This is a genomic window from Nocardia sp. NPDC051832 (genome assembly GCF_040681285.1).
Classification (GTDB): Bacteria; Actinomycetota; Actinomycetes; order Mycobacteriales; family Mycobacteriaceae; genus Nocardia.
This window is the reverse complement of sequence record NZ_JBFAYL010000001.1, coordinates 918582-976252: the sequence shown is the minus strand read 5'-3', so window position 1 is coordinate 976252 and position 57671 is coordinate 918582. Positions and strand designations below refer to the sequence as shown.

50 protein-coding genes, 1 tRNA gene and 1 riboswitch (1 of these 52 only partly in view) are annotated in these 57671 nt (G+C 68.6%); of the genes, 32 read left to right on the top strand and 19 right to left on the bottom strand.

Going from position 1 to position 57671, the window contains the following annotated elements; all coding sequences use genetic code 11:
* The 8 genes from ssd to AB0M14_RS04180 form a co-directional block, all read left to right on the top strand.
* A protein-coding gene (ssd, locus tag AB0M14_RS04215; RefSeq protein WP_364988601.1) for a septum site-determining protein Ssd crosses the window boundary here: on the top strand, positions 1 to 65 show its end. 1048 nt of this gene lie to the left of the window's left edge; the window shows 65 of its 1113 coding nt (coding positions 1049–1113); its start codon lies off the left edge, out of view; it ends in the stop codon at positions 63 to 65.
* A 331-nt stretch (positions 66 to 396) separates the two neighbouring features.
* Positions 397 to 1581 carry a TadA family conjugal transfer-associated ATPase gene (locus tag AB0M14_RS04210; RefSeq protein ID WP_364988598.1) on the top strand — a complete coding sequence of 395 codons (1185 nt, stop codon included), beginning with the start codon at positions 397 to 399 and terminating at the stop codon, positions 1579 to 1581.
* A gap of 829 nt (positions 1582 to 2410) precedes the next feature.
* Positions 2411 to 3202 carry a type II secretion system F family protein gene (locus tag AB0M14_RS04205; RefSeq protein WP_364988596.1) on the top strand — a complete coding sequence of 264 codons (792 nt, stop codon included), beginning with the start codon at positions 2411 to 2413 and terminating at the stop codon, positions 3200 to 3202.
* Positions 3203 to 3714: 512 nt separating this feature from the next.
* Entirely contained in the window at positions 3715 to 4332 is a 618-nt protein-coding gene (locus AB0M14_RS04200) for a type II secretion system F family protein (protein ID WP_364988594.1), read from the top strand.
* An 87-nt stretch (positions 4333 to 4419) separates the two neighbouring features.
* Positions 4420 to 4632 (top strand): DUF4244 domain-containing protein, encoded by a 213-nt coding sequence (locus tag AB0M14_RS04195; RefSeq protein WP_364991292.1) that lies wholly within the window; start codon positions 4420 to 4422, stop codon positions 4630 to 4632.
* A 59-nt stretch (positions 4633 to 4691) separates the two neighbouring features.
* Positions 4692 to 4985, top strand: coding sequence for a TadE family type IV pilus minor pilin (locus AB0M14_RS04190; RefSeq protein WP_364991290.1), 294 nt, complete (start codon positions 4692 to 4694; stop codon positions 4983 to 4985).
* The gene (locus AB0M14_RS04185; RefSeq protein ID WP_364988592.1) at positions 4982 to 5422 is read left to right on the top strand and encodes an Rv3654c family TadE-like protein; all 441 of its coding nucleotides are present in this window, start codon (positions 4982 to 4984) and stop codon (positions 5420 to 5422) included. The genes AB0M14_RS04190 and AB0M14_RS04185 overlap by 4 nt, the downstream gene beginning before the upstream one ends.
* On the top strand, positions 5419 to 5589 hold the full coding sequence (locus tag AB0M14_RS04180; RefSeq protein ID WP_364988590.1) for a hypothetical protein: 171 nt from the start codon (positions 5419 to 5421) through the stop codon (positions 5587 to 5589). The genes AB0M14_RS04185 and AB0M14_RS04180 overlap by 4 nt, the downstream gene beginning before the upstream one ends.
* A 151-nt stretch (positions 5590 to 5740) precedes the next feature.
* On the opposite strand, the gene AB0M14_RS04175 is transcribed toward AB0M14_RS04180, so the two are convergent.
* Positions 5741 to 8038 (bottom strand): DEAD/DEAH box helicase, encoded by a 2298-nt coding sequence (locus tag AB0M14_RS04175; protein WP_364988588.1) that lies wholly within the window; start codon positions 8036 to 8038, stop codon positions 5741 to 5743.
* 499 nt (positions 8039 to 8537) lie between these two features.
* On the opposite strand from AB0M14_RS04175, the gene AB0M14_RS04170 reads away from it, so the two are divergent.
* From AB0M14_RS04170 to AB0M14_RS04145, 6 genes are all read left to right on the top strand, one after another.
* Positions 8538 to 8744: a cold-shock protein gene (locus tag AB0M14_RS04170; protein ID WP_011206895.1), complete on the top strand. Its 207-nt coding sequence runs from the start codon at positions 8538 to 8540 to the stop codon at positions 8742 to 8744.
* A 384-nt stretch (positions 8745 to 9128) separates the two neighbouring features.
* Positions 9129 to 11963: a type I DNA topoisomerase gene (gene topA, locus AB0M14_RS04165; RefSeq protein WP_364991288.1), complete on the top strand. Its 2835-nt coding sequence runs from the start codon at positions 9129 to 9131 to the stop codon at positions 11961 to 11963.
* Between the two features lie 18 nt (positions 11964 to 11981).
* Positions 11982 to 12488, top strand: coding sequence for a DUF664 domain-containing protein (locus AB0M14_RS04160; RefSeq protein WP_364988586.1), 507 nt, complete (start codon positions 11982 to 11984; stop codon positions 12486 to 12488).
* Positions 12489 to 12519: 31 nt separating this feature from the next.
* Positions 12520 to 13725 carry a DNA polymerase III subunit delta' gene (locus tag AB0M14_RS04155; protein ID WP_364988584.1) on the top strand — a complete coding sequence of 402 codons (1206 nt, stop codon included), beginning with the start codon at positions 12520 to 12522 and terminating at the stop codon, positions 13723 to 13725.
* 299 nt (positions 13726 to 14024) lie between these two features.
* Positions 14025 to 14885 (top strand): hypothetical protein, encoded by an 861-nt coding sequence (locus tag AB0M14_RS04150; RefSeq protein WP_364988582.1) that lies wholly within the window; start codon positions 14025 to 14027, stop codon positions 14883 to 14885.
* Positions 14886 to 15383: 498 nt separating this feature from the next.
* Positions 15384 to 16049: a hypothetical protein gene (locus AB0M14_RS04145; protein WP_364988580.1), complete on the top strand. Its 666-nt coding sequence runs from the start codon at positions 15384 to 15386 to the stop codon at positions 16047 to 16049.
* Positions 16050 to 16106: 57 nt separating this feature from the next.
* Here AB0M14_RS04145 and AB0M14_RS04140 read toward each other — a convergent pair.
* From AB0M14_RS04140 to AB0M14_RS04130, 3 genes are all read right to left on the bottom strand, one after another.
* A tRNA-Thr gene (locus tag AB0M14_RS04140) sits at positions 16107 to 16182 on the bottom strand.
* An 84-nt stretch (positions 16183 to 16266) separates the two neighbouring features.
* Positions 16267 to 17661: a lipase family protein gene (locus AB0M14_RS04135; RefSeq protein WP_364991285.1), complete on the bottom strand. Its 1395-nt coding sequence runs from the start codon at positions 17659 to 17661 to the stop codon at positions 16267 to 16269.
* A 93-nt stretch (positions 17662 to 17754) separates the two neighbouring features.
* On the bottom strand, positions 17755 to 18396 hold the full coding sequence (locus AB0M14_RS04130) for a TetR/AcrR family transcriptional regulator (RefSeq protein ID WP_364988579.1): 642 nt from the start codon (positions 18394 to 18396) through the stop codon (positions 17755 to 17757).
* A gap of 187 nt (positions 18397 to 18583) precedes the next feature.
* On the opposite strand from AB0M14_RS04130, the gene AB0M14_RS04125 reads away from it, so the two are divergent.
* Positions 18584 to 18964, top strand: coding sequence for a hypothetical protein (locus AB0M14_RS04125; RefSeq protein WP_364988576.1), 381 nt, complete (start codon positions 18584 to 18586; stop codon positions 18962 to 18964).
* Between the two features lie 57 nt (positions 18965 to 19021).
* Here the strand turns inward: AB0M14_RS04125 and AB0M14_RS04120 are convergent, their stop codons facing one another.
* On the bottom strand, positions 19022 to 20332 hold the full coding sequence (locus tag AB0M14_RS04120; protein ID WP_364988574.1) for an aminotransferase class V-fold PLP-dependent enzyme: 1311 nt from the start codon (positions 20330 to 20332) through the stop codon (positions 19022 to 19024).
* A 47-nt stretch (positions 20333 to 20379) separates the two neighbouring features.
* Positions 20380 to 20494, bottom strand: a riboswitch (SAM riboswitch).
* A gap of 126 nt (positions 20495 to 20620) precedes the next feature.
* On the opposite strand from AB0M14_RS04120, the gene AB0M14_RS04115 reads away from it, so the two are divergent.
* The 3 genes from AB0M14_RS04115 (at position 20621) to AB0M14_RS04105 (ending at position 26654) form a co-directional block, all read left to right on the top strand.
* Positions 20621 to 21268, top strand: a complete 648-nt coding sequence (locus AB0M14_RS04115; protein WP_364988572.1) for a LysE family translocator — start codon at positions 20621 to 20623, stop codon at positions 21266 to 21268.
* A gap of 140 nt (positions 21269 to 21408) precedes the next feature.
* Complete coding sequence (locus tag AB0M14_RS04110; protein ID WP_364988569.1) at positions 21409 to 25320, top strand: Pls/PosA family non-ribosomal peptide synthetase; 3912 nt, start codon at positions 21409 to 21411, stop codon at positions 25318 to 25320.
* Positions 25320 to 26654, top strand: a complete 1335-nt coding sequence (locus AB0M14_RS04105) for a M1 family metallopeptidase (RefSeq protein ID WP_364988567.1) — start codon at positions 25320 to 25322, stop codon at positions 26652 to 26654. Before AB0M14_RS04110 ends, AB0M14_RS04105 begins: the two co-directional genes overlap by 1 nt.
* On the opposite strand, the gene AB0M14_RS04100 is transcribed toward AB0M14_RS04105, so the two are convergent.
* Genes AB0M14_RS04100 through AB0M14_RS04090 form a run of 3 tightly spaced genes read right to left on the bottom strand, consistent with a single transcriptional unit; the run spans position 26651 to position 27750 of the window.
* Positions 26651 to 26839 (bottom strand): hypothetical protein, encoded by a 189-nt coding sequence (locus AB0M14_RS04100; RefSeq protein WP_364988565.1) that lies wholly within the window; start codon positions 26837 to 26839, stop codon positions 26651 to 26653. The two genes, AB0M14_RS04105 and AB0M14_RS04100, sit on opposite strands and share 4 nt — an antisense overlap.
* A 32-nt stretch (positions 26840 to 26871) precedes the next feature.
* Positions 26872 to 27324: a DUF2752 domain-containing protein gene (locus AB0M14_RS04095; RefSeq protein ID WP_364988564.1), complete on the bottom strand. Its 453-nt coding sequence runs from the start codon at positions 27322 to 27324 to the stop codon at positions 26872 to 26874.
* A gap of 48 nt (positions 27325 to 27372) precedes the next feature.
* A complete protein-coding gene (locus AB0M14_RS04090) occupies positions 27373 to 27750 on the bottom strand; it encodes a glyoxalase superfamily protein (protein ID WP_364988562.1) in 378 nt (125 codons plus the stop codon).
* Between the two features lie 198 nt (positions 27751 to 27948).
* On the opposite strand from AB0M14_RS04090, the gene AB0M14_RS04085 reads away from it, so the two are divergent.
* Positions 27949 to 29004 (top strand): alpha/beta fold hydrolase, encoded by a 1056-nt coding sequence (locus tag AB0M14_RS04085; protein WP_364988558.1) that lies wholly within the window; start codon positions 27949 to 27951, stop codon positions 29002 to 29004.
* A 105-nt stretch (positions 29005 to 29109) separates the two neighbouring features.
* Here the strand turns inward: AB0M14_RS04085 and AB0M14_RS04080 are convergent, their stop codons facing one another.
* Both AB0M14_RS04080 and AB0M14_RS04075 read right to left on the bottom strand, forming a co-directional pair.
* Entirely contained in the window at positions 29110 to 29577 is a 468-nt protein-coding gene (locus AB0M14_RS04080) for a flavin reductase family protein (protein WP_364991282.1), read from the bottom strand.
* A gap of 204 nt (positions 29578 to 29781) precedes the next feature.
* Complete coding sequence (locus AB0M14_RS04075) at positions 29782 to 30108, bottom strand: 2-oxo-4-hydroxy-4-carboxy-5-ureidoimidazoline decarboxylase (protein WP_364988555.1); 327 nt, start codon at positions 30106 to 30108, stop codon at positions 29782 to 29784.
* 143 nt (positions 30109 to 30251) lie between these two features.
* Here AB0M14_RS04075 and AB0M14_RS04070 point away from each other — a divergent pair, with 143 nt between their 5' ends.
* From AB0M14_RS04070 to AB0M14_RS04050, 5 genes are all read left to right on the top strand, one after another.
* Positions 30252 to 31073, top strand: a complete 822-nt coding sequence (locus AB0M14_RS04070) for a crotonase/enoyl-CoA hydratase family protein (RefSeq protein WP_364988553.1) — start codon at positions 30252 to 30254, stop codon at positions 31071 to 31073.
* An 88-nt stretch (positions 31074 to 31161) separates the two neighbouring features.
* Positions 31162 to 31665, top strand: a complete 504-nt coding sequence (locus tag AB0M14_RS04065; protein WP_364988551.1) for a MarR family transcriptional regulator — start codon at positions 31162 to 31164, stop codon at positions 31663 to 31665.
* Positions 31662 to 33431: an MDR family MFS transporter gene (locus AB0M14_RS04060; RefSeq protein ID WP_364988548.1), complete on the top strand. Its 1770-nt coding sequence runs from the start codon at positions 31662 to 31664 to the stop codon at positions 33429 to 33431. Before AB0M14_RS04065 ends, AB0M14_RS04060 begins: the two co-directional genes overlap by 4 nt.
* A gap of 2 nt (positions 33432 to 33433) precedes the next feature.
* Positions 33434 to 34681 carry a sensor domain-containing protein gene (locus AB0M14_RS04055; RefSeq protein ID WP_364988546.1) on the top strand — a complete coding sequence of 416 codons (1248 nt, stop codon included), beginning with the start codon at positions 33434 to 33436 and terminating at the stop codon, positions 34679 to 34681.
* Entirely contained in the window at positions 34669 to 35313 is a 645-nt protein-coding gene (locus AB0M14_RS04050; protein ID WP_364988544.1) for a response regulator transcription factor, read from the top strand. The genes AB0M14_RS04055 and AB0M14_RS04050 overlap by 13 nt, the downstream gene beginning before the upstream one ends.
* Before the next feature lie 39 nt (positions 35314 to 35352).
* Here the strand turns inward: AB0M14_RS04050 and AB0M14_RS04045 are convergent, their stop codons facing one another.
* Entirely contained in the window at positions 35353 to 36864 is a 1512-nt protein-coding gene (locus AB0M14_RS04045; protein WP_364988542.1) for an alpha/beta fold hydrolase, read from the bottom strand.
* 235 nt (positions 36865 to 37099) lie between these two features.
* Here AB0M14_RS04045 and AB0M14_RS04040 point away from each other — a divergent pair, with 235 nt between their 5' ends.
* Positions 37100 to 39049, top strand: coding sequence for a CocE/NonD family hydrolase (locus AB0M14_RS04040; RefSeq protein ID WP_364988540.1), 1950 nt, complete (start codon positions 37100 to 37102; stop codon positions 39047 to 39049).
* A 168-nt stretch (positions 39050 to 39217) separates the two neighbouring features.
* Here AB0M14_RS04040 and AB0M14_RS04035 read toward each other — a convergent pair whose 3' ends face one another.
* Positions 39218 to 39709: an inorganic diphosphatase gene (locus tag AB0M14_RS04035; protein WP_364988538.1), complete on the bottom strand. Its 492-nt coding sequence runs from the start codon at positions 39707 to 39709 to the stop codon at positions 39218 to 39220.
* 279 nt (positions 39710 to 39988) lie between these two features.
* Between AB0M14_RS04035 and dacB the strand changes: the two genes are divergently transcribed.
* From dacB to AB0M14_RS04010, 5 genes are all read left to right on the top strand, one after another.
* The gene (gene dacB / locus AB0M14_RS04030; protein WP_364991280.1) at positions 39989 to 41332 is read left to right on the top strand and encodes a D-alanyl-D-alanine carboxypeptidase/D-alanyl-D-alanine-endopeptidase; all 1344 of its coding nucleotides are present in this window, start codon (positions 39989 to 39991) and stop codon (positions 41330 to 41332) included.
* A gap of 13 nt (positions 41333 to 41345) precedes the next feature.
* Positions 41346 to 42467 (top strand): zinc-dependent metalloprotease, encoded by a 1122-nt coding sequence (locus AB0M14_RS04025; protein ID WP_364988535.1) that lies wholly within the window; start codon positions 41346 to 41348, stop codon positions 42465 to 42467.
* The gene (gene tilS / locus AB0M14_RS04020; RefSeq protein WP_364988533.1) at positions 42443 to 43438 is read left to right on the top strand and encodes a tRNA lysidine(34) synthetase TilS; all 996 of its coding nucleotides are present in this window, start codon (positions 42443 to 42445) and stop codon (positions 43436 to 43438) included. Before AB0M14_RS04025 ends, tilS begins: the two co-directional genes overlap by 25 nt.
* A gap of 55 nt (positions 43439 to 43493) precedes the next feature.
* A complete protein-coding gene (gene hpt / locus AB0M14_RS04015; RefSeq protein WP_364988530.1) occupies positions 43494 to 44051 on the top strand; it encodes a hypoxanthine phosphoribosyltransferase in 558 nt (185 codons plus the stop codon).
* A gap of 66 nt (positions 44052 to 44117) precedes the next feature.
* Positions 44118 to 45029: an EamA family transporter gene (locus tag AB0M14_RS04010; RefSeq protein ID WP_364988528.1), complete on the top strand. Its 912-nt coding sequence runs from the start codon at positions 44118 to 44120 to the stop codon at positions 45027 to 45029.
* Positions 45030 to 45033: 4 nt separating this feature from the next.
* On the opposite strand, the gene AB0M14_RS04005 is transcribed toward AB0M14_RS04010, so the two are convergent.
* Genes AB0M14_RS04005 through AB0M14_RS03995 form a run of 3 tightly spaced genes read right to left on the bottom strand, consistent with a single transcriptional unit; the run spans position 45034 to position 50593 of the window.
* A complete protein-coding gene (locus AB0M14_RS04005; RefSeq protein WP_364988525.1) occupies positions 45034 to 45741 on the bottom strand; it encodes a cyclase family protein in 708 nt (235 codons plus the stop codon).
* Complete coding sequence (locus tag AB0M14_RS04000; protein ID WP_364988523.1) at positions 45738 to 47939, bottom strand: protein kinase; 2202 nt, start codon at positions 47937 to 47939, stop codon at positions 45738 to 45740. Before AB0M14_RS04000 ends, AB0M14_RS04005 begins: the two co-directional genes overlap by 4 nt.
* Entirely contained in the window at positions 47936 to 50593 is a 2658-nt protein-coding gene (locus tag AB0M14_RS03995) for a serine/threonine-protein kinase (RefSeq protein ID WP_364988521.1), read from the bottom strand. Before AB0M14_RS03995 ends, AB0M14_RS04000 begins: the two co-directional genes overlap by 4 nt.
* A gap of 184 nt (positions 50594 to 50777) precedes the next feature.
* Here AB0M14_RS03995 and AB0M14_RS03990 point away from each other — a divergent pair, with 184 nt between their 5' ends.
* Positions 50778 to 52193, top strand: coding sequence for an amidase family protein (locus tag AB0M14_RS03990; protein WP_364988518.1), 1416 nt, complete (start codon positions 50778 to 50780; stop codon positions 52191 to 52193).
* Between the two features lies 1 nt (position 52194).
* On the opposite strand, the gene AB0M14_RS03985 is transcribed toward AB0M14_RS03990, so the two are convergent.
* The 3 genes from AB0M14_RS03985 to AB0M14_RS03975 form a co-directional block, all read right to left on the bottom strand.
* Positions 52195 to 53073: a LysR substrate-binding domain-containing protein gene (locus AB0M14_RS03985; protein ID WP_364988516.1), complete on the bottom strand. Its 879-nt coding sequence runs from the start codon at positions 53071 to 53073 to the stop codon at positions 52195 to 52197.
* Between the two features lie 370 nt (positions 53074 to 53443).
* A complete protein-coding gene (locus AB0M14_RS03980; RefSeq protein WP_364988514.1) occupies positions 53444 to 54277 on the bottom strand; it encodes an SDR family oxidoreductase in 834 nt (277 codons plus the stop codon).
* Positions 54277 to 55881 carry an aldehyde dehydrogenase family protein gene (locus tag AB0M14_RS03975; RefSeq protein WP_364988512.1) on the bottom strand — a complete coding sequence of 535 codons (1605 nt, stop codon included), beginning with the start codon at positions 55879 to 55881 and terminating at the stop codon, positions 54277 to 54279. The genes AB0M14_RS03980 and AB0M14_RS03975 overlap by 1 nt, the downstream gene beginning before the upstream one ends.
* A 149-nt stretch (positions 55882 to 56030) precedes the next feature.
* Here AB0M14_RS03975 and AB0M14_RS03970 point away from each other — a divergent pair, with 149 nt between their 5' ends.
* Positions 56031 to 57329, top strand: coding sequence for a helix-turn-helix domain-containing protein (locus tag AB0M14_RS03970; protein ID WP_364988510.1), 1299 nt, complete (start codon positions 56031 to 56033; stop codon positions 57327 to 57329).
* Between the two features lie 2 nt (positions 57330 to 57331).
* On the opposite strand, the gene AB0M14_RS03965 is transcribed toward AB0M14_RS03970, so the two are convergent.
* A complete protein-coding gene (locus AB0M14_RS03965) occupies positions 57332 to 57589 on the bottom strand; it encodes a DUF2277 family protein (RefSeq protein ID WP_364988508.1) in 258 nt (85 codons plus the stop codon).
* Positions 57590 to 57671 lie beyond the last annotated feature (82 nt).

The following is a 57671-nucleotide window of genomic DNA, read 5'->3' as shown; positions in this document are numbered from 1 at the left end:
TCCTGACCGCCGCCGACGCGGTCTTGTCGGTCCTGAGTTCGCCTGTGACACAGGGTGTTCGGTGAACAATCTGACATCTGAGATATCTACGACGAACTTGTTCCAGCACGCGGACCGCGGGGCATGCAGCCGACGGATGCTGGACCGCGGGATTCGGATCCAGCGCACGCCCGATCGCCGAGTGCGTGGCGCTGGAAGGTTGTGTGGTCTGCGTGAGCCGGGTGTCCAGGTGTGCGGTGCCGGGAGGCGATGTGGTCTCCGTGGGCAGGGGCGTCGGGTGTGTGGTGACGGCTCGGTTTGTGCGGCCGCCGTCACCACTTTCTGTTCAGCACCTGGCTCGATGCCTGTGCGGCGGTCGGATGGGGCGGATCGATTGTGCGCACAGGCAGGTGCGCGATGAGCGCGTTGGTGACTGCGGAGCTGTTGGATCGCGTGCGGGAACGGCTGGCGGGGCACGGTGATCCGGAGCCGGCGCAGGTCGCGGCGGCAATCCGGGCCGAAGCCGGTGCGGTGCTGGGCGATACCGATCTGCTCAGGGCATTGCGGCTGTTGCAGACGGAATTGACGGGTGCCGGGGTGCTCGAACCGCTGCTGCATGACCCCCGGGTCGCCGATGTGCTGGTTACCGCACCGGATGCGGTGTGGGTGGATCGCGGTCGCGGGCTGGAACAGACCTCGATCACCTTTCCGGACGAAGCCGCCGTGCGCAGGCTCGCGCAGCGCCTGGCCTTGTCGGCGGGCCGCCGCCTCGACGACGCACAGCCGTGGGTCGATGGCAAACTGGCGGGAAGCGAAGCAGCACTGGGTGATTCATTCGGCGTCCGCCTGCACGCGGTCCTCGCTCCGATCGCCCACGGCGGCACCTGCCTGTCGCTGCGTATCCTCCGCCCGGCTACCCAGGGCCTGGATGCGCTCGCAGCCTCCGGAGCGGTACCTGCGGACGCGAAGATGCTGTTGGAGAGCATCATTCGCGCCCGCCTGGCCTTCCTGGTGGTAGGCGGTACAGGCGCAGGCAAAACAACACTGTTGTCCGGCTTGCTCGCCAAAGTCGACCCCCGCGAACGCATTATCTGCGTGGAAGACGCCGCCGAACTGGCTCCACCCCACCCGCACGTGGTCCGCCTGGTCGCCCGCACCGCCAACGTCGAAGGCGTCGGCGCGGTAACCGTCCGCGACCTCGTCCGCCAAGCACTCCGCATGCGCCCCGACCGAATCGTCGTAGGCGAAGTCCGCGGCGCCGAGGTAGTAGACCTCCTGACCGCCCTCAACACCGGCCACGACGGCGGTGCGGGCACCGTCCACGCCAATTCCCCTCGAGAAGTCCCCGCCCGCCTGGAAGCCCTCGCCGCCCTGGGCGGCATGGACCGCTCAGCCCTGCACAGCCAACTGGCCGCCGCAGTTCAGGTAATCCTCCACGTCCACCGCCGCTCCAACGGCACCCGAGGCCTACGCGAAATCGGCCTCGTCCAACGCACCCCCACCGGCCAAGTCCAAATAACCCCAGCCTGGACCCAATCCAACACCCCCACCCCAGCCGCCGAAGCCCTCTCCCACCTCCTCTCCGAACGGCTCGAACCATGACGCACCCACCACCCACGGCAACACCGGCTGGCTCGGCGGAGGTTCGCGACCTCGCCCAGGCGTGGCCGCCCACGTCCACTGCTACACCTGATGGCTCGGCCGGTGCCCGGGACATCGCCTACCTCGCCCTGGCGTGGGAGCCCGCGCCCACTGTTGTTCCTGATGGCTCGGCGGAGGTTCGCGAAATTGCCTACGTCGCCCTCGAGCCCACGCCCGCTGCTACACGTGATGGCTCGGCCGCCGCCCGGGACGTCACCTACCTCGCCCTTGCGGTTCGCGAAATTGCCTACGTCGCCCTCGAACCCACGCCCGCCGCTACACCTGATGGCTCGGCGGAGGTTCGCGACTTTTCCTACCTCGCCCTCAAGTGGTGTGCCACGCCCGCTGCTATTTCTGATGGTTTGGCCGAGGCCCAGGGTATTGCCTACCTCGTCTTGGCGTGGCCGCCCGGGCCCACTGCTGTACCTGATGGTTGGGCCGGGGCCCGGGGCATCGCTCATCTCGTCTTGGCGTGGCCGCCCGTGCCCACTGCTGTACCTGATGGTTTGGCCGAGGCCCGGGGTATTGCCTACCTCGCCCTGGCGTGGCCGCCGGCGCCCGCTCTCATTCCTGATGGCTCGGCGGAGGTTCGCAACTTTTCCTACCTCGCCCTCGCGCGGCTGGCCACGCCTGGTGTCCGCTCAGCGGACCAAACGGCCTCGCCTACGCGAAAGGCGCTGCGCCACAGAGCAGCTGGTCGGATTTCTGTTCGAGTGCCAGCGATGTTGAGTGGCCACGTGATGTCGGTGCTGCGCGATAGGGCTATGTCGCCGTGGGGAGGGGTGATCCGATGATCATCGCGTGCGTCTGCCTCGTAATGGCGTTGCTTGCGGTGCCGGTGCCGGCCGCGCGGCGCAGGTTCGGTGAGTTGTTCGGCACGTCCGAGGGGAAGCGAAAGGCCCTGCCGCGCATGCTATTTCTTGTGCCGGTCGGGGCGGGAATCGCGGCGGTTGTGATGGTGGGTGTCGGGCCGCTTGCCGCGGTGGTGCTTGTGGTTGGCACTGTGGTTGTTCGGGTGAGCCGGCTTCGCTGGGATCGGCAGCGTGCGGTGGAGAACGCGAACCTGCTGGATGCTCTCGAGGTTGTGATCGCCGAGTTGCGGGTCGGGGCGCACCCGAGTTCGGCCGCTGAGGTCGCCGCTCGCGAATCGCGTGGGCTGGCTGCTGACGCCTTCGCCATCAGTGCCGCACGTAGCCGGCTGGGCGGCTCCGGGGCCACCGCGCTGCAGCAGCCGACCACGGTCATTGCCGCTGAGCTGGGCCGTGTTGCCACAGCTTGGCAGGTGGCCGAACAACATGGGTTGGCCTTGGCCGAGCTTCTTTCCGCCGCTCGGACAGACCTTCTGGCCCGCACCCGCTTTCGCAGCCGGACCACCGCCGCGCTGGCCGGCGCTCGCGCCACAGCCACTGTCCTCGCTTACCTTCCGTTGCTCGGCATAGCGCTCGGCCAACTGATGGGCGCCGCCCCACTGACCACCCTCTTCGCCACCCCCGCCGGCACCCTGCTGCTCCCACTGGGTACCGGTCTGGCCTGCGCCGGTGTCCTGTGGACCGACGCCATCACCCGCAAGGTCCTGACATGACCAACCTGGGGATGCCTGTGCGCAATTCGGGTTCGCCGTCGCTGCGGAACCCCAGCTCGCCCGAGCGTTCCACCACGATAGTTCTTGGGGCGGTATCCCCAGCCATGGCGCGACAGCCGACATTCCGGCCCACCGGAACTGGAAGCCGCAGCGCGCCCCCACCGCGACGACCGCGGCAGGAGCGAACTCTTGGTGCGGACTTTGCCGGCGTCGGTTGGGGAGCGGTGTGCACCGGGCAGGTTGGGGATGGGTGTGCACAAGTTCCGCACCTCGGAATTCCGAGCCACAGGTCCGGTGGCGCTTGGATTCTGGGCCTGCCTTGCCCGGTCGCCGGCGTATGTGGTCTGGCGCGAGTGTCGTTCGCGAGGACATTGTGCGCCAGCGGGTTCGGATGCTGGATCGGCGGGCCGTTCACCCTGGCTGGCCGGTGGTCTGGGGTTGTGGATGATGCAGCCGGCCGGCAGGTCTGGAGGCACGTACTCGATGGACGGGAACAACGAAAGGAGTTGGGGATGGCCGGGGTTGGGGTGGCGTCGGTGTTGATGGTTGCCAGCGCGTTGGTGCTGTTGCCGGGGCGGGTCGCGGTGGCGCGGCGGCTGCGAGCGGTGTGGGGCGGCGCGGCTGAGCCGATGGCGGGCAAGGGGATTCGGGGGAGCGGGGTGGATCCGCTGGCGGTGGCTTCGGTGTTCGATCTGCTGGCGGCGTGCCTGCGGGCGGGACTGCCGATGGCGGGGGCGGCGCGGGCAGTGGCGGGGAGTGCGCCGGAGGTGCTGGGGGTGGCGTTGGGGCGTGCGGCGGATCTGCTGGTGCTGGGGGCGGATGCGGGGGTGGCCTGGGAGCGGGCGGTGCGGGAGGTGGCGGGGCGGGACGGCGCCGAGGAGGTGGAGGCGTTGGCGCGGATGGCACGGCGGTCGGCGCGGTCGGGGGCCTCGCTGGCGGTCGCGGTGGGGGAGTTGGCCGAGCAGCATCGGGGGGCGCTGGAGGACGCGGCGGCGGCCCGGGCGGAGCGGGCGGGGGTGTTGATCAGTGGTCCGCTCGGGTTGTGCTTCCTGCCCGCGTTTTTGTGCCTGGGCATCGTGCCGGTGGTGATCGGGCTGGCCGGGCGGGTCCTCGGGGACGGGCTGCTGTGACGGCGAAGACGTGTTCGCGCGGATCGGCCGCGCGGGCGGGAGAGAGAGGGGAATCCGATGCGAATCGAGAATCAGGCCGGAGTGCGGATGTGGGCGCTGGCGCGACAGGGGTACCTGGAGGTGCGGGCACGGCTGCTGCGGGCGGCAGTGGGCGACGAAGGCATGTCGACCGTCGAGTACGCGATCGGCACGATCGCCGCGGCGGCCTTCGGAGCCGTGCTCTACGGCGTGGTCACCGGGGATTCGATTGTGAACGCGCTGACGAAGATCATCGACAAGGCGTTGAACACCACCGTGTAAAACGCTGGGGAACAGCAGGTTTCGCGGGCGACCGGGGCGCGGTCACGGTCGAGGCGGCGATCGCGCTGACCGCGATCGTGGTCGTGGTGGTGCTGTGCTTCGGCGGCCTGCTGGCGGCGTCGACGCAGGTGCGTTGCGTGGACGCCGCACGCGAAGCGGCCCGGTTGGCCGCCCGCGGGGATGCGGAGAACGCGGTGACGGTAGCCCGGCGGGTAGCGCCGCCGGGCGCCGACATCGCGTTGCGCACCGAAGGCGATCGGGTGGTGGCGGTCGTTTCCGCTCGGTCCCCGTTGCTCCCACTGGTGTTGCGCGCGGATGCCGTTGCCGCACAAGAACCGGGAGCGTCTCGGTGAGAGCGGGCGACGAAACCGCCCGCAAACCAGCGATTCCCGGGAGGCTCCGGACGACCGGTCCGGCCGCGGGCCTTCGCCGCCTCACTACCGGTGACAGCGGCGGTGCGACCGTGCTGGCCTGCTTCGCCTTGGCCGGGCTGATCACGACAACCCTCCTGATCAGTCAGATCGGAGCGGGGGTCGTGGCGCGGCACCGCGTGCAGTCCGCGGCCGACCTGGCGGCCTTGGCGGGAGCCGGAGCCTTGGAGTCCGGCCCGGAAGCCGGATGCGCCGCCGCCGGAGAGATCGCACGGCATATGCGTGCTCGACTACGCACCTGTGCGGTGTCGCAATGGGATGTAACTGTGACGGCTGAACAAAATGTACCAATGGGTCTGTTTGGCGTTCGCACAGTTAGCGCAGTTGCTCGCGCCGGACCTGTCGAGGATGAACTATGACGGACGGTACGCACTTACCACTTGGCGGCCCGGGCGCGCGCAATTCCGGTAATTCCGATGACCAACAAATGCGACTTCAGTTCTATTTATCGATCGCCTCCCAGAACCATTCGAATAAAACCGCACGTCGCGCAGGAATGGATGCGGCAATAGCGCAGTTAACATGAATACGATCCTCTTTAATCCGACGGGAACCGACCGCGCCCTCGGCGTGTCGCGCGACCTGGGCGGACTCGGGCCGGCCTGGTGATCGGCCAGCGAGGTGGCGACCCGGTCACGCCCGGGCCGCGACCCCGTCACGAACCGGAATCCGCGCCTTCACCGGGGCGTCTTCTCCCGGTCCAGCTCGCCCAGAACGGCCCCGAGCAGCGATGCCGCAGCATCTTTGTGCAGCGGATGATTGCCGTTCCCGCACTTGGGTGACTGCACGCAGGATGGGCACCCGGCCGTGCACCCACAGGACCCGATCGCCGCCAGCGTGGCCCCCAGCCAGTGCCGCAATTGCGCGAACCCGCGCTCGGCGAAACCGGCACCGCCGGGCTGCCCGTCGTAGACGAAGATCGTCGGCAAGCCGGTGTCCGGGTGCTCGGCGATCGAGACCCCGCCGATGTCCCAGCGGTCGCAGGTCGCTACCAGCGGAAGTAGTCCGATCGCGGCATGCTCGGCCGCGTGCAGGGCCCCGGGGACGTCGGCCGGCTCGATGCCAGCCCGCTCCAAGAGCTCGGGCGTGACGGTATAGAGGACGGCGCGGGTCGGCAGCGTCTGCGCCGGAAGATCCAATTCGACGACGTCGAGCACCTCGCCCGTCCGCAGCGTCCGCAGATAGCCGATCACCTGACTGGTCACCGTCACCTGCGCTAAAGCGCTGGTCACAGCGCCATGATCCCGCTGCTCGGCGAGGTGGTCGATCTCGATCGAGGTCCGTTGCCGAGCGCTGGTGCTGAACCCGGGATCGATGGCCGTCACGAACGCCACCCCGCCGTCGAGGTCCAGTTCGTCGACCAGATAGGTCTCGCCCTGATGCAGATGCACCGCGCCTTGATGCAGGGTCGCGGGCGCCCGCCCGGCATCGGCGGTCCCGAGCAGCCGCCCGGTCTCACCGTCCACGATCGCCACCGGCGCACCGATCCCGCCGCGCACGTCCACGGCATCGTGTGGCCCGGCCTGCGCGTCGGTCACATACCAGCGCCCGCCGCCGTTTCCGCGCCGCCGAACCAGCCCCTGAGCTGCGAGATCATCCATCAATCCGCGAGCGTCGAGCGCGTCCACCTCGGCGTCGGTGAGCGGCAGCTCCAGCGCTGCGCAGAGCAATTGCGGCCCCAGGACATAGGGATTGTGCGGATCGGTGATGGTCGCCTCGATCGGCTTGTCCAACAGCGCTTCCGGATGCCGCACCAGGTAGGTATCGAGCGGATCGTCCCTGGCCACGAGCAGGACCAGCGACCCCTGCGTGCGCCGTCCCGCCCGCCCGGCCTGCTGCCAGAAAGAGGCCACGGTCCCGGGGAAACCCGACATCACCACGGCGTCCAACCCGGCGATGTCCACGCCGAGTTCGAGCGCGTTGGTGGTCGCCACACCGAGCAGCGTCCCCTCCGACAGCGCCGCTTCAAGCGCCCGCCGATCCTCGCCGAGATATCCCGCGCGATAGGCCGCGATCCGTTCGGCGAGCTCGGGATCCACCTCGCGCAGCCGCGACCGGGTGTCCATCGCGATCAATTCCGCGGCCCGCCGCGAGCGCACGAAGGTCAGCGTCCGCGCCCCTTCGGCCACCAGGTCCGCCATGATCCCGGCGGCCTCGGCGGTCGCCGAACGGCGAATCGGAGCACCGTTTTCGCCGGTCAGCGCGGTGAGTGGCGGTTCGATCAGGGCGACGGTGCGCGCGCCCCGCGGCGATCCGTCCTCGGTCACCGCCACGCAGGGCGCTCCGACCAGCCGGGTCGCGGCGGCGGCGGGCTCGGCGGTGGTCGCCGAGCACAGCACGAACACCGGGTCCGCGCCGTAGTACTGGGCGATGCGCCGCAACCGGCGCAGCACCAGCGCCACATGCGATCCGAAGACCCCGCGGTAGGCGTGGCATTCGTCGATCACGACGTAGCGCAGCCGGCGCAGCACCCGGGCCCAGCGCTGGTGCGACCGGAGAATGCCCAGGTGCAGCATGTCGGGGTTGGTGAAGATCCAGCGTGCGTTGGCCCGCACCCACTGCCGGATCTCGGCGGGCGTATCGCCGTCGTAGGTGGCTGGGTGGATTTCCCGCAACGGTCCCTCGTGCGTCAATTCGCCGATCGCGCGCAGCTGATCGGCGCCCAGCGCCTTGGTCGGCGCCAGATAAAGGGCGGTGGCGCGGGGATCCGCCCGTAGCGCGGTCAGCACGGGCAGCTGATATCCCAAGGACTTCCCGGACGCGGTGCCGGTGCTGAGGACTACGTGCTGCCCGCTCGCGGCGAGCTCGGCGGTCCGGGTCTGGTGACTCCAGGGCAGATCGATACCGGTCGCGCGCAGCGCATCGATCGCTTCCGGCGCCGCCCAGGACGGCCACTCGGTGGTGCTCGCGGGCCGCGCCGGTAGCTCTACGACATGGGTGAGTCGGGGGTCACGAGGCAGGACACGATTCAGCAACGATCGGCCGTAGCTGAGCTCCGCGGGGCTGTGCGACAGGGTTGCCCGGTCCGGTGGATTCACGACGCGGGACGTCCGACACGCCGAGAAAGTGTGAAACGTGTGCGGTTGGCAAGGCCTACCTGCCATTTCGATACCAAATAGCGACCCGGGTCACAGGGGGTTTGCCAGATGCTCACTAGGTTATCTAGAGGCAAACGAACCTTGAGTCTGGATTCACCCATTGTGTCCCTCACCTGCGCATTCGCAAGATCAACTTTTTTGCAAATTGTCGGTAACTCGACTGTTGAATTGCTCGAAGACATGGTTCACTGGTTCCTGGTCGCAAGCTTCTGTGTTCGAGGGACGGATCCAAAGTCCAAACCGTCAGCAGGATCGATGTTGCGAACGGTGTGCTTGGTGCTTTCCTGCAGGGGGAACCAACAGTACAACGCTCTCAACGGGCCCGGTGGACGAACCCAGTTGTCCGCCGTTCCGGTAAGAAAAGAGAAGGAACAGAATGGCACAGGGAACTGTGAAGTGGTTCAACGCGGAGAAGGGGTTCGGCTTCATCGCGCCCGAGGACGGCTCCGCTGACGTCTTCGTCCACTACTCCGAGATCCAGGGTTCGGGCTTCCGCACCCTCGAGGAGAACCAGAAGGTCGAGTTCGAGGTCGGTCAGGGCACCAAGGGCCCGCAGGCCACCGGAGTTCGCGCGCTCAGCTGAGCGACGCATAATCCACGGCGCGTCCCCCACCTCCGGTAACGGAGGTGGGGGACGCGCTATATCCGGGGTAGGGCACAACCGAGTGGCATACGGCACCTTCCGCTCCACACACTGCATACTGGGTTCCGGTTACCACGTACGCTCGGTGGTTCGGGGTCGCAAGCAATCACCCGCAGCCAACGTCAAGGTATAAACGTGTCTGGTAGCGGCGGCAGATGTTGCCATCGCTAGCGACTGCTTGCAGGTCGCTCGAAAGGGTCGACTTGCCCCAAACCGCGGTAGATGACGCACCAGCGTCGCGCGGGTCGAGAAGGAAAGGTGTATTCGCCGGTGGCAGCACGAGACCTCGGTACAGCCGACCAGGGCCGTCCCCTGCGTCGTCTCGTGATCGTCGAGTCCCCGACCAAGGCCCGCAAGATCGCGCCGTACCTGGGTCGTAACTACACGGTCGAAGCCTCTGTCGGTCATATTCGGGACCTGCCGCGCGGTGCGGCGGACGTTCCCGCCAAGTACAAGGGCGAGTCCTGGGCCCGCCTGGGCGTCGACGTAGATCACGATTTCGAACCGATCTATGTGGTCAGCCCGGAGAAGAAGGCCAAGGTCTCCGAGCTGAAGCAGTTGCTCAAGGATGCCGACGAGCTCTACCTCGCCACCGACCCCGACCGCGAGGGCGAGGCGATCGCCTGGCACCTGCTGGAGACGCTCAAGCCCAAGGTGCCGGTGCGCCGCATGGTGTTCCACGAGATCACCGAGCCGGCCATTCAGGCCGCCGCCGCCGACACCCGCGAACTCGACAACGACCTGGTCGACGCGCAGGAGACCCGCCGCATCCTGGACCGCCTCTACGGCTACGAGGTCAGTCCGGTGCTGTGGAAGAAGGTCATGCCGAAGCTGTCGGCGGGCCGCGTGCAGTCCGTCGCGACCCGGGTGATCGTGCAGCGCGAACGCGAGCGCATGGCGTTCCGCTCGGCCGAATACTGGGATATCGCCGCGAAACTCGACGCGGGCGCGGACTCCGGCAGTGATTCGTCGAACCCGCGCACCTTCGGGGCGCGGCTGGTTCAGGTCGACGGCTCCCGGGTCGCCAGTGGCCGGGATTTCGGTTCCGACGGCCAGCTCAAGGGCAACGGCGTCGTCGTGCTGGACGAGACCTACGCTCGCCGGCTCGCGGAGGCGCTCGACGGCGCCGACCTGGTGGTTTCCTCGGCGGAATCGAAGCCGTACTCGCGCAAGCCGTATCCGCCGTTCATGACCTCGACGTTGCAGCAGGAGGCGGGCCGCAAGCTGCGGTTCAGCTCCGAGCGCACGATGCGGGTCGCGCAGCGGCTCTACGAAAACGGCTACATCACCTATATGCGTACCGACTCGACCACGTTGTCGCAGTCGGCGATCGACGCGGCGCGTTCGCAGGCCACACAGCTATACGGGCCGGATTACGTCTCGCCGTCGCCGCGTCAGTACACCCGCAAGGTGAAGAACGCGCAGGAAGCGCACGAGGCGATCCGTCCCTCCGGCGACACCTTCCAGACGCCGGGCCAGTTGCACTCCCGGCTCGACACAGACGAATTCAAGCTCTACGAGCTGATCTGGCAGCGCACCGTCGCTTCGCAGATGGCCGACGCCAGGGGCACCACGCTGACGCTGCGCATCTCCGGCGTCGCGGGCACCGGCGAGGAGTGTGTGTTCTCCGCCTCCGGTCGCACCATCACCTTCGCGGGCTTCCTGAAGGCCTATGTGGAAAGCGTGGACGAGGAGGCCGGCGGCCAGTCCGACGACGCCGAATCCCGTTTGCCCGCATTGGAACAGGGCCAGGGCGTCACCGCGGTCGAGCTGAATCCCGATGGGCACAGCACCAATCCGCCCGCGCGTTTCACCGAAGCTTCGCTGATCAAGACGCTGGAAGAACTCGGCATCGGGCGTCCGTCCACCTACGCCTCGATCATCAAGACGATCCTGGACCGCGGTTACGTGTACAAGCGCGGTAGCGCGCTGGTGCCATCGTGGGTGGCGTTCGCGGTGATCGGGCTGCTGGAGGCTTATTTCGGGCGGCTGGTCGACTTCGACTTCACCGCCGCCATGGAAGACGACCTCGACGCCATCGCCGGTGGGCGCGAGCAGCGCGGAAACTGGTTGTCCTCCTTCTATTTCGGTGGCGATCACGGTGTCGACGGGTCGGTGGCGCGCTCGGGCGGGCTGAAGAAGATGGTCGGCGAGCAACTCGACGACATCGACGCGCGTGAGGTCAACTCGATCAAGCTGTTCGTCGACGAAGAGGGCCGCGATGTGGTGGTCCGGGTCGGCCGGTTCGGTCCGTACCTGGAGCGGATGGTCACCAATCCCGATGACCCCGAAGGGGATTCGATCTCGCAGCGGGCGAACCTGCCCGACGATCTGCCGCCGGACGAGCTGACCGCCGAGGTCGCCGAGAAGCTGTTCTCGACGCCGCAAGAGGGTCGCAAGCTCGGCGCCGATCCGGTGACCGGCAACGAAATCGTCGCCAAGGAAGGACGTTTCGGTCCGTATGTGACCGAGATCCTGCCTGAGCCCGCCGCCGAGGCGGCTCCTGCTGCTCCGGCGAAGAAGACGGCCAAGAAAGCGGCCGCCCCGAAGCCGCGCACCGGGTCGCTGCTCAAGTCGATGGACTTGGCGACCATCACGCTCGACGACGCGTTGAAGCTGTTGTCGCTGCCGCGCGTGGTCGGCGTCGACCCCGAGTCCAAGGAAGAGATCACCGCGCAGAACGGCCGCTACGGCCCGTACCTGAAGAAGGGCACGGACTCGCGCTCGCTGGTCACCGAGGATCAGATCTTCACCGTGACGCTGGAGGAGGCGCTGAAGATCTACGCCGAACCCAAGCGGCGTGGCCGGCAGGCGGCCAGTGCGGCGCCGCTGCGCGAGCTCGGCAACGACTCCGCCACCGACAAGCCGATGGTGATCAAGGACGGTCGCTTCGGTCCCTACGTCACCGACGGTGAGACCAACGCCAGCCTGCGCAAGGGTGACGAGGTCGAATCCATCACCGACGAGCGGGCTTCGGAGTTGCTGGCGGATCGGCGGGCGCGCGGGCCGGTGAAGAAGGCGGCCAAGAAGGCGCCGGCGAAGAAGGCCGCGAAGAAGACCACCGCGACGGCGGCGAAGAAGACAGCCACGAAGACGGCGGCGAAGAAGACGACCACGAAGAAGGTCGCCGCGAAGAAGACCGCCGCCAAGAAGGCCTGAGTCAAAGGATCAACTCCCATGGCCATCGATCAGGAGCGCGAGGATCTGATCGCGATGCTCGCCGAGCAGCGCGAGCTGTTCAAGATCACGGTGCGCGGTCTCGACGAGGAGCAGGCGCGCAAGCGCACCACGGCCAGCGAGCTGACCCTGGGCGGTCTGCTGCATCACCTGAACAATTGTGAGCGGCACTGGACCAAGGTGATCATCGATCGCGACGAGCACGCGGCGCTGGACGTTTCCACGTTCGGCGGTGAGTACGTGATGGCGCCCGAGGAGACCGTCGAGGGATTGCTCGCGGCCTGGGCGGAGACGGCCGCGGCGACCGCCGAGCTGATCCGGACTGTCGACAGCTTGGACACCTCCATCCCGACGCCGACGAACCCTTGGGTGGAGGGACGCGTCTGGCAGTCGGTGCGGACCACGTTGCTGCACATCTTGCGGGAAATCTCGCAGCACTCCGGGCACGCCGACATCATTCGGGAAGAGCTCGACGGCCAGAACAGCACCTATAGCCGAGTGTCCTGAGGTGTCGGTGCGGCCCGCTAGGGTGTAGCCCGTGCCAGGTGTCTTCGATCGGTTGGTCGGCCAGGATGCGGTCGAGTCCGAGCTGACGGCTGCCGCCATCGCGGCGCGCGCCGGCGTCATCGAAGGTGCGATGACGCACTCCTGGCTGTTCACGGGTCCGCCAGGTTCGGGCAGATCCATTGCTGCCCTGTGTTTCGCGGCCGCGCTGCAATGTACCGACGAAGGTTCGCCCGGCTGCGGCCGCTGCCACGCCTGCACCACGACCATGGCCGGCACGCACGGCGACGTGCGCCGCGTGATCCCCGAGGGGCTGAGCATCAGCACCAAGGAGATGCGCGAGATCGTGCAGGTCGCGTCGCGCCGGCCCAGCACGGGGCGCTGGCAGGTGGTCGTCATCGAGGATGCCGATCGCTTGACCGAAGCCGCGGGCAACGTGCTGCTGAAGGTGGTCGAGGAGCCGCCGGACCGCACCGTCTTCCTGCTGTGCGCGCCCTCGGTGGACCCGGAGGACATCTCGATCACGCTGCGCTCGCGGTGTCGGCACGTGCATTTGGTGACGCCGTCGGTCGCGGCGATCGCGCAGGTGCTGCGGGACCGAGACCAGCTCGATGAGAAGACCGCCGACTGGGCGGCGTCCATCAGCGGCGGCCATGTCGGTCGTGCCCGCCGCCTGGCCACCGATGCGGAAGCTCGCGCCCGCAGGCAACGGGCGCTGGGTCTGGTCGCGGCGGTGAGCCGTCCGGGCGCGGCTTATGCCGCTGCCGACGAGCTGGTGAAATCCGCCGACGACGAAGCCAAGCAGATGAGCGCGGCGCGCGACGAGCGCGAGCGCGAAGAGCTCGCCACCGCCTTGGGCGCCGGCGGCACCGGAAAAGGCGCGGCGAGCGCGACGCGCGGTTCGGCCGGTGTCCTCAAAGATCTGGAGCGGCGGCAGAAGTCGCGTGCCACCCGGACCGGTCGCGACGCCCTCGACCGCGCTTTGATCGACGTCGCGGGCGTCTACCGAGACGCCCTCGCCGTCCGCTTCGGTGCGGCGCGCAACGGCTCCGGGGTCGCCCTTACCCATCCCGATCTGTCCGACCAGATTCATGATTTGGCCGATCGCGTCCGGCCCGAAGGCTTGCTCCGTTCGATCGAAGCCGTCCTCGCTTGTCGCGAAGCTCTCGACACGAATGTCAAACCTCGATTCGCGCTGGCGGCGATGACCGCGACTCTCATTGCGGCCCAGACTGCTTGAGGCACAGGGGGATTGCGGTGAGCGGCACCCCGGTGTGACTGCTCCCGATGTGCGAGTCGCGCGGTGAAGCCTCACTGCGCTTCTTGCGATCATTTCGTCCGGCATTCTGAGTCGAGTCGGCCGAGGTTTTCGATGGTTGCTTTGTGCTGTTTTCAAAGGTCAGAGCGGTGATTCGGCGTCGGCTACTCGGGCCGCTCCCATCGTGCGTCAAGGGGTATTGCTGCTCGCTGAACTGATCGATACGGTGCCTCACGCGCACTGCGATCCGCGGTGTCGAGCGAAAAATGGGGAGTACCAACTTGATCCGCACACGCGTCTCGAGATTCATCGGCGCTGTGGCCGCTCTCGCGGCCATCGGCCTGGGGGCAGCGGCACTGCCGTCCGCGACACCGTCCGCGACCGCCGACATCATCAGCTTCAACAAGGGCCTCAGGGTCTCCGGTGATGTGCACTACGCAGGCAGCACCTATACGCTCACCGCCTCGGTGATGGAGGCCGGCTACATCGGCACTTTCTATTACCAGCTCAACGGCGGGTCCCGGCAGCTGATCGGCGAGGCCGTCGGCTCCGGTCCCTATCTCGAGGCCAAGGCCAGCATTTCCTGGACCCCGGCCACCGAGGGGACCTACACCATCGCCGCCACGATGCGCGGCAACGGCTACTACTCGGACATCGATCGGGTGGACGTCAAGGTCCTCGCCACCCAGCCGACGACCACGGTCGCTCCGACCACCACCGTGCCACCGACCACAACCGTCGCCCCGACGACGACTGCTGCTCCGACGACTGAACCACCGACAACAACGGCTCCGCCGACCACGACCGAGCCGACTACGACGGTTCCGCCGACCACGACCGAGCCGCCGACGACAACAATTGTTCCGACTACGACTGAGCCGCCGACCACGACAGTTCCACCCACAACGATCGTGCCGCCGACCACGACGGTTGTCCCGACGACCACCGTGCCGCCGACCACCACGACCAGCCCGCCGTGCAATTGGTGGGACTGCCCGCCCAGTACCCCGACCGCACAGCCGACTTCGACGTGCGATCCGTGGTTGTGCCCAGCGCCGACAACCCCTCGCCCGACTGCGACCCAGCCGACCAGTCCGCCTGTGACCACCACCAAACCGCCGTGCCCGCCCTGGGGATGCTGAATAAGCTGGCCCCTGCCGCAAAGCGGCTGCTACGAAATGGGACGCGATATCAGACAACCCCGGGCTGGCTCTGATCGCGAAGTCGGGCACCTATGCAGTCAGCCGAAAGCGGTTGCGGCCCAGCGATACCAGGGCTGAGAGGCCAGCACCTGGACGGGCGGCCCGCTTGCCAGGCACTCGACCGGCCAGGGGTGCTGACCGGGTTTCGCGAGCACCGAATGCGGTCGGAGTCTGCGCATCGGAGCACACGGATGGTTGCTCCGATTGCTCGAGTCGGTCAGTGAAACCTCGCTGCGCTGGATGCGATCGCGGCGTGCGCTGCGCGAGCTGATCTTCCCGAGTTTTGCGCCCGTTGATGGGCCTGTTTATCCAGCTCAGGGCTGTGATAGGAGTGATCGATGACGACGTTCAGAGCGGTGCGTCAAGTGGTATTGCACCCGTCCGATCCGCTCGATACCGTGCCTCACGCGCACTGCGGTCCGCAGTCGCGTGTGAGATGTGGGGAGTATCAAATTGATCCGCAAACGCGTTGCCAGATTCGTTGTCGCCTTGGCCGGGCTAGCGGCCATCGGCCTGGGGGCAGCGGCGCTGCCGAATTCCGTACCGACCGCATCCGCCGACATCATCAGCTTCAACAAGGCTCTGCGGGTCGAAGGCGATGTGCATTACGCCGGCAGCACCTACAAGATGACCGTTCTCGTGGTGAAGTCGAGCATGAGCGGCCTGTTCTTCGCCTCGCTGAACGGCGAGTCCCGGAAGCTGATCGGCACCGGGTACGGCTCGGGCCCCTACCCGGAGGCCACCGCCAGCATCAACTGGACCCCGCCCACCGCGGGCAACTACCGGATCTCGACCATCGTGCGCGGCGACGGCTACCAATCCGAGGTAGCCGAGGTGGACGTCAAGGTCCTGCCGGCCCTGCCTGCGACGACTACGACGCCGCCGACCACCACGACGCCGCCGACCACCACCGTGCCGCCGACCACCACGACCACGCCGCCGTGCAACCCGTGGGATTGCCCGCCGAGCACCCCGACCACGAAGCCGACCGCGACCTGCGACCCGTGGTCCTGCCCGGCCCCGACCACTCCGCGCCCGCCGACCGAGCCCACCATCCCGCCGACCACCACTACGAAGCCGACGTGCCAGCCGTGGGGTTGCTGAGGTAGCCCGGAAACAAAAAAGAGGCTCACGCTCTGAACGAGCGTGAGCCTCTTCGCGTGGAGCCGCCTGGGGGAATCGAACCCCCGACCTTTTCATTACGAGTGAAGCGCTCTACCGACTGAGCTAAGGCGGCGTGCCTGACGGCGACGCGAGTCTATCGCCTTGCTGTCCAGATCGCGAAAACGGCTGGTCAGGCGACCTGGACAGCAAGATGGGGTCAGGAGCCGATGGGCTTTCCGAACAGGGACATCACGGTTTCGCCGAGGACGGAGCCGGCGTAGGGGAGGACGCCGGGGGCGGCGGCCATGGAGGCGACGTCGGTGGTGCTGCAACCCGGTTGGGCGGGAACGCCGTTGAGCCGGTCGCGGAGCCAGAGCAGGGCGGCGGGGCCGCCGCTGACTTCGGCGACGATGTGTTCGCTGGCCCAGTCGCGGGTGTATTGGACGTTGGCTCGCGGGTCGGCGCAGTAGGTGTCGACCATCTGGTTGGCCGAGCCCAGCGGGAGGATCTCGTCCCAGCGCGAGTGCCAGATGAACATCGGCATGTCCGGGACCGTCTTACCGAGCCGGGTCTCCTCCATGACGCGCTGTACGGCCGGATTACGCATCGGGTCGCCCGCGGCGGACCACAGCAGCCCCTTCAGGTCGATGAAGGGCAGCAGCATGGACTGGTATTGCACGCACAGCGGGTTCTTGGCGATCATCAGGGCCCGGCCGAGCGGGTCGATATTGCGATCGATGTATTCGGCGAAGTACGGGTATTCGCGGGTCAATCCGATGACCGCGGCCAAGACGAGCCCGGCGGTGGCCTGGTTGTTGGCCATGTTGAGGGCGGCGCCCAGGTCGGGGCCGTTGCCGCCGGTGGCCGAGGCGACGACGTTGAGTTCGGGGGCGTAACTCTGCTTCAGTTCGGCGGCGTGCTGGGTGGCGAGGGCGCCGCCGGAGTAGCCGTACATGCCGACGGGAGCTTGCGCGCCGACGCCCAGCGGTTCGAACGCGGTGGCGGCGCGGATGCCGTCGAGGGTGATGCGCCCGGCGAGCGGGCCGGCCGCGTAGGCCGAGTTCGGACCCTGGTGGTCGGGGATGACGACGGCCCAGCCCTGTTGCAGAGCGGCCTGGGCGAAGATGAATTCGGCGGGCGCCACGATCTGACCGGCGAAGGCGGCGACCGACAGGTGCTGCAGCGCGTACGACGGCGCGCAGTAGCCGGCGAGGGAGTCCTCGGCGATCTGCACCGACAGCAGTTTGCGCGGTTCCGGGGCGACGCCGCGCGGCTTCAATACGGTGGCGACGGCCGGGATCGGTTGTCCGGCTGTGTTGTTGGAGCGGTAGGAAACCTGCCACGCGTCCACGTTGAGCGGGATGATCCCGAAGTTCGCGACGTTGACTTGGCGGGCCGCGATCAGGCCGCCGGGCTGAGTGTTCGCGATGACGTCCGCGGCCGGCCGATAGAACGCGGGGTCGAATTCCGGCGGCAATGGGACCAGCGGCGCGGCCGGGATGGCGGGTGCGGCCGGCTCCGGTTCCGCGACGGCCGTCGTCGTCCCGGCCAGGATCGCACTCATTCCCACGAGCACGGCTGCGGTGCGGCGCAGCGCGCGTGATTTCCAGATGGTCATCCTCGACCCACATCCTTGGTCCCGCATTGAGACACCTGCGTCTCAATGATGGGGGTCACTATGACACGAACGTGATGGGGATCGCAATCAGGCTTCGGTCGAGGCCGGGATCAGCAGTGCGAACAGCACCGTCGACAACATGTCGACCAGCGCCTGGACCGGCGGCCGCTGCTCGTCCATGCTCCAGTGATGAGCCGCGCCGTTGAGCGCGCCGATGAAGCCGGCCATGGCGGTGGGCCACCCGCAGGCCGGGGCTCGCACCTCGGGCACGTTCGAGGCGATGGCCTCGATGGTCCGCGCCCATTCGTCGCGCACGCCCAGCCGATGCTGCTCGACTCGATCGCTGACGCCGACGACTTCGACATAGGCGACTTTGGCGCGGCGGATATCGGTGACCATCGCGTCCAGGTAGGCGGTCAGGCCGACGGAGACCAGCTCGCGCGCCGAGCCGCCGGAAGTCGCGGCGACGGCCGCGGCGACGGCTTCGCGGGCGGCCTGGTGTGCGGCGTCGTAGGCGGCCATCAGGAGGTCTTCGCGGCTGTCGTACACCTCGTAGAACTGCCGGCGGGACAAACCCGCGACCGAGCAAATCTCTGTCACAGAGCTTTTCGCGTACGACTTGTCGGCGAACACGGTCAGCGCCGCCTCCATGAACAACGCCCGGCGTTCCGCGCGTCGCTCGAGAACCGATTGCCCGGAGTAGCTGTGCCTGGTCTGTGACGTACCCATCGACGCTCAGCGTAGTGCGGTGAGCGGATCGGGCAGACGCCGCCGCGGGGACCCGTCGCACTGGGTGGGGATAGGTGGGCGGGCGGTTTGGTCGGAGATATGGGTGAGCTCGGTTCTTAGGATCGGGCTCGATCTGTTGGAAACCGCCCACACATTTAGGAGAGTCATCGTGCGAAGAATCTCGCTAGTGATCGTGACCGCGGCTACTGTCGGCGCCGCGTTGCAGGGAGCCGCTGTCGCAGCGGCTGATACGGATATGACCGCGATCACGGCGCCGCGGACGACAGTTGGTGCTCCGGCGGAGGAGGCCGAGAAGAAGGCCGAGGAGGCCGTCGAGCCCGACACGCAGGCCGATGAGTCCGAGGAGTCCGAGGCGGGCAAGGCCGAGGAGTCCGAGGGGCAGGCCGGGGAATCCGAGACGCCCGGGGGCGAGAAGTCCGAGGGACAGACCGACGAACAGACCTCGAGCGAGTCCAAGGGTGGACTCTCGACTCGACTGGGCGACCTGGTCGGGACCGTCGAGAAGATCGAAAAGAAGCTTGGTCAGCTCGAATTCAAGCTGAACTGACAGCACCGCTGACAGGCTTCCGCCCGGGATGGTTTCGTATCCCGGGCGGAAGTCGGTCTAGAGGCAGGCGGCCGCGCCGGCCGCGCCGTCGGTGAAGTTCCGGGTTTCGGGGGTGGGGTTCCACAGGCCGGCCGTCTGGGCGTACTGCCAGCCTGGGCCGTTCGCCACTAGTGCGGCGACGGCGTCGACGAGCCGGTCGACGTCGGCGGAGTGGGAGCCGAGGCCGATGCTGGCGCGCAGCGCGCCGTCCAGTCCGAGGCGGGCGAGGAACGGGTGGGCGCAGAAGCGGCCGTCACGGACGCCGATGCCGTGCTCGGCGGAGAGGTAGGCGGCGACCTCGCCGGGTGCGAAGCCGTCCACCGTGAAGGCGACGATGCCGACGATATCGGGGCTGTCGGCCCACAGGCGCAACTGGGTGACGCCGGGGATGGCGGACAGGCCCGCGCGCAGGCGTTCGGCGAGTTCGCGTTCGTGCGCGATCAGGGTTTCCGGGTCGATCTGACACAGGGCGTCACAGGCGGCGGCGAGCGCGGCGGCGCCGAGGACGTTCGGCGAACCGGCCTCGTGCCGCTGCGGGGCCGGGGCCCATTGCGCGCCGGTGGTGGTGACCTCGCGGACCGCGCCGCCGCCGGCCAGGTACGGCTCGGCTTGATCGAGCCAGTCGCGGCGGCCGACGAGGACGCCCGCGCCGAACGGGGCATAGAGCTTGTGGCCGGAAAAGGCGAGATAGTCGATGCCGGTGTCGCGCAGGCTGATTCGGCGATGCGGAGCGAGCTGGGCGGCGTCGACGAGGATGCGGGCGCCACACTGGTGGGCGATCTGCGCGAGGCGTTCCAGCGGCAGCACCTCGCCGGTGACATTGGAGGCGCCGGTGACGGCCAGCAGGGCGGCGGGTTTGGTGCACAGTTCCGCGACCAGCAGCCGGATGGTCTCCTCGATGGTGTCGCCGGCGCGGACGACGCGGCGGCCGTGCTCGGTCCAGGGCAGGAAGTTGGCGTGGTGCTCGATGTCGAGGACCACGGTGTCGCCGGGCACGCAGGCGGCCAGCAGGTTCAGTGAGTCGGTGGTGTTGCGGGTGAAGACGACGACCTGGTCGTCGGCGGCGTCGAGAAACCGGGTGACCGAGGCGCGGGCGCCCTCGTAGCACTCGGTGGAGATCCGGGAGGCGTAGCCGGCGCCGCGGTGCACGCTGGCGTAGAACGGCAGCAGCTGCTGCACGCGGTCGGTGACCTGGGCCAAAGCCGGCGCGCTGGCGGCGTAGTCGAAGTTGGCGTAGGTGGTGGTCCCGCCCTGCACGAGCGGCACCTGAAGATCGTCGCCGGACACCCGAGCGAGCGGAGCGCAGGTCTTGGTAGCCACAGCAGTCATCACGTAAATCCCATCGTTCCAGGGACCCGCAATCGAGAGATCGGTCGAGTCCGCGCTTGCCGCGCCCGAATGGGCGTACGGCCGGGTCGTCACCCGGAGCACCCCACCGCGGAGGAGGGTTGCCGACCAGCTAGCCGGGGCTTAGCGCTGGTACTCATGACCTGAACCGAGATTGGCAGACCGACCGGCACGCTGTCAACCACCGCGTTCGCTGACCTTCAGGCTGAATAAAAATGCATTTAGAGGAATAACCTTGCATTCTCGGCCGAGATGCGGTCCCATGGAGGGGTGACACTTTCGCTGCTGCTCAGCTTCATCGGACTCTGCGTCCTGCTCTCGATCACGCCCGGCCCGGACACGTTCCTGGTGCTGCGCTACTCGATCGCGGATGCGCGACCCGGGATCGCGGCGGCGGTCGGGTCGGCGCTGGGCGGCATGGTGTGGGCGCTGGTGGTCGCGGCGGGCGTCGCCGCACTGCTGGAACAGTCCGCGACGGCCTACCGGGTGCTGAAGGTGGTCGGCGGAATCTACTTGCTGTACTTGGGGATTCGGGCCCTCGTCGATCATCGGAAGGCGCGGAAGGAAGCCGCGGCGGCCGGTGCCGAACTGGCGGCGGCGCAGGCGCGCCCGGCCGCGCCCGCGTCGATTCGCTCGGCGTTCGCCGCGGGGGTGATCTCGTGCCTGTTCAACCCGAAGGTCGGGCTGTTCTACCTGGCGGTGCTTCCGCAGTTCCTCGCCGAGGTCACTTTCGCCAACACCCTCGCCCTGGGCGCCATCGAATCCTCCATCGCCGCAGTCGAAATGGTGCTGGTGGCGCTGCTCGCCTCGAAGGCGGTCGCGATGCTGCGCAAGCCTGTTGTCCGGGATCGGCTGGAGCAGATCTCGGCGGGGATACTGGCCGCGCTGGGGGTCGGTACCGCCGCATCGGCCGCTTAGCCCACGGCTTGCCGGGATTGCTTGGGCCTGCGGGTACATTGGACGGTTGGTCACCCGTGGTGTTTGCCCACTGGTAACCCTAGTCGTGCAAGATTTCCGCCGTCTGCGCTAGGTAGGTCTATGAGAGGTGGGCAGGACGCATGCTCCAGCCGGAGGTCGATGCCGTAGCGGGCGAAGACGAGCTGTCGAATCCGTTGCTGCGCGGCGCTCTTACCCCGCCTGCCAGGACACTTGTCGATATCTTGGCCGCCACCGCGGACACCTATCCCGAGGCGCCCGCGATCGATGACGGCGCGACCGTGCTCGGTTATGCCGAGCTGCTGGCCGAGGTCGACACCGTGGTGGGGCGGCTGGCCGCGGCGGGCGTGCGGGCGGGGGACCGGGTCGGGGTGCGGATGCCCTCCGGCACCAGTGCTCTCTACGTCACAATCCTCGCGGTGCTGCACGCGGGCGCGGCCTATGTCCCGGTCGACGCCGATGATCCGGATGAGCGGGCGCGACTGGTGTTCGGCGAGGCCCGGGTCAGCGCGATCGTCACCGCCGCCGGGATCGAAAGCACCGGCATCGAAACCGGCACTGCGGCAGGCGAATCCACCGAGCTGCCGACGCCGGCGGACGACGCGTGGATCATCTTCACCTCCGGGTCCACCGGGACGCCGAAAGGTGTCGCGGTCACCCATCGCAACGCCGCCGCGTTCGTCGACGCCGAAGCCCGGCTGTTCCTGCAAGCCGCGCCGATCGGCCCGGGCGACCGGGTGCTGGCCGGGCTGTCGGTGGCGTTCGATGCCTCGTGCGAGGAAATGTGGCTGGCCTGGCGGCACGGCGCGTGCCTGGTGCCGGCGCCGCGCGCGCTCGTGCGGACCGGCGCCGACCTGGGGCCGTGGCTGGTGCGGCGCGAGATCAGCATTGTCTCCACGGTGCCGACGCTGGCCGCGACCTGGCCCGCGGAGGCGCTGGATTCGGTTCGACTACTCATCTTCGGCGGCGAAGCGGTGCCGCCGGAACTAGCGGAAAAGCTCGCGGGCAACGGCGATCCGGACACGGTCCGCGAGGTGTGGAACACCTATGGCCCGACCGAAGCCAGCGTCGTCGCCTGCGCCGCGCTGCTCGACGGCACCTGGCCGGTCCGGATCGGCCTGCCACTGGACGGCTGGGACCTCACGGTCGTCGACGCGGCGGGAAATCCGGTGGGGGAGGGCGAATCCGGTGAACTCGTCATCGGCGGCGTCGGCCTGGCGCGGTACCTCGATCCGGCGAAGGACGCCGAGAAATACGCGCCGCTCGCCTCGGTCGGCTGGGAACGGGCCTACCGCAGCGGCGATCTGGTGCGGAACGACCGGGCGGGCCTGGTCTTCCTGGGCCGGGCCGACGATCAGATCAAATTGGGCGGCCGCCGGATCGAGCTCGGCGAGATCGACAACGCCTTGCAGCATCTGCCCGGGGTCACCGGCGCGGCGGCCGCGATCCGGACCACCAAGGCGGGCAACAAGATTCTGGTCGGCTACCTGACCGGACCGGACGACACCTTCGACGTGGCCGCCGCCCGCGCCCTGCTGGCCGAACAGCTGCCGGCCCCGCTGGTACCGCGCCTGGCCGTGGTCGCGGAATTGCCGACCCGCACCTCCGGCAAAGTCGACCGGAACGCGTTGCCCTGGCCGCTGCCCAAGAACAAGGACGCCGATGCCGACACCGGTCTGACCCCGACCGCGCTCTGGGTCGCGGGACTGTGGGATTCGATTCTCGGTGCGGAGGCCACCGGGCCCGGCACCGACTTCTTCGACCTCGGCGGCGGATCGCTGGCGGCCGCCCAGCTGGTTGCCGCACTGCGAGAGCGCTACCCGCACGTCGCGGTCGCCGATCTCTACGATCATCCACGCCTCGGCGCGCTGGCCGACTTCCTCGATGCCAGCGCCCCGGTCGAGGCTGTCGACGAGCGCATCGTGCGCCCGACGCCGCTGAGCGCGCAGCTGTTCCAAGTGCTCGCGACCATCCCGTTGACGACGCTGACGGGTTTGCAGTGGCTGACCTGGCTGGCGATCGTCGGCAATATCGCCGCTCGCTCGGGCGCGCTGCCGTGGCTGCCACACCTGTCCTGGTGGTGGGCGCTGGTCGCGTTCCTGCTCTTCATTTCCCCTCCGGGCCGGATGGCGCTGTGCGTCGTGGGCTCCCGCGTGCTGCTGCGCGGTGTCGAACCCGGCAGCTACGCGCGCGGCGGCTGGGTGCATCTGCGCCTGTGGACGGCGGTGCGGCTATCCGAGGCCAGCGGCGCGGAAAACCTATCGGGTGCACCGTGGATGGTGCCGTTCGCGCGATCGCTGGGCGCGAAGATCGGGCAGGGCGTGGATCTGCACACCTTGCCGCCGGTCACCGGCATGCTCGAGCTCGGGGACGGTTGCAGTATCGAACCCGAGGTCGACCTGTCCGGGTATTGGATCGACGGGGACCTGGTGCACATCGGCCCGATCACCATCGGGCCCGGCGCTGTCGTCGGCGCGCGCTCGATCCTGTTGCCCGGCACCAAGATCGGCAAGAACGCCGAGATCGCGCCCGGCTCCGCGGTCGCAGGGAAGGTCAAGGCCGAGCAGGAGTGGGGCGGCTCGCCCGCGGTGAAAGTCGGTAAGGCGCAACACCGCTGGCCCGACGCCACGCCGGCCCGGGCCACGCACTGGGTGCTGATCTTCGGCATCACCTCGATGGTGCTGGCGGCCGTGCCGATTCTCGGCCTCGGTACCGGCGGCGTCTTCATCGCCTGGTGGGTCCGCGACACTCCCACCCTCACCGCCGGACTCAGCCGTGCTTTCGCGGTCCTGCCGGTCGCCGTGCTGCTCAGTCTCGGGGTGTACGCCGCCATCACGATCCTCGCGGTCCGGCTCTTCAGCATCGGGCTGACGGAGGGCTATCACCCGGTGCGCAGCCGCGTCGGCTGGCAGGCCTGGTCTACCGAGCGGCTGCTGGATTCGGCGCGCACCTTCCTGTTTCCGCTCTACGCCAGCCTGCTCACCCCGATCTGGCTGCGGCTGCTCGGGGCCAAGATCGGCAAGCGGGTGGAGGCGTCCACGGTGCTGCTGCTGCCGAAGTTCACCACCGTCGCCGACGGCGCGTTCCTGGCCGACGACACCATGATCGCCAGCTACGAACTCGGCGGCGGCTGGCTGCGGATCGGCGAGGCGAAGGTCGGCAAGCGGGCGTTTCTCGGCAATTCCGGGATGACCGCGCCGGGTCGGCGGGTCCCGAAAAACGGCCTGGTGGCGGTGCTTTCGGCGGCCCCGTCCAAAGCCAAGGCCGGTTCGTCGTGGCTGGGCAGTCCGCCGGTCCGGCTGCGCCGGGCGTCGGAGAACGCCAGCACCGAGCGCACCTTCGATCCGCCCGCGCGGCTGCGGGTGGCCCGCGCCGTCGTCGAAACCTGCCGGCTGATCCCGGTCTTCGTGACCTTCGCGATCGGGCTCGGGGTCATCTTCACGCTGGCCTGGCTGGCGCAGACCTTCGGCCACCTGACCGCGGCCCTGCTCAGCGGCGTGGTGCTGCTGCTGGCCGGCGCGGTCGCCTGCGCCAGCGCGGTGGCCGCGAAATGGCTTCTGGTGGGCCGGATCCGGGCCGAGGAGCACCCGCTCTGGAGTTCGTTCGTGTGGCGCAACGAGGTCGCGGACACCTTTGTCGAGACGGTGGCCGCGCCTTGGTTCGCGCGCGCCGCCACCGGCACGCCCGTGCTGAATTTGTGGCTGCGCGGCCTCGGCGCGCGGATCGGCCGCGGGGTATGGTGCGAGTCCTACTGGCTACCGGAGGCGGACCTGGTGACTCTCGGCGACGGCGCTACCGTGGAGCGCGGCTGTGTGGTGCAAACCCACCTGTTCCACGACCGCATCATGGCCATGGACACCGTCACCCTCGATCCCGGCGCCACCCTCGGCCCGCACTGTGTCGCGCTGCCCGCCTCCCGGATCGGCGCCGGCGCGACCATCGGTCCCGCTTCGCTGGTCATGCGCGGTGATTCGGTGCCGCCGTCGACCCGGTGGTGGGGCAACCCGATCGCCCCCTGGCCGGGTGAGCGCTGATGGCGGCCAAGTTCTACGAGCCGCCGATCGACGAATACCTGCCGCAGAACGGCAACCGTGGCTACCGGGTCTCGCGCTACGAACTGGACCTGGTCTACAAGGTCGCCAGCAATCGCCTCACCGGCCGCGCCGACATCACCGCCGTCAGCACCGCGGCCCGGGACCGGTTCGCGCTGGACATGTCCCAATCCCTTTCGGTCACCAAGGTTTTCGTGAACGGCGCGAAGCCCGCGAAGTACACGCACCAGAACGGCAAACTGGTGCTCACGCCCGCGCAGAAGATCCCGGCGGGCGGCGCGCTGGTGCTGGTCGTGCAGTACGCGGGCGTGCCGAAACCGGTGCGCGGGCCGTGGGGTGAAGTCGGCTGGGAGGAACTGACCGAGGGCGCGCTGGTGGCCAGTCAGCCCAATGGCGCGGCCTCCTGGTTCCCCTGCGACGACCACCCCAGTGCCAAGGCCAGCTACCGCATTTCGATCACCACCGACAGCCCGTTCTACGCCCTGGCCAACGGCAAACTGCTGCGCAAACAGACCAAGGCCAGCCAGACCACCTGGGTGTACGAGCAGTCCGAACCGATGTCGACGTACCTGGCGACGATCCAGATCGGGCCATATCAGCGGTACCGGGTCGGGCCGGTGCAGAGCCCCGTGCCGATGCACGCGATCCTGCCGGCCCGGCTGCGCCTGCCCTTCGAGCACGACTTCGCGCGGCAACCCGAGATGATGGAGCTGTTCACCGAGCGGTTCGGTCCCTACCCGTTCGAGACCTACACCGTCGTGATCACCGATGACGAGCTGGAAATCCCCATTGAGGCACAGGGGATTTCGATCTTCGGCGCGAACCACTGCGACGGACGGCGCGGCGCCGAGCGGCTGGTGGCGCACGAGCTGGCGCACCAGTGGTTCGGCAACAGCCTCACCATCCGGCAGTGGCGCGACATCTGGTTGCACGAAGGCTTCGCCTGCTATGCCGAATGGATCTGGTCGGAGGCGGCCGGCGGGCCCACCGCCGATCAGCAGGCCCGCGCGGCCCGGCACAACCTGGCGCGGCAACCCCAGGACATCGTCCTGGGCGACCCCGGCCCGCTGCGCATGTTCGACGACCGCGTGTACAAACGGGGCGCGCTGACCCTGCACGCGCTGCGGCTGGAACTCGGTGATCTCGCGTTCTTCGATCTGTTGCGGGACTGGACCATTCGCTACCGGCATGCCTCGGTCGGCACCGAGGAATTCACCGATCTGGCCGGGCATTACAGCGCGGTGCCGCTGCGCGCGCTGTGGGACAGCTGGCTGCGCCGCGAGCCGTTGCCCGCGCTGCCGCCGCCTACTCGCTAGAAGACCAGGTAGCGCGCCGCGAGCTCTTCGATCAGCGGGTCGTCCTCGGCGACGCTGTCCAGGTTCTCCAGGTCGGTGGCCACGGAAATCTGGCGCGGATCGTCTTGTTCGGAATCCGGGGCGCCGTCCGCGCCGAGCTGGCGGACGAGTTTCGCGCGCACGCGTTGTTTCAGGGAATCGCTCATGGTCCTCGCGTGCCCTTTCGGTCGTCGAACAATCAGACGGGGGCGAGCCAGGTGCCCCACGCGGTGTTGCGGAGTACGGAGTAGACCATGACGAGCACGGCCAAGGCGATGAGGACGCGCCGGTCGACCCGGGGGACTGTCAGGCGTTGTCCGCGCCAGGCGCGTGTCGTCCACATGCCGACGAACCAGGCGAAGGTGAGCAGCAGCGGAATGGCGATCAGATTGCTGTGCAGCGAATCCAGGAGCCGCCCGTCGGTCAGGTTGTGGACCGCGCGCATGCCGCCGCAGCCGGGGCAGTAGATCCCGGTGAGCGCGTAGATGGGGCAGAGCCCGTAGGACCCTTCCACGTGCGGATCCCGGAAATGCAGCAGCGCAACGGCTCCGATGCCCGCGGCCGCGGTGACCAGCGGCGCGGGCAAGGCGCGCCAGCCCGAATGCTTCGCCGGGTGCGCGGCCGGTCCGGGTGCGAGGTGCGTGCTGTCCACAAGCAACCACGGTAGCCGCGCCGCCGCGTTCCCCGCCACGTCCTGCGCTCAGTCCGGTTGCGCGAACCGCAGGGTATTGCTGAACGGGTCGGTCAGGTCGAACCCGGGACCGCCCGGACCGTCCTCCGGGCAGCCGGGTTTGGCGTATCGGTAGTCCTTGGGCGCGAGTTCGGCATGGAAGGCGTGGATGTCGTCGACGGCGATCCACACCACCGATCCGGGGGTGCCGTCGCCGTGGTGCTCGCTGAGGTGCAGCTTGGCCGCGGACCGCGAGACCTGGGCGTACAGCGGGAAGTTGTCGCCGAATCGGTGCTCCCAGTCGACGGTGAAGCCGAGGTAGTCGCGGTAGAACTCGTAGGCCTTCGCCACGTCGAACATCCGCAGGACAGGTATCGGGGCCGCGAGGCCGATCTGCTCGGTCGCCATGCCGCGATCATGCCAGTGCCTGCCGACACGGCCCGGAACCTCTGGCGCTCCGGCATTTTCGGTCGCCGACCTATTTGTTCGCCGGACCGATTTTCGGGTATCCAGCAGTTTGAGCCAGGATTTCCGTCATCCAGTGCTTGCACTAGCTAGCACGCAGCTTGCACTGTACTGTGGCGGCAGACACAAAGGAGTGCTCGAATGCTGGTCACGTCGATGAAGACGCTGGCGGGGGTCCGCGGCGCCGAGCCGTTAACCGCCGCCTACCGTGCGGGTTTGCGGTCTCGCACCTTTGCCACCGCGGCGCTGAACAAGCCCGCCACCGCGCCCCAGTCCATCCCGGTGACCACCGTGGACGGCGCCCGGCTCCGGGTGCACGCCTACGGCCCCGCTGACGGTGACGTGATCGTCTTGATCCACGGCTGGAGCTGCAGCATCGAGTACTGGAATCCGCAGATCAACGCGCTCGCGGAGCGCTACCGCGTGGTCTGTTACGACCAGCGCGGCCACGGCGCCAGCGACCTGGGCCGCCGCAGCCCGAGCGCCGATACCCTCGCCGACGATCTCAGCGCCGTCCTCGACGCCACCCTGCCGCGCGGCCGCCGTGCGGTCCTCGCCGGGCACAGCATGGGCGGAATCACCTTGCAGGCGTGGGCCGCTCGCTACCCCGAGCAGGTGCGCGAGCGCGCCGCCGCGGTGCTGCTGGTGAACACCGCCGCGGGCGGCATCCGGTACGAGACCGATCTGCTACCCCTGTTCAACAAGCCGCTCTCGGTGGCCAAGCGTCCGGTCACCCTGTTCGGCGCGGGCATTCGCATGCCGATCGCGCTCGCGGAGACCGTGCTCTCCGCGCCGGTGCCGCTGCCCGGACTGTGGCCGGTGAACCTGATCTTCAAGAACCGGGTGATGGCCGCGGCCGCCACCGCCGACGAGGTGAACTTCTCCTTCGGCGTCGTGCGTTCCTGCCGACCGCTGGCCCGCGGCCTGCACGCCGCCGCGCTCGCGGACATGGATCTGGGTGACGCGGCCAAGCATCTGACCGTGCCCACCACCGTGATCGCGGGCGAGCACGACAAGCTGCTGCCGGAGCGGATGAGCCGCCCGATCGTCGAGGCGCTGCGCGGCGCCGGCAGCCTGGTCGACTACCACGTCTGGCCGACCGGTCACCTCGGCAATGTCGAGGCCGCCGACCGGTTCAACGCCGAACTCGTCTCGCTCGTCGAGCGGACAAGCCAGCAGACCGCGACCGCGGTCTGAGTTCGTTTCTCCTGGGGCGGTCAACGACGCCCGGCCCAGAAGTAACGCCACAGGAAAGCCCCGCAGCTCCTCGTGGAGTTGCGGGGCTTTCCTTGCTGGGCGGAGCTAGTGATCCAGCTCGACCGGGCGGTGGTAGCGGCCGTTGTAGTAGAGCAGCGGTGCGGCGGAGGGCTTTTCCTCGGTCTGGTCGTGCACCCGGGTGACCAGTCCGACGACGAAGGTGTGGTCACCGATCGGAATCAGTTGCTGGACCACGGCGCGGAACCAGATCGGGGTGCCGTGCAGGACCGGTTCGCCGGTGGGCAGCGTGGTCCACAGTGAGTGATCGGTGAAGCGCTGATCGGCGCTGCGCGAGAAGCGCTGCGCCAGGTGCTGCTGGTGTTCGCCGAGGATGTGCACGACCACCGACTCGGCGTTGAGCAGGGCGCGGATGCTGGAGGAGGTGTCGGCGATGTTGAACGAGATCAGCGGCGGTTCCAGCGACAGCGACGCGAACGAGGTGGCGGTGAAGCCGACCGGGCCGTCGGGGGAGTCGAGCGTGACCACGGTGACGCCGGCCGGATAGTGGCGCATGGAGGCGCGGTACAGCTCGGCGGTGATCCCGCTCAGATCATCCGGGATCTCGATGCCGGTCTCGGGCGGTAGTGCTTCGGTCACACGACGAAACTACGCCCAGATCGTCCGGGTTCGCGTGGACCGCCCCGATCGTGGCGTCGGAGCACCCCGGATGACCGGCGGATTTCCCGCCGGAAGTGATTCGATCCACGCCGAATCGAACTACGTGCGGTACTCCGGAAACCCGTCGCTCGGTCCGAGCATGGTGTCGATCCGGTCCCGGGTTATCCGGGCCAGCTCGCCCACCGTCCGCTCGGCCGGCGGCCCGTGCACGATTGCGTCGAGCGCACGATCCAGGTCGGGCTGGGACAGGGCGAGCACCTCGACGTCGGCCAGGGCCAGCAGCGCGTCCCGATCGGGGAACGGGCGGGCGTCGGCGAGCCGGGCGGCCCAGGTGACATTGGCGCAGCATTCGAACAGGGCGTGCACGGCGCGACCGCGAGTCAGGGTGTTGAAGCGGTCGAGTCCGATTCCTTGATGCATCAGCATGATGGCCTCCGAACCCGTCTTGCAGGTTGCTGATGCTTTGATGATCCGCCGGTCCGGCGGCTCCGAACCAGCCGTTTGGCAGCGATTTAGCGCAGGTTTTACACCGCGCGGACGGTACTGGGGCTGCGCGTTACGCTGTACAAATGACTGACTGGAAGGCCTTTACCGTCGAGACCAAGGACCACGTCGCGCAGGTGACGCTGACCGGTCCCAGCAAGGGCAACGCGATGGGCCCGGATTTCTGGCGCGAACTGCCGCTCATCTTCACCGAGCTCGATGCCGACCCCGAGGTGCGCGCCATCGTGCTCACCGGGTCGGGCCAGCATTTCTCCTACGGCCTGGACCTGCCCGCCATGGCCGGCACCTTCGGCCCGCTGCTCGCCGAAAAGGCGCTCGCCGCGCCGCGCACCGATTTCCTCAAGGAGATCCGCAGTATGCAGGCGTCGGTGACCGCGGTCGCCGACTGCGGCAAGCCGATCATCGCCGCGGTCTCCGGCTGGTGCATCGGCGGCGGCCTGGACCTGATCGCCGCCGTCGACATCCGCTACGCCAGCGCCGAGGCCAAGTTCAGCCTGCGTGAGGCGAAGGTCGCCATCGTCGCCGATATCGGCTCGCTGCACCGGCTTCCGGGCATCATCGGCGAGGGTCACCTGCGGGAGCTGGCCTACACCGGCAAGGACATCGATGCCGCGCGCGCCGAGAAGATCGGCCTGATCAACGACGTGTTCGAGGATCAGGAAGCCGCCCTGGACGCCGCGCACGCGACCGCACGCGAGATCGCCGCGAATCCGCCGCTGGTGGTGCAGGGCGTGAAGGACGTGCTGGACCAGCGCGACAAGTCCGCGGTCGCCGAGGGCCTGCGCTACGTCTCGGCGTGGAACGCGGCCTTCCTGCCTTCGGAGGACCTGACCGAGGCGATCCAGGCTGTCTTCGAGAAGCGGGATCCGCAGTTCAAGGGGCGGTAAAGCCCAGGGAATCGTTTGCCCTTTCCTTTCGCCATGCGTACTACTTGTATCAAGCAACTAATTGATTGATACAAGTAAAGGGGAGTCGGTGGACGCTGGCGAGCAAGCAGTCGACACGATCGCGGTGCAGCTCACGAGGCTGCAACGGCTCCGGGAGCGCACCGCGGTCCAGGTCCGCAATACCGCCGGCGTAGATCCGGCGGCCTTCGCGATCCTGTTCCGGCTGCTGTGTGACGGCCCGATGCGCTCGGGCGCACTCGCCGACGCGCTGTACTCCGACGCCTCGACGATCAGTCGTCAGGTGGCGCAGCTGGTGGAACGCCAGCTGCTGCGGCGCACCGCCGATCCGGCCGACGGCCGGGCCTCGGTGCTCGTGGTCACCGACCGGGGTCGCGAGGTCGCCGAGGACATCCGGCTGCGCCGCCGCGCCAACCTCACCCGGGTGCTGGCCGACTGGTCGCCGGAACACCGGAACCAATTCGCGGAACTGCTGCGGCAGTTCGTCGACGACTTCGACCGGGTCCGGCCCAGCATGGTCGCCACCGCGATCGCCGCACACGCGAACGAGAGTGAAACGGAGCAAGTTTCTTGACCACCACAGCGACCGCGGAACCGCAGGCCGACTTCAGCCACAGACAGATCCTGACGATCATGAGCGGGCTGATGCTCGGCATGCTGCTGGCCTCCCTGGACCAGACGATCGTCTCCACCGCCATCCGCACCATCGCCGACGATCTGCACGGCTACTCCATGCAGGCGTGGGCCACCACCGCGTACCTGATCACCGCGACCCTGGCGACGCCGCTGTACGGCAAGTTGTCCGACATGTTCGGCCGCAAGCCGTTCTTCATGACCGCGATCGTGCTGTTCGTGCTCGGGTCGCTGCTGTGCACGCTGGCGCAGTCGATGTATCAGCTGGCCGCGTTCCGCGCGTTCCAGGGCTTGGGTGCGGGCGGCCTGATGTCGCTGGCGCTGGCCATCCTCGGCGACATCGTCAGTCCCCGGGAACGCGCCCGCTATCAGGGCTACTTCCTCGCCGTCTTCGGCACCTCCAGCGTGATCGGCCCGGTGCTCGGCGGCCTGTTCGCCGGGCAGGACACCCTGCTGGGCGTCGCGGGCTGGCGCTGGGTGTTCCTGGTGAACGTGCCGCTGGGCCTGGTCGCGCTGGCCGTGGTGTCGCGGGTGCTGAAGCTGCCCAAGAAGCCGCATTCCACCGATCGAGTGGACTGGTGGGGCGTGCTGGTGCTGGCCGTCGGCCTGGTGCCGCTGCTCATCGTGGCCGAGCAGGGTCGCGAATGGGGTTGGAGCAGCACGGCTTCCATCGCCTGTTACGTGATCGGCGTGGCCGGCATCCTCGGCTTCATCGTGGTGGAGAAGGGGCTGAAGGACACCGCGCTGATCCCGCTGCGGATCTTCGGCAACCGCACCTTCGCGCTCGGCGTGGTCATCTCGTTCGTGGTCGGCTCGGCCATGTTCGGCGGCATCTCGCTGCTGCCGCAGTACCTGCAGGTGGTCAAGGGCGCGAGCCCGACCCTGGCCGGTCTGCAAATGCTGCCCATGGTGCTGGGCCTGATGACCGGTTCGGTGCTGTCGGGTCAGCTGATCTCACGGACCGGGCGCTACCGCGTCTTCCCGATCCTCGGTGCGACGATGTTGACGCTGGGCCTGTTCCTGCTGCACTTCCTCACCGCCGACAGCCCGCTGTGGCTGGCGATGATCTTCATGGCGTGCACCGGCTTCGGGCTCGGCAACCTGATGCAGCCGCTGACCCTGGCGCTGCAGAACGCGCTGCCGCCCAAGGACATGGGCGTGTCCACCGCGTCGGCGACCTTCTTCCGGCAGATCGGCGGCACGCTGGGTGTGGCGGTGTTCCTGTCGATCCTGTTCGCGCAGCTGACGCCGAACATCACCGATCAGATGCAGAGCGCGGCCAAGGATCCGGCCTTCCAGCAGGCCGTGGCGACGGGGCTGACCAGCAGCAATCCGGCCGATGTCGCGCTGTCGAAAGGGCTTGCCGCGCACGACACCTCCGCTGCCGCGGACGTGCTGAAGGACAGCTCGATCATCCAGCAGCTGAGCCCGGACCTGGCCCGGCCGTTCCAGGTCGGCTTCGCCGACTCCATGTCGTCGGTGTTCCTGGCGGCGACCGGTATCGCGCTGATCGGCTTGATCCTGGTGCTGTTCTGGAAGGAAGTGCCGCTGCGGACCGCCGGCGGCATCCAAGCCGCCAATGCCTCCAAGAAGGAGGATTCGCCCTCGGTGCTGGAGACCGAAGTGGCGGTGGTGGATCAGGCCGGTCTGCTGCTCGCCGGTGGGGAAGTGGCGCAGCCGCCGGCGCGCGGATCAGGTAATACGTAAGCGTGGACCTACGCCGCTATCTCCGGGACCGGCTGCGGCAGTTGCCTGCCGCGGTCGGTTACCTGGTGCTCGGCGGCGTCACCGGCTTGGTGTCGATGGTGGCCGTCCTGGTGCTGGCCTTCGTGGCCGGGCTGAGCCTGATCGGGGTCGGGATTCCGGCGATTCCCGAGGCCATCCGGATGCTGCGACCGCTGCTGGCGTTCGAACGGCGCAGGGCCGCAAGAGAACTCGGTGTCCCCATCGAGGCGGCCTACCAGCCGCTGACCGGCGATCTACGACAGCAGCTCACCACGGTTTTCGCCGATCCCGCCAACCGGCGCGATATCGGCTGGCTGCTGCTGCACGCGCTGACCGGGCTGATGATGGGCTGCGTGGCCTTCGCGCTACCGCTCGCCGTGCTCAATCAAGTGCTGCTGCTCGGGTATTGGCAGTTTCTCCCGGACAGCGAGCCCGCGTCCAACTTCGGCATCGACGTGGTGTCCTGGCCGACCGCGCTGCTGAGCGCGCTCATCGCGCTGCCGCTGGCCGTGATCACCTTGCAGACGCCGGTCTTCGCCCGCGCGCAGGCGCAGATCGCGCGAACCCTGCTCGGCCCCGCCGAAGGGGCGGTCCTGGCCGATCGGGTCGCCGAGCTGACCGCTACCCGGGCCGCCGCGCTGGACGCGCACGGCGCCGAATTACGGCGGATCGAACGGGATCTGCACGACGGCGCCCAGGCCCGGATCGCGGCGGTGATCATGCAGCTCGGGCTCGCCGATCAGCTGCGCCCGCGGGATCCGGGCGCGGCCGACGCCATGGTTCGTAAAGCGCAGGACACCGCGACCGCCGCGCTGGCCGAACTGCGGGATGTGGTGCGCAGCGTCTATCCGCCGGTGCTGTCCGATCGCGGCCTGCGCAGCGCGATCTCCGCGCTCGCGGCGCGCAGCCCGATCCCGTGCGTGCTGGACCTGAGCGGGGTGGGCCGGCGGCCCGCGGCGGTGGAGGCCGCGGCCTATTTCGTGATCGCGGAGGCACTGACTAACGCGACCAAGCACAGTGCTGCCCAGGGTATTTCGATCATTCTGGGCGGTGCGCCCGAGTCGCTGACCATCGAGGTCGCCGACGACGGCGCCGGTGGTGCGCGCGAAACCGACGGCGGTGGGCTGGCGGGCATCCGCCGCCGGGCCGAAGCGCTGGACGGCCGGATGACGCTGAGCAGTCCCGTGGGTGGGCCTACTGTGTTGCGGGTGGAGTTGCCGTGCGGGTCATGATCGCCGAGGACGACGCCCTGCTGCGCGAGGGTCTGGTCCTGTTGCTGAGCACCGCGGGCATCGAGGTGGTCGCCGCGGTCGACAATGCCGACGACTTCCTGACCGCGGTGACCGCGGACCGGCCGGACGCGGTGGTGGTCGATGTCCGGTTGCCCCCTACTTTCACCGATGACGGATTGCGGGCGGCGGTGCGTGCCCGCGGCATTCATCCCGGTCTGCCGGTGCTGGTGCTCTCGTCCTATGTCGAGGACAGTTATGCCGCCGAGTTGCTCGGTGACGGCGCCGGCGGCGTCGGTTATCTGCTCAAGGAGCGGGTCGGCAAGGTGGACCGTTTCCTGGATACGCTGCGCCGGGTCGCGGCGGGCGGCACGGCCATGGACCCCGAGGTGATCTCGCAGCTGCTGGTGCGGCGCAAGGCCGACGATCCGTTGTCGGCGCTGACCGCGCGGGAACGGGAGGTGCTGGCCCTGATGGCGGAGGGGCACAACAACGGCACCATCGCCGAGCGCCTAGTGGTCACCGAAGGTGCTGTGCTGAAACACATTCGAAGCATCTTCGCCAAGCTGGGGCTGGCGGCCGACGAGGTCGGGCACCGGCGCGTGCTCGCGGTTCTCGCCTACCTCAACGCCTGAAACGCCGGAACCCCGCGCGGGGTTCCGGCGTTCCCGGGGTTATTCGGCGCGACAGGAATAGTCGGCCTCAGGAAGTACACCCGTGTCGAAGTAGCTGTTGACCGCGCCGTACACGCACGCGTTCGGGTAGCGGCCGAAGATGGCGTGGATCGGGACGTCTTGCAGCGTCACCATCCGGGAACCGCTGAGCGCCTGCCGCATCGCCTGCGCGGCGCCGTAGGTGGTGCGGGTGTCGCCGGTGGACTGCACGATCAGCGCGGGCGCCGAATTGCCCACGACGGTGGGCGGTTCGGCCGGTTCGGCCCAGAAGGCGCACGGCGTGATGTTGTGGGAGAACGTGCCGAACACCGGCTGGCTGGCCCGTGCCGCCTCGATATTGCCCCAATACCAGGCCGGGTCCCGGGGGACGCCGACATCGCCGCACATGATCGCCATCTGCGCCGAACTGTCCCGCGGCTGCGCGGCTGTCACCATGGCGAGGATCTCGGTCAGCTCCGGGCCCGGTTGCACCTCCTGGCCCGCGGCGGCATCGGCGATCTGCCGGAGCTGGTTGGCGATCAGCTCGTACTTGCGCGGGTCGTCGAGTCCGACATAGGGGACCATCGGCAGCCAGTGGTCGTCGACCAGGTACGCACCCACCTTGATCGGCTCCCGCCCCGCCCGGTCGATCAGGCCGAGGAGGGTGGCCCGGACCTGCTCGCGCGTCGCGCCCAAATGGAATTCGCCGTCGCGCGCGGCCGCCCAGTCGGCCCAGAGATCCAGCGCCGCCTCGTTGGCCGGGCCCATGTCGCGCAGCATGCCCGCGCCGTAGCGGTGCGGATCGACCGAGCTGTCCAGCACGAAGCGATCGCTGCGCTCGGGGAACATCTGCTGGAATACCGCGCCGAGGTAGGTGCCGTAGGAGGTCCCGTAGTAGCTGATCCGGTCCGCGCCGAGCAGGCCGCGGATGACGTCCATGTCGCGCGCGGTGTTGCGAGTGGTGTAGTGCCGCAACGTATCCCCGTAGGCGGTGGCGCAGCGCGCGGCCAGCTCCGATTGCATGGCAACGGATTCCGCGAACGCGCCGGCGTCGACACCGGCCGATTGCAGGCCGAAGCCGCGCGGCCAGCCGCAGTTGATCGGCGTCGACCGGCCGACGCCGCGCGGATCCATCCCGATCAGGTCGTAGGCGGCCCGGCCCTGCGGCGTGAGCGCCGCGCCGACCTCGACCATGAAGTCGAGCCCGGGGCCGCCCGGGCCGCCGGAGTTGGACAGCATGATCCCGCGGCGCTGGGCCGGGTCGGTGGCGGGGATGCGGGAGATCGCCACGGTGATGGTGCGGCCCTGCGGTTCCGCGTAACTCAGCGGCACCGTCACGTCCGCGCATTGCGCGCCCGCCGGGTCCAGGCGCGGGTCGTCGCACGACTTCCAGTGCAGCTCTTGCTGGGCGAAGCGAGCGAGCGGATCCGCCGGCGCGGCAACGGCCGTGCCGGCTCCGGCGAGCACACCGGTGACCGCGGCCAGTACCGCGACCATGCTCTGCTTGCGTTTCCTCCGCCGATCGACGGTCATGGATTCCCTCTCCCGTTCGGGCCGGGGCGCACATCGTCCCGGTCCAGCTCGAGCTTAGGAATCCGCGCTGGTCGCGGCCATGGCGCGCGCACCCGAATCCAGGTTGGCGGCTGCGGGAGTGGTCACGGTAGTGCCAGCACTACCGTTTCGAAGATTCCCAGTTCGGCGCAGTCTCGTTATCCTGTCTGGGACGGTACTTTCGAGCACTGGGGCTCGGCCGGGCGAGGAGTGGGCAATGGCGCCTTCTGGAGTGTCTCCGTTATCGCAGCCGCGGGAGCGGACGGGCCTGCCGCCCAACGCGCGGTTCGGGATCGGCCCGCGGCGCTATCGCCGGATCCATGTGGATCGCGGCGTCGCCATCCGGATGTCGGACGGGACAATACTTTCCGCGGATATCACCCGCCCGGCGCACCGCCGGGGCCGGCCGGTCACCGAACCGCTGCCCGCGATCATCACCCTGACCCCCTACAACAAGACCTTGCTGACCAGGGCAAACCCGCTCATCGATCTGGTCGGAGTGGCCGCGCCCCTGGTGGATCGGCTGGTCGCCCCCTCGGCGAGCGGCCGGGCGGGCGGGCGCGAAATGCTGCGCGCGCTCAGCGGCGGCACCCTGGACGCGGTGCGTGCCAGCCGCACCCTGATCGCGCGCGGCTATGTGCACGTCAACGTGGATGTCCGCGGCACCGGCACCTCCACCGGCCGGATGCAGATCATGTCCGACCGGGAGCAGCAGGACGCCCTCGAAGTGCTGTCCTGGGTGCGCGAACAGCCGTGGTGCGACGGCGATCTCGGCATGACCGGCATTTCCTATCTGGCCATCTCGGCGCTGCAAGCGGCAGGCAAACGGCCCGCGGGCCTGAAAGCTGTTTTCGCGCTGGTCGGTTCGGAGGACCCGAACAAGGACCTGACCCTCACCGGCGGCGTGCAGTCGGTGTTCACGCCGTTCTGGCTGCTGGCGGTGAACGGCCTGAAGTGGCTGCCGTCCGCGCCCGGACTGATCAGGACCGGCGCCGCGCCACGCTACCTCTACGACCGGATCACCAGTCCGGTCACGAGATTGGGCTCGCTGTTCGGTGTCCTGCTGGACGCCGAGCATCCCGAGCACTTCATCCAGCCGGATGCCGAATCCCGCCGTGCCCGCATCGAGGACATCAGCGCGGCCACCTGGATCCACGGTGGCTGGCACGACGTCTTCGATCGCTCACCCACCCGGCTGTTCGGGCGGCTGGCCCTGAGCAGCGGCGCGAAGCAGGTGGTGGTCGACGACGGTTTCCACATCAACCCCGGCTCGGGTTTCGGCGCACTGGACAACCCGCAGCGCTTGGACCAGTTGCAGTGCGCGTTCTTCGACCACTGGATCAAAGGCATCGACAACGGGATCGAGGACTACGGGCCGGTCACCGTGCGCCAGCTCGGCACCGGCGCATGGGTCTCCCGGCAGCAGTTCCCGCATCCGGACGCGCGCGTGCACCGCTGGTACCTCTCGGCCGAAGCCACCGGAACCGCGAGCCATGCCGCCGCCGACGGGACGCTGGGCGGTGAGATCAATGCCAGGGCAACGCGTTTGGCGCTCCCGAGGCGCCGGCTGCCGCTGCCCTCGCAGAGCGGTTCGCTGATGCTGATGGGCGTGACCACCCTGCTCGGCGATAGCTGGACCTCCGACGACCGCGCCGCGCAGGGGCCGGCCGTGGTGTTCACCAGCGCCCCGATGACCGCCGACACCCTGCTGTCCGGCGCGATGAACCTGCATCTGCGGGTCGTCGCCACCGGCGCCGACGCGTTCTGGGCGGTCACCGTCTGCGATGTCGCCCCGAGTGGCGCGGCGGCGGTGCTCACCCGCGGCGCGCTGCTGTCCAGCCGGCGGGCGCTGGACGAGGACATCAGCCTGTACATCGACGGCGAGCTCATCGCGGCCGAGCATCCGCTCACCGCGGACTCGGTTTGCGCGGTGGAACCCGGTGTGCCACACGAACTCGACATCGACATCAACGCCACCGAGGCGGTGCTGCGGGCCGGGCACCGGTTGCGGGTGGCGGTCACCAGGACCAGCTGGCCGCGCCACTTTCTCACCCCGGCGGTGGGACGGAAGATCAAGGAGCAGTCGATCCTGCTCGACCCGCGGCATCCGAGCTGGCTGTCGTTCCTCGCGGTCGACGCCACCGCCGCCGAGTCTGCTGCGGGATAACTCACGGAATTCTCACGGTCCGTCCGGTAGTTGTTGAAGCACCGGACGGAATCGGCGTCGCCCGCGATCCCCGAGCAGGACGAGGCCGTTCCGCACCCGGCACAAGAAAAGCGGGAAGTCCCTACGGACTTCCCGCTTTTCGCAATGCTCTGCCGGCGAACGCCGGAATCAGTGGCCGCCGTTCTCCTGCAGCCGCTTGAACGAAGCCTCCACCTCGGCCTCGGCCTCGGCGCGACCGACCCACTCCGAGCCCTTCACGTACTTGCCCGGCTCCAAGTCCTTGTAGCGCTCGAAGAAGTGCTTGATATCGGCCAGATCGTCGGCGGGCACGTCGGCCAGGTCCTGGATGTGATCCCAGCGGTGATCGCCCGCGGGCACGCACAGCACCTTGGCGTCGCCGCCGGCCTCGTCTTCCATCTTGTACATGGCGACGGGGCGGGCCTCGACGATCACGCCGGGGTACACCGAGGCGGGCAGCAGGATCAGGGCGTCCAGCGGATCGCCGTCCTCACCGAGGGTGTTCTCGATGAAGCCGTAGTCGGCGGGGTAGACCATCGAGGTGTAGAGGTAGCGGTCGAGACGGACGCGCCCGGTCTCGTGATCGACCTCGTACTTGTTGCGGGAACCCTTGGGGATCTCGATGGTGACGTCGAATTCCACGCCATCTCCTTCTGCGCTGTTGCCATTGTCTCGAGCAGGCTCGGCTGCCGACTCGCCAGGTTGTTCGGGGGAACGCTAGCGGTACGAGGATAGTGTGGGCGGTGGGGTTGCAGGACAGGTGCACGGGGTGTGCGCTCAGCGAAGCCAGGGAGACGGCGGCACGTGGTAGGTGGCAACAACAACATTGGCGCGGTCGTGCCCGCTCGACGGCGCCGGACGTGGATCCCGATCCTGCTCGTGCTGGCCGTGCTGGCGGCCGCGGGCACCGCGGGATTGGCGGTGCTGCGGCCGTGGACGCCGGAGTTCCGGCACGGCGGGCTGACCATCGCCGATCCGCCGGCGCCGGTGAAACCGGCGCCGCAGGTCGCGCCCGCACCGCCGAACGCGCCCGCGCCGACGGCCGCCGGACTCTCGGCCGCGCTCGCGCAGGTCGTCGCGAATCCGGATCTGGGCGCGTTCTCCGGGATCGTCACCGACGCGGACAGCGGAACCACGCTGTGGAGTCAGGACGCGGATCGCGCGATGATCCCGTCCTCGACCGCGAAGATCATGCTGTCGGCGGCCGCGCTGCTGGCCCTGCCCGCGGACTCCCGGGTGACCACCAAGGTGGTGACCGGTCCGGCCCCGAACGAACTCGTGCTGGTCGGCGGCGGTGATCCGACGCTGACCGCGCAGCCCGACGGCAAGGGCTATTACCCGGATGGCCCGCGGCTGTCCGATCTGGTCGAGCAGATCCGCAAGTCCGGCCGCAAGGCCGACACCATCGTCGTCGACACCTCCGCCTACGCCGGCCCGACCATGGCACAGGGCTGGGAGGACAGCGACATTCCCGGCGGCTCCATCGCCCCGATCGAATCGGTGATGATCGACGGCGGCCGCCTGGATCCGCTGGTCGAGTACTCGCCCCGGACGCCGACTCCGGCGCTGGCCGCCGGGCAGGCGCTGGCCGCCGCGCTCGGCGTGGACCCGGCGAAAGTCCGCCTCGGCACGGCCGCGCCGGGCGCGCCCGAGGTGGCCGCGGTGAAGTCCGCGCCGCTCAAGGAACGGTTGCACCAGCTGATGGTGCACTCGGACAATGTGCTCGCCGAAACCGTCGCCCGCGAAATCGCCAAGGCCACCGGACGGGAACCCTCGTTCGCCGGTGCGGTGGCCGCGGTGACCGCCACACTGAACAAAGCGGGCTTCCAGATGAACGGGGCGGTCATGCACGATGCGAGTGGGCTCTCCACCGATGACCGGGTGTCCCCGCGCGCGCTCGACGAGATCCTGGCCACCGCCGCCCGGCCCACCGGAGACCAGCTGGTGAAGCCGACCGGCACCAAGGCGATGCCCGAAAACAGCCAGCTCGCCGCGACTTTGGTGGCGCTGCTGGACGACCTGCCCATCGCCGGCGCCACCGGTTCGCTGGCCCCGCGCTACGTCGCCCAGAACCACCACGCGGCCGGCTGGGTGCGGGCGAAGACCGGAACTCTGTCGGTATCGAGCACGTTGGTCGGGTATGTGCTCGACCGTGACGGCCGGGTGCTGACCTTCGCACTGATGTCGAACGATCGGCCGCCCGAGGTGAGCAGGCCCGCCTTGGACGCCATCGCCGGCACGCTGCGTAACTGTGGATGCTCGTGACGGGTGGTTGACCATGTTCGAGACAAGTTCAGCCGACAACGCTGACCAGACGATCGGGTCGTCCGGTCCGGGTTCGGCGGTGGACAAGAGACGCCGTTCGTCATTGTCCGGCGCCATCGATTGGAAGCTGGCCGCCAAGACCGGCGCGGCGCTGGTGCCTTCGGGCCCGCGCACGTCGCGGTCGGCGGCCGAGCAGGTGGTCACCGAACTCGCGGCGGCCTCGGTGCGCGCCGAAGGGCCGGTGCGCGAGGTGAGCCGGCTGCTCGACGATCGCCCGGTGCCCGCCGCTCGCATCGTCGACCGGCCCGGCTGGATCGCCGCCGCCGCCGATTCGATGGCCGCCCTGACCGGTCTGGCGGAGGACGACAAGGACCGCGGCCTGCTGGGCGGCAAGCCGGCGGGCGTGCAGGCCGGCGCCATGCTGGCGTTCCTCTCGACCGCGATTCTCGGGCAATACGATCCGTTCACCGGCCCCGACGGCACATTGCTGCTGGTCGCGCCGAACATCGTGGGAGTGGAACGCGCGCTGGGGGTTTCGCCCAGCGACTTCCGGCTCTGGGTGTGCCTGCACGAGGTGACGCACCGGGTGCAGTTCTCCTCGGCGCCGTGGCTGGCCGGCTATATGCGCGACAACGTCGAGATTCTGGGGCAGGTCGGTGACGAGCCGATGACCGAGCTGCTGTCGCGGCTGGTGGAGGAGGTCCGCGAGCGCCGGCGCACCGGTACCGAGGATCCGGCCTCGCGGGGCGTCGTCGGACTGCTGCGTGCCACCCAGGCCCCCGCCCAGCGCGAGGCGCTGGATCGGCTGCTCATGCTCGGCACCCTGCTGGAAGGCCACGCCGATCACGTGATGGATGCCGTTGGCCCCGAGGTGGTTCCGACGGTCGGGCAGATCCGGGCCGCCTTCGACAAGCGCCGCACCCGCCCGGCCAATCCGATCCAGCGGCTGCTGCGCGCGCTGCTCGGCGTCGACGCCAAGGTCGCGCAGTACGTGCGCGGCAAGGCCTTCGTCGACCACGTCGTCGACCGGGTCGGCATGGAGCAGTTCAACATCATCTGGACCGCGGGCGAAACCCTGCCCCGCCCAGCCGAAATCGAGGATCCGGACCTGTGGATCGCCCGGGTTCTCGCCTAGCGCGCACCCGCGGATTGCCGGAAACCGCCGCGGTGCTGGAGCTTCGGCAGGCGGTCCGGGCCTGGTTGCCGGCGTACGCGCCGGGGCGCGCGGTCGCGGTGGCGTTGTCGGGCGGCGCGGACTCGCTCGCGCTGACCGCCGCCGCTGTCGTCGAGGCGGACGCGGTCGACGCGTTGATCGTCGATCATCAGTTGCAGCCCGGTTCGGCGCGGGTCGCCGCCGCGGCCGCCGCGGCGGCGCTGCGCCTGGGCTGCCGGTCCGCGCGCGTGCTCGAGGTCGAGGTCGGCGGCGACGGCGGCCTGGAAGCGGCAGCGCGGCACGCGCGCTACGCGGCGCTGGGCGGGGCCCGCGACGGGCTGCCGGTGCTGCTCGGTCACACCCTCGATGACCAGGCCGAAACCGTGCTGCTCGGTTTGGCGCGGGGGTCCGGCGGCCGCTCGATCCAGGGGATGGCCGCCTATGCCGAGCCGTGGGGACGCCCGCTGCTCGGTGTTCGCCGCGAGGTGACCCGGCGGTGCTGTGCCGACCTCGAGCTGACGCCGCACGAGGACCCGCACAACTCCTCGCCCGACTTCACCAGGGTGCGGCTGCGCGCCGAGGCGCTGCCGCTGCTCGAGGACGTGCTCGGCGGCGGCGTCGCCGCGGCGCTGGCGCGCACGGCAGGCCAGCTGCGCGAGGACGGCGCGGTCCTCGACCTGCTCGCTGAAGAATTGCTGGAGGCCGCGGCCGAGGGCGGCGACTTGTCCACCGAGATTCTCGCCACTGCCCCCGCCGCCCTCCGCCGCCGCGCGATCCGCGCCTGGCTGCTGGCGGGCGGTGCGAAAGCACTGACCGACAAGCACTTACGAGCGGTAGACGCGCTGGTCACGGACTGGCGCGGACAGGGCGGGGTAGCCGTGGGCGGCGGATCGCCGGGCATCAGGTTGGTTGCTGGGCGCGAACATGGCAGGCTGACCATGCGCAGGCGGTAATGGATGTCCGCGCAGTGACTGGGCTGAGAACATTCACGGAAGGAACACCACTTACGTGTACGGGGATGACATCGCATCGGTGCTGATCACCGAAGAGCAGATCGCCGAGAAGACCCAGGAGCTGGCGGAGATCATCGCCAAGCGCTATCCGCCCGACGCCCCCGAGGGCGACCTGTTGCTGGTCGGCGTGCTCAAGGGCGCGATCTTCTTCATGACCGATCTGGCCAAGGCGCTATCCATCCCGACCCAGCTGGAATTCATGGCGGTGTCCTCCTATGGCTCCTCCACCTCCTCCTCGGGCGTGGTCCGCATCATGAAGGACCTGGACAAGGACATCGCCGGCCGCAACGTCCTGATCGTCGAGGACATCATCGACTCCGGTCTCACCCTGTCCTGGCTGATGCGCAACCTGAAGACCCGCAACCCCGCGTCGCTCGAGGTCGTCACGCTGCTGCGCAAGCCCGACGCCCTCAAGACCCCGGTCGAGGTCGCCAACGTCGGCTTCGACATCCCCAACGAATTCGTCGTCGGCTACGGCCTCGATTACGCCGAGCGCTACCGCGACCTGCCGTACATCGGCACCCTGCATCCGCGCGTCTACGGCGGCGAGTAACCACGCGAGATCCGCGCCACCGCTGCTTCGGTGGCGCGTCCGCGCACCGCACGCGATAGTGAGCGGATGTCTTCGACGATGTCTGCCCAGCGCATCGATCAGCGCCGGATTCCCGGTTGGACGGTGCCGCTGATCTTCGTGGTGGGGGCCATCTCGCAGTACGTGGGCGCCGCGATCGGTGTTTTCCTGTTCGATACGACCGAGCCGTCGACGGTGGCGTGGTTGCGGGCCGCCGCGGCGGCGGTGGTGCTGCTGGCGTGGCGACGGCCGTGGCGTAGTGGGTGGACGCGACGCGGGATCATGATCGCGGCCGGGTTCGGCGTCGTCACGGTGTTGATGAATGTGGTGTTCTACGAGGCGATTGCGCGGATTCCGCTGGGGACCGCGGTGGCGATCGAATTCCTCGGGCCGGTCGCGGTGGCGACGCTCGGATCACGGCGGGCGCGCGACGTTGTCGCGGTGCTGCTGGTGGCGCTCGGAGTGTTCCTGCTGGCCGGGGTCCGGATCGATGTGGCGCCGGTCGGCGTCGGGTTCGCGCTGGCCGCCGCGGCGGCGTGGGCGGCCTACATTCTGATCGGCAAACGCGTCGCCGACGCGGGGGAGGGGCTGGATTCGCTCGCGGTCGGGATGGCGGCGGCGGCCGTCATCCTCGCGCCGTTCGTCCTGATTCCGCAATTGGCCATCGACGCAAGCGTTTTCGCCGATCCGCGCACCTGGTTGTTCGGTCTGGGCGTGGGAGTGCTGTCCAGCGCCGTGCCCTACGCGCTGGATCAAGTGGTGCTCGCCCGCGTCGGCCGAGCCCGCTTCGCACTCCTGCTCGCACTGCTGCCCGCGACCGCCGCGATCGTCGGCGCGATCATGCTCACGCAACGGCCGGAAGCCGCGGAAATCCTCGGCATCCTCCTGGTCATGGTGGCCCTGATGGTCAACGCGGCGCCCTCCCGCCGCGCCGGAACCGAACCGCCCGCGCCCCTCTGAAACCTCAGGGCAGGAACGCGAATATCGTTGCGGGGGAGCCGGACCCGCCTCGGTAGAGCGCCCCGCCGACCAGGATCCAAGCCCCGGTCGCCGGCAGCTCGCCGAGATTGGCCAAGCACTCCAGGCTGATCCGATGCTCCTGATAGACCAGCTTGGAAACGGAATAGGTGTCATCGGTACCGATATCCGGCCCGAAGGTATCGATCCCCAGGGCCCCGCGCCGCCCCAATCGCCCGGTCCGCAACAACCACTCCGCCGTCTCCACCGCGAACCCCGGCTGGTGATAGGCGAATTCACCCTCCCCGATGAATTCCGGCGTCCCCCAGAACGCGTCCCACCCGGTCCACGCGATGATCGCCGAGCCGCCCGGAATCCGCCCGTGCCGCGATTCCCATTGCTTCAGGTCGGCCACGGAGATCGCGTAGTCGCGGTTGGACTTGCACTGCTCGCGCACATCGATCTTCACCGCGGGCAGCAGCAGATCGGCGAGGTCGAGCTGATCGGCGGCCAGGCCGTCGGCGTGGAAGTGAATCGGTGCGCCCCAATGGGTTCCGGTGTGCTCGCCCTGGTGCAGCTGCCGCAGGTAGTACCCGTCGTTGGCGATGGTGGCCGCGATATCGACGCGAAACTCCGGGTCCCCGGGAAACAGCGGCGTGGTCGACGGGTCGTGCACATGCGACAGGCTGACCGGCCGCCCGAACGGCGGATTCACGGATTCACCTGTCCTGCCGCGGCTTCGGGCGCCAGCACCCGCTCCAGCGCCCGCAGGTCTTGCTCCAGTGCCATGAACAGAACATAGACGCCCAGGAAGGCCACGACGCTGCCAATCGCCAGGAACCGCAGCACCACAATGATTTCGGCGAGATCTGCCGGTACCAGCAGGGTGGCGCTGGCCACCGAAGCCAAGGGGATGGCCGCCGCGCCGAGCAACCAGACACCGCAGCGCCGCCGCAGCCGACGGAGCAGGACAGCGTCACGCGTGCTGATTTCCCCGTGGCTCAAGAACATGGGATATATGCATCGAATGATGTAGAAATTCATCAGCAAGAACGGATACACCAGGGCGATCGCGCCACAGATGGCGTGCGAGACGAGGTAGTGCACGTAGGCGTAGGCGGAGATGTGGACGTCGACGCCCGCCATCCCGATCGGGAACGACACCCCGGAGATCAGCCACATCGAGAAGATGATCAGTACCGCGCGGTCTCCGAGCAGGATCGAGTCCGTTCGGGTGCGGTGCAGCGTTTCCGGCGAATAGCGGGTCCCGACACGGAGCCCGTGCGGGACCAGGATCAGTCGTCGTCCCAGGTAGAACAGCAGTACCGCGCCAAGGCTGAAGTCGATGATGTTGGCGATCGCGGTGACGAGGTCGATCCGGTCATGGGCCTCCGGCGTCAACTGTTCCGTGATCAATTTCCGGTTGTGCTCGATGTTGTACAGCGAGGCAAGGGCGTTCGGCACGGCGATCGCGAGGGCGATTATCAGAATCCGCCAGTGCCGAAGATGTCGGCGCATACTGCGTCGTGGTGGATCCACCAGATCGCGAGCATGGGAATCCAAGCAGAGATCGAACTGCTTGGCCAGTACCGCCCCGCTGCTCCACCGCCGATCCGGGTCGGTCTCCAGGCAGGTCAGCAGGACACGGCGAAGCGCGGCCGGGCAATCAGCGGGGAGCCGCTCCAGCGCATCGGCGGGCACACCCGTGCGGCGGTTGGCGAGGAGTGCTGTCGCATCGGCTTCGTCGTCGAAAGGCAGTACGCCGGTGAGTAATTCCCACAGCAATAGTCCGAGGGAGTAGATATCACTGCGAGCGTCGGGCTCGGGGGCGTCCGCGCCGAACCGGCGTGCCAGTTCCTCTGGCGAACAGTAGACCCCGGACCTGGACGGAAGCTCGGGATCTCCGGCTGAGTCCGAATCCGCGAAGTCCGCCAGTTTCGGCACCCCCTCGGCGGTGAAGAGCACGTTCGAGGGCTTGATTGCCTGATGCCGTACGCCGTGCCGTCCGGCGTAGTCCAGCGCGTCGGCTAATCGCCTGCCCACCCACGCCACCGTTTCCGGCCAGCTGAGTTCGGCGATCTCGGCCCGGACCCGTGAATCGGCCGGCCGGATCTCGCCTTTCTCCTCCATCGCGGTATCGACGGCACGCAGCAGCGTTCGCCCACCGGCGGGTCCCGCGCCCGCGCCGCGTCGTTCGAGGACATCAGCCGCGGTCCCGCCTGGCAGATACTGCATGTACACCAGTCGGCCGAACTCCGCGTCCTCGTCGAATGCCACCATCCGGTGGTCGAAAACCCGCACGATGTGCGGATGATCCAACCGGGCCATGGTGTGCGGCTCGGTGCGACCGCCGGTCGAAATCCGCACTGCGACAAGTCGTTGCATAGATCGCTGCCGAGCCAGGAAGACGCGGCTCGACGGCTGGTGGTGCTCCGGCGGCGTGCCGAGTCCGGTCAGCAGGTCGAAGTCGTCGATTCGCTGGCCCGGAACGACGTCCGGCAGCCCGCCATCGATTCGAATGATATTCGCGTCCACCCGATCCGCGCCCGTGGTGGCCAGGTGCTCGCGCACTCGATCAGCCAGTTCGGGGTACTCCGCGAGAAAGTCCTCGACCTGTAGCGCCTCGCTGCGGCGGCGCGCCACGAACTCCTCGCGCAGCAGATCCACGAACTCGGGGCTGCTCTCGACCTCGGGAAACTCGTTGCTGTACTCACTGAGTCGCTTGCCGAGACCCGGGCGCTCCCACCGGTGCCGGATATCGATGCGCACCAGATCCGACAGCACCGCCAGCCGGGCCTCGGACTCGTCGGGCACATAGGCGGCCAACGGTGGCGGATCGGCGCGGCCGCCGGACAGCGAGCGCCGCCAGTCGGCCGAGAATCGGGCGATGCTGTCGGCCAGGCGGATGGTCACCGGGGCGGCTCCGCCACCGTGGTCGCGGCCTCGTCGGGATTGGCCGGAACCGGTTGAAGCGGCTCCGAGACAATGGTTTTCACCGGGACGGCATCCTCGGTGAGGGTCGGCGCGACCACCCGCTCCAGCGCCTGCAAATCCGCTTCCAGGGCCCGGAACAGCAGGTAGGACCCGACGAAGGCGATGATCCCGCCCGCGCACAGCACGCGGACCGCGACGATCACCATCGGGATGTCGGCCGGCGGCAGGAAGGTCACCCCGGCCACCGCGAGCAGCGGGACCGACGCGGCGATCGCCAGATATCCGTTGCAGCGCCGGTCCAGCCCGCGCAGCCAGACCGCGTCGTCGGCGCTGATCTCGCCGTGCCGCAAGAACACCGGATACACGCACCGGACGATATAGAACGTCGCGAGAAAGAACGGATACGACGCGGCGATGGCGCCGCACACCACGATCGACGCCAGGAAGTGGACCACCGACCGACCGGTGATCTCACCGGTCGCCAGTTGCAGCGCAACCGGAAAGGTGATGCCGGAGATCACCCAGAGGCAGAACGGTATCGCCACCGCCCGTTCCCCGAGTAGTAGCGCGTCAGCTCGGGCCCGGCGCAAAGTCTCCGGGTCGTAGTGCTTGCCGTGCCGCAATCCGCGCGGCACGGTCAGCACGAACCGCGACAGGTACACCACCAGGAGAAAACCCAGTGGGAAGAAGATCGAGTTCACCGCGCCGGTGACGATCAGGAAGGTGCGCTGCGCCTCCTCGGTCATCCGTTCCACGATCAGCGTCTGGTTGTGCTGGATGTTGTACAGCGACGCAAGCACATTCGGCAGACCGATCGAGACCAGCAGCACCGGCATGATCCACGGCCGCAACCGCAGCCGCCAGCTGCCTGGCTTCGGGTCGACCAGTTCCCGGGCCCGGGCGTCCAGGCACAGGTCGAACTGTTTGGCCAGCACCTCGCCGCTGGACCAGCGCTGATCCCGCTCGGGTTCCAGGCAGGTCAGCAGCACCCGGCGCAGCGCGGCCGGGCAGTCCGGCGGAACCCGCTGCAGCGCAGCCGCTTCCACGCCCGCTCCGCGCCGTTCCAGCATGGCCTCGAGGGTGGTGTCGTCGCCGTGCGCGTTCGCGCCCGCGGTGATGTCGTCGAAGGGTTTCGCGCCCGTCAGCAGTTCCCACAGCACAACGCCGAGGGAGTAGATGTCGGCCCGGGTGTCCAGGTCCGCCGCCGAGCGGCCCTTCCCCGGGTGACAGGCCTCCAGCTGCTCCGGGGACATGTACGCCAGCGACCCGCCGAAGTACGCGACCGGGCTCGTCCCCTCCACGTTGCGGCTGAAACTGATATTGAAATCAGCAAGTTTCGGAACCGCCTCGGCGGTGAGCAGCACATTGGCCGGCTTCACATCGCGGTGCAGCACTCCGTGCTCGGAGGCGTAGTGCAGCGCCTCGGCCAGCCGCCGCCCCAGCCAAGCGACCGTTTCCGGCCAGGAGAGCGCGGCGATCTCGGCCCGCACACTCGAATCCGTCGGCCGGATCTCGCCTTTCTCCTCCATCGCCGCGTCCACCGCGTCCAGCAGCAGCCGCCCGCTGCGCTCGGCGGGCGGGGTGGCGCGGACCCAGCGCAGCACGCCCAGCAGCGTGCCGCCGGGCAGGAATTGCATGTACAGCAGGCGAAGCCGGCGGGACCGGCCGTCGCGGGCCGCGCCCGAGTCGAGCAGCCGCTGGTCGAAGACCCGCACGATGTAGTCGTGGTCGAGCTGGGCCAGGGTCTGCGGTTCGGTGCCGTGATCGGCGGAGATCTTCACCGCGACCAGTCGCTGCAGCGAGCGCTGCCGGGCCAGGAACACCCGTGCGAAAGCACCGCTGCCGAGCCCGGTGAGCAGGTCGAAATCATCGATCTGCTGGCCGATCTCGATGCGATCGAGCGGATCGACGGCGCCCGGGTCGGCGCCCGTCGGCTCGTCGAAGCCGACGCTGTCGAAGGCGACGCTGCTGAAATCCGGCGCCACCGCGGCGGTGCGGTCCGACGGCATCGCCTGGGTGCCGTCGTAGGCCGCGGTGCGGGTGTCCGCCGCCTGCGTCTCGTCCAGCGGTGCGGACGCGGTGCTCCCGTTCGGGGCGGCACGGGTTTCCAGGCTCGGGTCGTCCTCCGGAGCGGAGCGCCGAGTGCTCTGGTCGACGTCATCGGTATTGAGCAGTTCGCGCAACTCCACGGCCTGGTCCGGATATTCGCGCAGACATTCGCGCGGATCCACTCGCTCGCCGCTGTGCCGGCGCACGACGAATTCCTCGTAGACCAATCCGGCGGGCAGACCGTGCGGCTCGAGTTCCGGGAATTCCGAGCAGTATTCGGTCAGTCGTTTACGCCGTCGAGCGGAATCCGACGCGCCCGAGCGCCGGAGCCAACGATGTCGCAGATCGACCCGAATGAGCTCGATGAGCGCCTCGCGACGCAACGTCTGCGCATCCGGCAAATATTCCGCGATCTGCGGTACATCGGGTGTACCCTGCCCTGCCGCGACGGCGCGAGCAGCGGATTCCCATGCGGCGGAGAAGGCTTCCACCGCGCCGAAGTCGGCTCTGACCGTGCCTCCGCCAAGGGCGAAGGGGTCGGAACCGGTGTCGGGACTGGAATTTCGCTCGGGCTCGGCACTCATACTCATGACCTACTGGGTTGGCGGATGTTCACATTGTCCGCTCTCGCGGTCTGCGGGATGTACAGGAGAAAAATCTCCGCCACACCCGTTGGCATCGTCCCCCGAGCAGTATTCGAAATGATAACTTGCCGCTCTATAGCAATCACCCGATTTCGACTACGATGCGACGGGGGCGATTCAACACATGCACAACGAGCGTACGACGGTTGTGGACGACATGGTTGCCGACAACGTGGCTTCCGAAGAGGTAATCGCCGAAACACCCTCCCCTGACAACAACGGCCCCGCCGCGGCGATCGCCGCCGGCATCCACGAGGCCGCCGTGGCCCCGACCGAGGTGGTCGACACGGCCCTGTGGCGGATCGCCGAGCAGAACCGGAAGACCAACGCCTTCAGCGTCATCCGGACCGAACAGGCCAAAACTGAAGCCGCGGAACTGGAGCAGCGCTCCGATCTGGAAGAGCTCCCGATGGCCGGGGTGCCCGTCGCGGTGGCACACACTCTCGCGGTCGCCGGCGAGACGACGCTCGCGGGTTCCGCGGCCGTCGAGCCGTGCTCGGCGCGATCCGACGATCAGGTCGTCCGGAGACTACGCGCGGCCGGCGCGGTGGTCGTCGGCCTTACCTCGGTGTCGGAACTCGGGCTCTGGGCGACCACCGACGGCGCGGGGCACGTGACCCGAAATCCGTGGAACCCCAAGCGCACCGCGGGCGGCGCCTGCGGCGGGGCGGGGGCCGCGGTGGCCGCGGGACTGGTCCCGGTGGCGCACGGCACCGACGGACTCGGTTCGGTCCGCATCCCCGCCGCCTGCTGCGGGGTCTACGGCTTCAAGCCCGGCCGCCATATCGTGCCGAATCAGGACGATTGGTCCGGAATGTCCGAAAACGGAGTGCTGGCAACGACTGTCGGCGACGCGGCGCTCATGCTCTCGGTGATGGCGGCCCGGCCGAACCTAGCCGAGGTGGATCCACCCGGACGACTACGCATCGCCCTGGCCGTGGATCCACCGTTGCGTTTCCTGCGCGTCGACCGGCAGTGGTCCACCGCGGCCCGCACCGCGGCGGCGGTCGCCGCGGCCGCCGGACATCGCGTCGAACTGACCCCCCTGCCCTATGGCAACGCGCTGCTGGCGGTGCTGCTGCGCTGGCTGACCGCCCCGCTGCCGGCGGCCGCGCGACTCGCCTATCCCGAACGCCTGCAACCGCGAACCCGGCAACACCTCGCACTGGGCCGCCTGGTGTTGCGCCTGCGCTTGGTACGCCCCGCGCAGATCGATCGAATCGAGGCGCGCCTGCTGGAATTCTTCGAGCGCTACGACGTCGTGATCACACCGACCCTGGCCGCGCCCCCGCCGAAGGCCCGCCCCTGGAGCATGCGCGGCTGGCTCGCGAATGTGCTGACCTGCACGCACTTTTCGCCGTTCGTCCCGATCTGGAACCTGGTCGGCTGGCCCGCCGCCTCGATCCCGATGGGCATGCACAACCGCTCGAACACTCCGGTCGCGGCGCAGCTGGCGGGCCCGCCCGGCAGCGAAGCCACGCTGTTGCGCCTGTCGGCGCAACTGGAGGAACTACGCCCCTGGGCGCGCACCGTGCACTGAGTTATTCGGTTGCGGTGGCGGAGAAGCCGCCTGCGACAGCCCGTCCGGCGAATTCCAGGATGGTCGGGCGGGCGTCGTCGGCGCGCCAGGCCACCGCGAGCTCGCACGGTGCGAGCCCGGTGACCGGCCGCGCGGTGAGTCCGGGCCAGCGGTACATCGGCACGTTGTTCTCGGCCAGCAGGCAGACGCCGAGCCCGAGGCCGACCGCCTCCAGCTTGTCCTCGGTGGTGGCCGCTTCCGCGCCGATCTTGGCCTGGCGGCCGTTGCGTGCGTCGTTGCCGAGCCAGAAGTCGCGCACCGCACCGGCTTCCGAGGGCAGCGCGACGAACGGCTCGTCCAGCAGATCGGTGAACGCGATGCTCTCCTGCTCGGCGAGCGCGTGGTTCTCCGGCAGCAGGACCCAGCGCTGTTCGGTGCGCAGCACCTGCCAGCGGTAGCGGTTCTGATCGGGCAGCGGCAGCCACACCAGCGCCAGGTCGGCCTGCCGGCCGGACAGCCCGCTGGACGGGTCGGTCCAGGACGCGGCGTGCAGAGCCAGGCGGTGGCCGCTGGCGCTCTCCAGATCGTTGAGAAGTCCGCGCCCGAGCGCGGATTGGATGCCGACGCGCAGCACCTCGCCCGCTTCCTGCAGGGAGACGTTGGTGACTTCCCAGAGCTCGAGGATCTTGCGGGCGCCTTCGAGCAGTTCCTTACCGGCGACGGTCAGCGCGACACTGCGCTGGTTGCGGTCGAACAGGACCACGTCGAGCTGGCGTTCCAGCTGACGGATCTGACGCGAAAGGGTGGGTTGAGCGATGTGCAGGCGTTGTGCCGCGTTGGTGAAGTGCAGTTCTTCAGCGACGGCGACGAAATACCGCAGGTCGCGCAAATGCGGGTCCATAGCCCCTTGCTATCAGAATCAGTCCTGAATTTCCAGCCTTATCAGGCCAGAAAGTTCGGATACGGGTACCGAAACAAACGACAGGTTTGTTAGGGACAGCATATTCCCTTGCCAGGCCGCATGCACCATCGCGTCCGCGAATCGCTGGCATTCGGGCCCTGCGGGGGTCGGAAAATCCCTCCTGGACGCGTGACCAGCGGTAATGGCGAAACCTGCCGACCGCCCCGAAGCTCCCGCGAACCCCCAGTGACCGGCTGGAAAACGATCTACCGGCCGGCGGTAATCAGCACCCTTGGTACATTGTGAGATTAGTCACAAATAGTTTGGCGGTGGCTCAAATGAGCCACCGCCAAACCGAAACTCGACCGGATCAGGCGTTGCGTGCCCGGTCCTCGTAGGCCTTGCGCTTCTCCGCGTCGACATCCTCCAGGAAGGCGTGACTCGCCCCGAGCGCCCGCGCGATGCCGTCGCCCACGGCCTCCGGCAGCAGCCCGACCACCTGCGAGATGATCCCCGCCACCGCGGTCACCCGGACCTTGGACTTCGGCGCGACGATCAGCTCCGCGATGGCGTCGGCGATCTCCTCCGGCTCGGCCGGGCGCAGCAGCTTCGGCGCCGTAACGCCCGCGCCGAGCTCGGTATTGGTCAGCGTCGGCAGCACCGAGGAGAACTGCACACCGGTCTCCCGGTACTCCTCGCGCAAGGTGTCGGTGAACCCGAGCACCGCGTGCTTGCTCGCGTTGTAGGTGGCCAGACCCGGAATGTGAGTCTCGCCCGCCAGCGACGCGATATTGATGATGTGCCCGGCGCCGCGCGGCAGCATCCGGTTCAGCGCCAGCTTGGAACCGAGAATCACGCCGTAGACATTGATGTCCAGAATCCGGCGCGTGATCTGGTCCGGCTCGTCGGCCAGCTTGCCGGTCGGCATGATGCCGGCGTTGTTGATCAGCACGTCGATCGGGCCGACGGTGCGCTCCACCTCGTCCAGGAACGCCTCGAACGAGGCCGGATCGGTGACGTCGAGCTTGCCGTACAGGTCGAAATCGCGGGCCGCGCCCGACTCCTTGACGGTGGTCTCATCGATGTCGCCGATCGCGATCTTCGCGCCCAGCGCCTGCAGCGCGGTGGCCGTGGCCAGGCCGATGCCGCGGGCGCCGCCGGTGATGACGACGACCTTGCCGCGAATTTTGGTGGCGTCCGGCATTACTTGTCTCCCTTGAGTTTCAGCAGCGCGGGGATATCGATCCGGCGCAGGCCGCGCGCGCCCGCGGCCCGCATCGCGCCGAGTGCGAACAGCAGATTGGCCGGCTTGGCCGGGTACCAGAAGAGTTCCTTCTGCTGCGTCGGCAGGATCGGCTTGGTGATGGCCTGGGTCCGGCAGTACTTGCGTACCCCGTTCGCGCCGCCCCACCGCGCGCCGACGCCGGACTGGCCCCAGCCGCCCATCGGCAGCGCGTAGCTGAACAGGTTGGAGAAGACGTCGTTGATATTGACCGCGCCCGCGGTCAGCTGGCGGGCGATCCGCTCGCCACGCTCCTTGTCGCCGGTCCACACCGAGGCCGAGAGCCCGTAGATCGAATCATTGGCCAGCCGAACGGCTTCCGCCTCGTCGGCCACCTTGACCACCGGCAGGGTCGGGCCGAAGGTCTCCTCGGTGATGCAGGTCATCGAGTGGTCCACGTCGACGAGCACGGTCGGCTCGAAGAAGGTGCCCTGCCCGGTGCGCTTGCCGCCGGTCAGCACCTTCGCACCGGCGGCGACGGCCTCCTCGACATGCCGCTGCACGATGCTCACCTGGTTCTCGTTCGCCAGAGCGCCCACGTCATGGGCGATTTCGCGGCCGTCGATGCCCTGGCGCAGCGCTTTCACATTGGCGGTGAGCTTGGCGACGAACTCGTCGTAGACCGGCGCCTCGACGTAGACGCGCTCCACCGAGATGCAGACCTGGCCGGCGTTGAACATGCCGCCGAAGGCGATGCCGTGCGCGGCCCGATCGATGTCGGCGTCGGCCAGCACGATCGCGGGATCCTTGCCGCCCAGCTCCAGGCTGTAGGGGATCAGCCGCTCGACGCAGGCGGCGGCGATCTTCTTTCCGGTGGCGGTGGACCCGGTGAACTGGATGTAGTCGGCGTTGCCGACCACCGCGGCGCCGGTCTCACCCGCGCCGGTGACCACCGCGAAGACCGGCGGCGCGCCGATTTCGGCCCAGCCCCTTGCCAATTCGAGCGCCGAGAGCGGCGTCACCTCGGACGGCTTCAGGATCACCGCGGCGCCCGCGGCCAGCGCCGGGATCACGTCCATGATCGGCATCGCCAGCGGGAAGTTCCACGGCGTGATCACGCCGACCACCGGGTACGGCTTGTAGGTGATGGTGAGTTTCTTGACCCGGGCCAGCGGGCTGTGCGGCGACGGATGATCGTCGGTGAGGAAGCCGCCGGCGCGGCGCGCGTAGTAGCCGATCAGATCGCAGCCGAAGGCCGGATCGATGAGGGCGTCCGCACGCGGCTTGGAGGTCTCCGACTGCAGCACGTCGGCCAGGTGCTCGGTGTTGTCGATCAGCCAGTCCTGCAGCTTGAGCAGCCACTCCTTGCGGCCGTCCGGGCCGATGGCCTCCCACTCCGGCTGGTAGAGCCGCAGCTCGCGCACTGTCGCGGCGACCTCGTCGGCGGACTGGGCGGGCACCGTGCCGACCAGCTTGCCGGTGCCGGGGTTGTGCACCTCGATGACGGAGGGGGTTTCGGCCTTCTTCGAGGCCGCTCGACGGGCGGGCGTCTTCTTGGCGCCGGCCGCTGATTCGGTATTGGTCACGCTGTTCTCCCACTGCGTTGTGCCCGCTGAACACTGTGCTTCAACTCACTGGTATATGATCGTGGCACAATTCGGCCGGGCCTTCTTGGCTCAATCTGTCAACGGATACGGCCTATTTTGTACCGAAAGCACAAATGGAGGCAGCGGCAGTGGCCGGATCCGAAACGCGGCCCGGGCCGAACAGCGAAGTGGTCCGCGAATGGCTGACCGAGTACGTCTTCGAGACGATGCGCACCGAGTCGCTGGAGCAGCTGGTCGACCGGCTCAACTCCGCCATCATCGCGCGCGTTCCGGAACTGGCCGACCGGGATATGCGCCGCGACCTCACCGCGAGCACCCGGGCGCACGCCCGCGCCATGCTGCCCGGATTGACCAGCGACGCTTTCGAATTCACGATCCCGGAGGAAGCGCACGCGCTGGCGCGCACCATCGCCCGGCGCGGTTTCGAGCTGCGGCTGCTGCTGCGGATCTATCACGTCGGGCAGGACGCCATCCACGACTACATGACCGACGCCATCGATCAGCGGGTGGCGCCGCCCGAGGTCGAGCGCGCGGTGATGATGCGGTTGTTCGAGCGTTCCTCGCGCTGGGTCGGCACCTCGGTGGAGGTGCTCACCGACACCTACATGGAGGAGCGGGAGCGGGTCTTCCGGGCCGCCCTGAACCGGCGCACCGAGACCGTGCACGCCCTGCTGGACGCCAGTGCCGCCGGCGTGGCGGTGGATACCGAGCAAGCCTCGATCCGGCTCGGCTACCGGCTGAACGGCCAGCACCTGGCCTTCGTGCTGTGGACCGACGAACCCGGCGGCGAGATCGCGGGCGAGGGCGAAGCCATCGGGTTATTGGACCGGGCGGCCGCCCGGCTGGCGACGGCGCTCGGCAGCGCCCGGGTGCTCACAGTGCCCTCCGGCGCCAGCGGAATGTGGGCCTGGGTGGGCCTGGACGACGCGGCACAGGCCGCGAAACTGGCGGCCCCGGGCGAACTTTCGCGCCTGGCCGAGCTGGTGGACCCGCCGGTGCGCGTTGCTTTCGGGGTGCCCGCCGCCCAGGTCGCGGGCTTTCAGGACAGTCACCGGGAGGCGGTCGCGGCGCGACAGGTCGCCGACCGCGGACCGGTGGGCAGCCGGGTGCACGCCTACCGTGATGTCGAAATCGCTTATCTCGCAGGGGCCGACGACGCGGCGATGCGGGGCCTGATCGGCCGGGAATTGCGCGCGCTGTCGGGTCGTGACGGCAATGCCGCGCGCCTGCGTGAGACCCTGCACGCCTATCTGCAGTGCCACCGCAGCCCCGAGGCTACGGCGAAACTGCTTGGAGTACACAAGAATACGGTCCGCTATCGGATCCAGCGGATCGAAGAACTGCTGGGACACCCGGTCGAGCAGCGCAGCCTCGCGCTGGAGACGGCGCTGGCATGCGTGGCCGCGTACGGCCTCGATGCCCCTTGAACTCAGATCGGCGCGTCGCCGGCCGGCACCCGTCGTAGCGGCTCGGTGGGCGGCGCGACCCGGGCATCGGGTAGGTCGGCCAGCAACTGGGTGGTAGCGGCGGCGATCGCGGCGACGGCCTTGTCGACGGCCACCTTGGTGGTGGTACTCAAACCGGAAACGCCACCGACCGTACGCACGTACTGCAGTGCGGCGGCATAGATTTCCTGTTCGGTAGGGGCAGGTTCCAGGCCACGGAGGAGGGTGATGTTTTCACGCATGCGTGCAGATTAGCCCTCTGCACCCGAATCCGGCAGGGTCAGAATTCAAGATGGGGTAAATACTCGGGCCGGTGCCTGCCCC

Excerpts from the sequence above, each read along its gene's own strand:
- AB0M14_RS04210 (WP_364988598.1), top strand. The coding sequence starts at position 397 with ATGAGCGCGTTGGTGACTGCGGAGCTGTTGGATCGCGTGCGGGAACGG.
- AB0M14_RS04205 (WP_364988596.1), top strand. The coding sequence starts at position 2,411 with ATGATCATCGCGTGCGTCTGCCTCGTAATGGCGTTGCTTGCGGTGCCG.
- AB0M14_RS04200 (WP_364988594.1), top strand. The coding sequence starts at position 3,715 with ATGGCCGGGGTTGGGGTGGCGTCGGTGTTGATGGTTGCCAGCGCGTTG.
- AB0M14_RS04195 (WP_364991292.1), top strand. The coding sequence starts at position 4,420 with ATGTGGGCGCTGGCGCGACAGGGGTACCTGGAGGTGCGGGCACGGCTG.
- AB0M14_RS04180 (WP_364988590.1), top strand. The coding sequence starts at position 5,419 with ATGACGGACGGTACGCACTTACCACTTGGCGGCCCGGGCGCGCGCAAT.
- AB0M14_RS04170 (WP_011206895.1), top strand. The coding sequence starts at position 8,538 with ATGGCACAGGGAACTGTGAAGTGGTTCAACGCGGAGAAGGGGTTCGGC.
- AB0M14_RS04160 (WP_364988586.1), top strand. The coding sequence starts at position 11,982 with ATGGCCATCGATCAGGAGCGCGAGGATCTGATCGCGATGCTCGCCGAG.
- AB0M14_RS04130 (WP_364988579.1), bottom strand. The coding sequence starts at position 18,396 with ATGGGTACGTCACAGACCAGGCACAGCTACTCCGGGCAATCGGTTCTC.
- AB0M14_RS04120 (WP_364988574.1), bottom strand. The coding sequence starts at position 20,332 with ATGACTGCTGTGGCTACCAAGACCTGCGCTCCGCTCGCTCGGGTGTCC.
- AB0M14_RS04110 (WP_364988569.1), top strand. The coding sequence starts at position 21,409 with ATGCTCCAGCCGGAGGTCGATGCCGTAGCGGGCGAAGACGAGCTGTCG.
- AB0M14_RS04105 (WP_364988567.1), top strand. The coding sequence starts at position 25,320 with ATGGCGGCCAAGTTCTACGAGCCGCCGATCGACGAATACCTGCCGCAG.
- AB0M14_RS04100 (WP_364988565.1), bottom strand. The coding sequence starts at position 26,839 with ATGAGCGATTCCCTGAAACAACGCGTGCGCGCGAAACTCGTCCGCCAG.
- AB0M14_RS04090 (WP_364988562.1), bottom strand. The coding sequence starts at position 27,750 with ATGGCGACCGAGCAGATCGGCCTCGCGGCCCCGATACCTGTCCTGCGG.
- AB0M14_RS04085 (WP_364988558.1), top strand. The coding sequence starts at position 27,949 with ATGCTGGTCACGTCGATGAAGACGCTGGCGGGGGTCCGCGGCGCCGAG.
- AB0M14_RS04080 (WP_364991282.1), bottom strand. The coding sequence starts at position 29,577 with ATGCGCCACTATCCGGCCGGCGTCACCGTGGTCACGCTCGACTCCCCC.
- AB0M14_RS04075 (WP_364988555.1), bottom strand. The coding sequence starts at position 30,108 with ATGCTGATGCATCAAGGAATCGGACTCGACCGCTTCAACACCCTGACT.
- AB0M14_RS04070 (WP_364988553.1), top strand. The coding sequence starts at position 30,252 with ATGACTGACTGGAAGGCCTTTACCGTCGAGACCAAGGACCACGTCGCG.
- AB0M14_RS04045 (WP_364988542.1), bottom strand. The coding sequence starts at position 36,864 with ATGACCGTCGATCGGCGGAGGAAACGCAAGCAGAGCATGGTCGCGGTA.
- AB0M14_RS04040 (WP_364988540.1), top strand. The coding sequence starts at position 37,100 with ATGGCGCCTTCTGGAGTGTCTCCGTTATCGCAGCCGCGGGAGCGGACG.
- AB0M14_RS04025 (WP_364988535.1), top strand. The coding sequence starts at position 41,346 with ATGTTCGAGACAAGTTCAGCCGACAACGCTGACCAGACGATCGGGTCG.
- AB0M14_RS04010 (WP_364988528.1), top strand. The coding sequence starts at position 44,118 with ATGTCTTCGACGATGTCTGCCCAGCGCATCGATCAGCGCCGGATTCCC.
- AB0M14_RS03995 (WP_364988521.1), bottom strand. The coding sequence starts at position 50,593 with ATGAGTGCCGAGCCCGAGCGAAATTCCAGTCCCGACACCGGTTCCGAC.
- AB0M14_RS03990 (WP_364988518.1), top strand. The coding sequence starts at position 50,778 with ATGCACAACGAGCGTACGACGGTTGTGGACGACATGGTTGCCGACAAC.
- AB0M14_RS03985 (WP_364988516.1), bottom strand. The coding sequence starts at position 53,073 with ATGGACCCGCATTTGCGCGACCTGCGGTATTTCGTCGCCGTCGCTGAA.
- AB0M14_RS03980 (WP_364988514.1), bottom strand. The coding sequence starts at position 54,277 with ATGCCGGACGCCACCAAAATTCGCGGCAAGGTCGTCGTCATCACCGGC.
- AB0M14_RS03965 (WP_364988508.1), bottom strand. The coding sequence starts at position 57,589 with ATGCGTGAAAACATCACCCTCCTCCGTGGCCTGGAACCTGCCCCTACC.